This is a genomic window from Roseateles sp. P5_E4 (genome assembly GCF_054049255.1).
On sequence record NZ_JBFUMS010000004.1, the window covers coordinates 223,481 to 277,367 of the forward strand.

Below are 53,887 nucleotides of genomic sequence, written 5' to 3' on the forward strand. Positions count from 1 at the left end.
ACGCCGCCGAGCGCGTGGCCCGCTTCGCCGCCCGCCTGCCCGTCGTGCGCGAACTGCTGGACAGCGACGTCATCGCCGCCTTCCAGGGCGACCCGGCAGCGCGCAGCGTCGACGAAGTGCTGCTTTGCTACCCAGGCCTGCATGCGCTGATCAGCCACCGCCTTGCGCACGAGTTGTACCGTCTCGGGCTGCCGCTGATTGCTCGCGTGATCGCCGAGCTCGCCCATGCGCAGACCGGCATCGACATCCACCCTGGCGCGCAGATCGGTGCGGGTTGTTTCATTGACCATGGCACCGGCGTCGTCATCGGCGAGACGGCCGTGCTGGGCCAGCGTGTGCGCATCTATCAGAACGTCACGCTGGGCGCCAAGAGCATCCCGACCGACGAGGCCGGCCATGCCCACAAGGGCCAGCCGCGCCACCCCATCGTCGAGGACGACGTCGTCATCTACGCCGGCGCCACCGTGCTCGGCCGCATCACCATCGGCCGCGGCTCTGTCATCGGCGGCAATGTCTGGCTGACGCGCAGCCTGCCGCCGCAAAGCCGCATTTCCCAGGCGGCCTCGCAAGCCGATCCGAACTCAGCCTTCCAGGCGCTGAGCGCCTGATTTCCTCACCCCCAACCCACCGCCCCCAGGAGCCCTTTTCCCCATGGCTGACACCCCTCAACTCGCGCTCAGCGACACCGCCGCGCGGCAGCTTGCGAACGCGACAAAAACCGTCCCGCAGCTCTCCACCATCACGCCGCGCTGGCTGACGCATCTGCTGCAGTGGATCCCGGTCGAGGCCGGCATCTACCGTCTCAACAAGGTGGCCGACCCCGAGGCCGTCAAGGTCGCCTGCGCCAAGCGCGACGAGGCCGAGCTGCCCGTCACCTTCGCCGACTACGACGCCGCGCCGCGCGAGTACTTCCTGAATGCGGTGGCCACCGTGCTGGACGTGCACACCCGCGTGTCCGACCTCTACAGCAGCCCGCACGACCAGATCAAGGAGCAGCTGCGCATCGTCATCGAGACGATCAAGGAGCGCCAGGAGTCCGAGCTGATCAACAACCCCGACTACGGCCTGCTGGCCAATGTCGCGGACGAGCAGCGCCTGTCCACCCTCACCGGCGCGCCCACGCCGGACGATCTGGACGACCTGCTCGGGAAGGTCTGGAAAGAGCCCGCCTTCTTCCTGACCCACCCGCTGGGCATCGCCGCCTTCGGCCGCGAGTGCACGCGCCGCGGCGTGCCGCCGCCCACCATCAGCCTGTTCGGCAGCCAGTTCCTGACCTGGCGCGGCATCCCGCTGATACCCAGCGACAAGGTGCCCGTCAACGACGGCAAGACCAGCATCATCCTGCTGCGCGTGGGCGACAAGCGCCAGGGCGTCGTCGGCCTCTACCAACCCGGTCTGCCGGGTGAGCAGGGCCCGGGCCTGTCGGTGCGCTTCATGGGCATCAACCGCAACGCGATTGCCTCCTACCTGATCAGCCTGTATTGCTCGCTCGCGGTGCACAGCGACGACGCGCTGGCCGTGCTCGAAGACGTGGAAGTGGGCAAATACCATGAGTACCCTGACACCTACCGCTGACGTGGTCGAGAGCCCATTCGACGTCGCGGCGCTGGGCCGGTTGGCCAACGAGTTGTTCGGCAGCTTGAATGCAGGGTCGCTCCCTTCGGCGCGGTCAGTGCAGTCGGCTGGGGGCCTCAACGTGCCCGCCAACCCGCTGCCGCCCGGCCTGCCGAGCGGCCCGCTGCCCCAGTCCACCACCACGCAGTTCGGCGGCTTTGGCGCAGCGGCGCCCGGCCTCAATCTCGCGCCCACAGGCCCCGATCACGTCGCCGCATTGCTGCGCCCGTCACCCGCCCGGGCACCCCACGCGCAAGCTGGCAATGGCGTGCCCGATGTGCTGTTGACCAGCGTGCCCGGCATCGACGGCCGCGCCGGCAGCCAGCTGCTGGGCGTACCTCAGCAGATCTCGCCGCCGCAACGCGAAGCCGTGCCCTCGGGCTACTACTTCGTCGAGCCTTCGAGCGTGTCTCAGCAGCCATCGCTCTACGTGCTGGACCTGCAGCCACGCCACCCCGGCGCCGCGGGTCATCACGCTGGCGAACTGCCGAACAAGCATGTGCTGCAAGGCCAGCGCCAGCCCTTCGACGTGAACGCCATCCGCCGGGATTTCCCCATCCTGTCGGAGCGCGTCAACGGCAAGCAACTGGTCTGGTTCGACAACGCCGCCACGACGCAGAAGCCCAAGGCCGTCATCGACCGGCTGAGCTATTTCTACGAGCACGAGAACAGCAACATCCACCGCGCCGCCCACACGCTGGCCGCACGCGCGACGGATGCCTACGAAGGTGCTCGCAAGACGGTGGCGAAGTTCGTCAATGCGCGCTCGGCGGATGAGGTCATCTTCGTGCGCGGTGCCACCGAGGCCATCAACCTCGTGGCCAACACCTGGGGCGAGCAGAACGTCGGCGACGGCGACGAGATCGTCGTCTCCCACCTGGAGCACCACGCCAACATCGTGCCCTGGCAACAGCTCGCGGCCCGCAAGGGCGCGCATCTGCGCGTGATCCCGGTGGACGACACGGGCCAGGTCATCTTGAGCGAAGCGCAGAAGCTCATCGGCAGCCCGCGCGCCAAGCTGCTCGCCGTGACGCAGGTCAGCAATGCCCTCGGCACCGTCGTGCCGGTGCAGGAGCTGGTCGGCATCGCGCAGCGGCAAGGCGTGACGACGCTGGTGGACGGCGCGCAGTCGGTGTCCCACCTCGCGGTGGACGTGCAGGCCATCGGTTGCGACTTCTTCATCTTCAGCGGCCACAAGATCTTCGGCCCCGCCGGCATTGGCGCGGTCGTCGGTCGCAAGGAGGTGCTGGACGCCATTCCGCCCTGGCAGGGTGGCGGCAACATGATTGCCGACGTGACCTTCGACCGCACCGTGTTCCAGCCGGCACCGGCGAAATTCGAGGCCGGCACCGGCAACATCGCCGATGCGGCGGGCTTGGGCGCGGCGCTGGACTATGTGTCGCGCATCGGTCTGCACCACATCGCCCGCTACGAGCACGACCTGCTGGCCTACGCGACCGAAGCCATCCGCCCCATCCCGGGCGTGCGCCTCATCGGCACCGCGGCAGACAAGGCCAGCGTGCTGAGCTTCGTGCTGGCGGGCCACGAGACGGCGGCGGTGGGCAAGGCGCTGGCGGAGGAGGGCATCGCGGTGCGCTCCGGCCACCACTGCGCCCAGCCCATCCTGCGCCGCTTTGGCGTGGAAGCGACCGTTCGGCCATCATTCGCCTTCTACAACACCTGCGACGAGATCGACCATTTCGTGTCGGTGGTGCGCCGCCTGGCTAGAGCGTGAACATGAGCACGGAGACCCTCACCCGCGTCGAGATCCGCCCTCTGCCAGGCAGCTTTGCCGCCGAGGTGGTGGGCCTAAACCTGAGCCAATCGCTGGCTGACGAGGACTTCCGCCGCATCCACCGCGCGCACCTGGACCACCATGTGCTCGTCTTCCGCGACCAGCGCATCACGCCCGAGCAGCAGATCGAATTCAGCCGCCGCTTTGGCGCGCTGGAGATCCATGTGCTGCACCAGTTCCACCTGAAGGGCCACCCGGAGATCCTCATCGTCTCCAACATCGTCGAGAACGGCCAGCCGGTCGGCCTCGGCGACGCGGGCTACTTCTGGCATTCGGACCTGTCGTACAAGGAGAAGCCCAGCCTGGGCTCCATGCTGCTGGCCCAGGAACTGCCCAGTGAAGGCGGCGACACGCTGTTCGCCGATCAGCATGCGGCCTGGGAGGCGCTGCCGCCCGAGCTGAAGCAGCGTGTGCGCCACCTGAAGGCTGAGCACTCCTACCTCGCCAAGTACGAGGAGCTGCGCGAACGCAGCCCGTGGCGGCCCAAGCTCAGCGACGAGCAGGTCGCACAGGTCAAGCCTGTCGTGCAGCCTGTCGTTCGCACCCATCCGGAGACGGGGCGCCTCGGCCTCTTCGTCAGCGAGCACTTCACGACCCGCATCGTCGATGTTTCCGAGGACGAGAGCCGCAATCTGCTGGCCGAGCTGTTTGCCTACGGCACGCGGCCCGAACTGCAGTACCGCCACCAATGGCTGCCCCACGACATGGTGTTCTGGGACAACCGCTCCGTTACCCACCTGGCCGCCGGCTGCCCACCGCAGATGCGCCGCCGCCTGCACCGCACCACCATCGAGGGCGACAAGCCGTTCTGATCATGCTTGGCGCACGCTGATCGCGGCCGAGTTCTTCTTCGGCGCATCATCGGGCAGCGGTGGCCTGGACTGGTACATCTTCCAGAGCCGCAACGAGCCGCTGACCGACCGCGTGTTCGCCGGCCTGGCCACCATCGTGCTGATCAGCTGGCTGGTCGAGCGCTTCCTCTTCGACACCGTCGAGCGGTTGACGGTGAGGCGTTGGGGCGTGCAGCGCTGAGTTTGTCAGCCGGCGCGTCTGCGCATGCGGAGCCCGAGTGCGAGCAGTCCCACCGTGAGCAACGCCCATGCACCGGGCTCCGGGATGGGTGCGTTGCCGATGCCCGCGCTGAACTCGAATGCGTAGCCCGGGCCGACGCCGCCGGCGAAGGTGAACACGGGGTCGATATAGGCGGTGGCAATGGCCCAGGGCCCCGACGAAGCGCCGGCGAAGGCGTCGGCAACCAGCGTCACGCGGTAGATATGGCTGGGCTTGAGCAACAGCGCGACGTCGTGGTCGAAGCTCTGGTTGAAGCTGCCCTGCAGCGCGCCAGTTTCGATGCCGTCGCTGACGACCGGCTGTAGGCCGAGGCTCACGTCTTCCAGCAGCCATTGCGCCTTCATCGCAAAGCCGGCGAAGGGGTCGACATTGTTCGACGAGCCCAGCACCCGCCCGGCCACGGCGGCGTTCACGCCCACATCCGCATTCGGGTCCGCGCCCGGTGGGGCGACGACCTGCATCTGGTAGGTCAGTTGCGCGCTGGCCCGCCCGGTGAAGCCGGGGCCAACCCCGACCTCGGCGTACAACGATGGGCTGGGCAGGGGCGATGCGTCGAGTCGAACCTGGCCGCCCGGGCCGAGCAGCGGGAAGCTGCCGAAGCCGTCGACCTGAATGGCGGCTGGTGGTTCGAAGTTGAAGGACACCTTGCCGGCCACGGCGGCCGGCGCAAGGGTGTTGGCCTGAACGATGCCGGCCGCGGCCAGCAACAGGGCGCCCGACAGGGCCAGCGCGATTCGCGAGGTGGGCATGAGCGCCTCCAGGCTTGGCAATGACAAGTGGCGAAGCGTAGGCCTGTGGGGGTGTGGGCGGCAGCCTCAGGTTCTAGGGGGCTCATGCAGGCCGGCGCCTGCCTTGCGTCCTGGAACTTCACACTGACCTCATACCGACCTCACCGAAGGTCTGCACAGTTCAGGTCATGGCAGCCCTGCGCGAGGCAGCTCAACACCCGAGAGGAATCAAGAGGATGACGACCGGAAAAGCCGACGCACACTGGGTCGAGGTCGTCGACGGAGAGGGTCTTTACCCTGTCAAGATGCTCGGCCCCTATGCCACTTCACGCTTGGCAGACAAGGCGCATCGCGGCGTCATGCGCTTGCTGAATGTCGGGCGATACACGGTCGCGGTCGTGTCGCAGCAGGATCTCGAAGGCCGCAAACAGAGCGACGAGATCTCCTCATGAGCCTCTCGGCGAGCCATGGGGTCGCCGCCTCCACCGGCCCAATGCGCCGGTGAGGATCGGGAGATTGACTTCTTCTGGAGATCCTTACTGCGCGTTCACCTTCAGCCAGTTCAGATTCCACTCCTTGCCGATGGATTTCAGGCGCAGGGCGTGGCTGCCGGCTGTCATGGCGAAACTGGTGCTGGTTTTGGTAGCCCAGGTTTGCCAGCCGCCGGTGTTGGGAACGGCCATGACATCGACAGCTTTGGCGCTATCAACCCAGACTTCAAAACCGGTGCTGCCATTGGCGCTCGCCAAGCGGTAGTCGATGGTGAAGTTGCCAGCGGCGGCCACGTTGATCTTGAATTCGATGTAGTCGTCGGGATCAAAGTAGCCGACGTCCTGGCCGCCGCCGGTGTCGGTGCAGGTCTCGGTCTGGACGCCGTTCATGCCCGTGAAGGCCTCAGCCTGCAGGGTCGCCGGTACCGGCACCGCGAGGACGGCGGTGCTTGCGGCGTCGCTGTAATAGCTTTCGTTGGCCGCGGTCAGTGCAGTCACCACGTAGTAATAGGTCGTGCCAGTGGCCGCGGTGGCGTCCGTGTAGGTGGTGGTGGTGACTTTTTCGGCGAGCTTGGCGAAAGCGCCGCCGGCGCCGATCGCGCGATACACGTTGTAGCCTGTGACCTTGGCATCGGTACTTGCGTTCCAACTGAGCGCGTTGCTGTTATTGCCTTCGGTCAGCTTCAGGCTGCTGGGGCGCGCCGGCAACTGGAACACTTCCGGCGCGGTGCTGCTCACCATCCACTGGGCCAGGCCTGAGTGCACGTCATACGCCTGAGTGGTGTAGCTCTTGAACAGGGCTTCAATTTCAGCCACGGTGGCGGTGGTGAAATCCACCTTGCCATTCATGTCGATGACGTCCTTGCCCTGCACCGGCTCCTTGTCGAGCAGGTACATCTCGGCCCAGGTGTTGGCACTGCCGTTGTCCTTGAATACGCCGTTCAATGCATAGGTCTGGCCGCCTTCGAGGGTGATGGCCTGGTAGATGCCGCCATTGATTTCGCCGGTGATGCCGTCCGGGCGGGTCACGCGCAAGACGGCGCCTTCGCTGCCGGTCGGGCTCTTGCCCGCGGCCGACGCGTTGAAGTCCAGGTTCAACTTGCCGCTGATGGTCAGCTCGGTCCAGCCGGTGTTCGAGCCGAAGCCGCCGTTGGTGATGAGCTCGGCATTGGTGGCGGTGTTGGTGATGCTGATCTTGTCAAAGCGCACATCGGGATTGCTGCCTCCCGAAGCGCCGCTCTTGATGACGAAGTAATAGGTCTTGCGGCCGGTGCCGCCCACCTTGATGGTTGCTGCCTTCACCGCGCAGGCATTGCTGAAGCCGGAATCCCAGCCCGCGCAATCCCAGGTGCTGGCCTTGGCCACCAGGCCCACGCCGGTATCGAAGTTGCTGTTGACGGCGTTGGTGACCATGCCCCAGGTGCCTTTGCCTGAGCCGCCCGCCGGGCTGACCAGCTTGTAGGCCCAGGAGGTGGACGCCCAGCCGTAGCTGGCATAGGTGTCGTAGGTGGCACGGCCGATCTGGCCGCCCAGGTCCAGGCCCGCACCCTGCCAGGGTTGAAACTCACCCACGAGCAGAGGGAGCTTCAGATCGCTGACCTGCTTGTTGTAGGCGCAGACACCGGCGGTGCCCGCCGACCCGCAGCGCAGCCAGTCGCGGTGGATCATGTAGGGCGAATCGCCAGGCCTGTCGCCAAACAGGCCGGGGTAGGGGTGGATCTCGAAGGCGACGTTGGTGAAGCCCTTGGCGGTCGGGTTGCCATAGCCGTCGATGCTGCCGTAGTGGCTGGGCAACAAGACGATGTGCTTGTCATCGATGGCGCGGATGGTTTTGTACAGCTCCTCGACGCGCGCCACCATGGCTTCGGCGGTGGAGCCCCAGGGCTCGTTGAGGGGGTCGTAGGCCGCAACCACAGGCTCGTCCTTGTACCTGGTCGCGATCTGCTGCCACAGCCACTTGGTGCGCTCCTGCGCTTGCGCGTCCGTCCAGTATTTGTTCTGGCCGGCGCAACCCGTGTGGTCGTTGGGCGTCTGGCCGCCGGGGGCGCCGTGCAGGTCAAGGATCACGTAGATGCCGCGCTTCCTGGCCTCGGCAATGCTCCAGTCCAGATACTTCCAGGCGTCCGCGCGCGGGGCCTTGGGCTTCTTCTCGTCTTCGATGGCGCTCCACAGGATGGGCAGGCGGACGATGTTGAAGCCGAACGCCTGCAGTTGGTCCCAGTCGCGCGTGGTGATCCAACTGTCGCGAAAGAGCTTGATCAGGCGCTCCTTCTCGTCATAGCCAAAGCGCTCGGTCAGCTTGGCTTCGAGGGTGCATTGGTCGGTCACGCCATTGCCGCCCTGGCCCATCATCCAGAATTCCTGCACCAGCCAGTTGCCGAGGTTGGTGCCCTTGAGCAAGACCTGCTTGCCGCTGGCGTTGACCCACTGGGTGCCGTCGGTTTTCAGCAGGGTGAGGCCTTCGCTGGTGACAGGAGGTGTACTGGGTGATGGAACGGTTGCGTTGCTGCCGGAGCCTCCACCGCCGCCACAACCGGCCAGCAGCGCCGCGCCCATCACGCCGCCCAGTAAAGCGTCACGCGCGGAACTGCCCAGGCGCGAGGCGGCGCCTCCCGCGAACCATCGTTTTGCCACGTCTTGTCTCCGTTTATAGATTGGAACCGGTTCCAACCAAGTATCCAAGACGGGCGGAGATCCTGTCAACAATCCGTGGGGAGCGTCCTTGGGGGCTGGACACTTTCAGTATTTTCCCGGGTTGATGAATGGAATCGGTTCCATTATTTGCAAGGCGCAGAATGACGCGGCCACATCTACCAGCGTCCAGCACCATGGTCATCCGAGTTCTCTGCGCAGACGACTTGCCCTTGATGCGCCGCATGCTTGATCTCTTCGGGCAAGCTTTTGACGACGTGTCGACCTATTCAAGGTGGCAACCGGAAGACAGCTATCTCAGCCAACTGCTGAGCAGCCAGACCTTCATCGCGATCTGCGCGCTGGATGGAGACGATGTGGTGGGCGGACTGGCAGGCTACGTGCTGCCCAAGTTCGAGCAGCAGCGCTCGGAGTTCTACATCTACGACCTGGCGGTGTCCGAGCACCATCGGCGGCAGGGCATCGCGACAGCCATGATCCGAGAGCTGCAGCGGCTCGCAGCGGCTCGAGGGTTCTACGTCATCTTCGTGCAGGCCGATCACGGCGATGATCCGGCGATTGCGCTTTACAGCAAGTTGGGCGTCCGGGAAGACGTCCTGCACTTCGACATCGAGCCTGCAGACCGAAAAAAAGAAAACCCGCCAGCGGCGGGTGGGTGACTGACAGCCGCGCGGGTTTCAGACAAGCCAGACGGCCGTCTGGGCTGCGGCTACCGCCGTTTCGGCCGGTGCGCTGCGATGCCCTTCGACGACGACGCGTGGCAGCTTGGCGACCACCATCGCATCGGCGCGCTTGCCGACCACAACCACGCGCTCCAGCTTCACGATCTCGGTCGCTGGCGTCGCGGTGTGGTTGGCCAGGCCCACGCCCATGGCGGCAGCGGCGGCCACAGAGGCGATGGCGATGACGAAGGTCTTGGCGGCGGTGTTCATGGTGGGCTCCGGTGGGGTTGGCTGTGTCAGTGATTGCAGTGTCTGCAGACGCGCCCCCCGCCGCGAGCGGCAGGCGATGAATCGCCGCCGCGCGCGGATGAACTGCGGATTTGTGGGACGGACGGGTCGGCTCGACCGGGCCTGAATCCTGTTGAAACACTCTTGGCGGGAGCTGGCTCCTAACATGGCTCTTCCACTCACCCATGGCACGGAGCGCGCATGGAAACCCAGGAACTGCATCGCGGCCGGCTGGTCGACCACATCCAACTCGTCGTGCGCGACCTGGCCGCCAGCCAGCGCTTCTACGAGGCGGTCTTCAAGGCGCTGGACATTCCCCTCGGCGGCACTGGCGAAGGCTTCTTCTGGGCCGATGAACTGTTCGTGTCCACCGCCGACAGCAAGGCCGCCCAGGGGCAACTGACCGGCCGTGTGCACCTGGCCTTCCAGGCCAAGGACAAGGCCGCGGTCGAAGCCTTCCACAAAGCCGCGCTGGCCGCTGGCGGCAAGGACAACGGCGGCCCCGGCGACCGCCCCTACCACCCGGGCTACTACGCCGCCTTCGTCGTCGACCCCGACGGCAACAACATCGAGGCCGTCTTCCACGGCGTGGCCCAGCGCAGCGCGGCGTCGGTGAAGCTGACGTTCTAGCCATTGGCACCGGTGACGCTTGCCGGAGCGATTCTGCGATTCTTGGGAGCCCGGCCTTGTACCGGGCTGAGTAGCATCACCGCTTGACCGGCGTTCGAGGTGTCATCAGATGCTCAACCGCACAGCGCTCGTGGCTAATTTGGTCACAGGCGTCTTTTTCGGGATCTTGATTTTTGCGACGGCCTACTCTCGCCCGCAGAAACGCTGTGAGGCGGCCGACGGAAAGTGGAGCCTCGCAGCAGAGTCCTGCATCACCCGGTCCTGTTTCCTGTCCGGCAGCTGCGGAACATGGGCTTATCCGGCTGAAAGGTGTTCAAGGATCAAGGCCGGCGACGATCGCTCGGAGGTGTACTTCCAGCTTGGCGACCCGGAAATCGTCGGCGCTGATGACGCGACCTGGCACGCCTACAAGACCTCGTCGGAATTGATCGTTGCCAAGTTCCGCGGCGACAAACTGCTGAGCCTGTCCTGCCCTGCCTTGCGTTAATCAGCGGTTGCGCGCAGGCGCCGTAGGCACGCCGATTGCTGGAGCTTTTTATCGGCAATTCGGCCAGGTCAAGGACATGAATATCCAGCGCACTTCACCCATCTTGAGTCGATCGGTCTATCTTGCCGCGCTCATGTTGCTGGTGGCTTTTGCCCACGCCCAGTCACCAGCCGCGGCATCCGGTGTCGACAAGGGAAAAACCACGCAAACGGCCAAGTCGCGGGATGGCACGCGGATCACCTATGACAAGGTAGGCAAGGGCCCCGCGGTCATCGTGGTGGGTGGCGCGCTGTCTGACCGCGCGGGCGGCGCGGAGCTGGCGCAGCTGCTGGCGACGCGCCTGACGGTCTACAGCTATGACCGGCGAGGTCGGAGCGACAGCGGCGACACCAAGCCCTATTCGGTCCAGCGCGAGGTCGAGGACATCGAGGCCCTCATCGACAGTGCCGGCGGCTCGGCCTATGTCTACGGCAAGTCCTCGGGGGCCGCCCTGGCGCTGCAGGCGGCTGCGGCGCTGGGGAGCAAGGTCAGGAAGCTGGCCCTTTATGAAGCCCCCTACAGCGAGGCCGAAGGCGCCGCCAGCGAATGGAAAACGTTCACCGCCAAGCTGGACGGATTGCTGGCCACCAACCAGCGTGCCAAGGCCATCACGTCGTTCATGAAGTTCGTCGGCGCGCCGGAAGACGTGGTGGCCAAAATGAAGGCCTCGCCCGCGTGGCCGGGCATGCTGGCCATGGCGCCGACACTGGCCTATGACAACGCGGTGCTGGGGGCGGATCGCTCCGTGCCCGTTGGCGTCGCCGCCCAGGTGAAGGCGTCCACCCTGGTGATGGACGGCAGCGCCAGCCTGGGGCCTATGCCCTTCATGCGCCCGACGGCGGACAAACTAGCCAAGGCAATACCGGGCGCCCAGCGGCGGGTGGTCGAGGGGCAGGCGCATGATGTCAGCGCCAAGGTCCTGGCGCCCATCCTGCTGGCATTCTTCAACTGAGCCGTGCCAGCGCGTCGGCGATCTCGCTGGTGCCGCCGGGCCGCACGACACGCGCGACCTCCCGCCCGTCCTGCAGCATCACCAGCGTCGGCCACAGCTTGATGCGGAAGGAGCGGCCCAGTGGCCGCCCGGGGCCATCCTCGATCTTCAGGTGGCGCAGCGGTGCGTGCTCTGCCAGCGCATCCCCGATGGTTCGCTGCGCGGCCTGGCAGATGCCGCACCAGTTGGCGCCGAATTCGAGCACGGTGCTGCCAGCCATGGCGTCGACCTCGGCGCGGGGTGGTTCGTCGCTGGAATAAGGAGGGCTCATCGGGATCTCCTGCAGCCATGTCGACCAGCCACGGCAAACGCGATGCCTAGGTCAAGCCACGCAACTCCCGCAACGCGACCGACAGCATCGCCGCGTCCGGCGCCGGCACCGCGCGCAGCTCACCCAGCAACTGCTCCGCGCGTTCGATGGTGCGGCCGTTGCTGGCCTGCCAGGCCTCGACCAGGGCGTCGGGCGAATCGTGGTTGCCGCCGCCGGCCAGCACCGCGCCGGTGATGGAGCGCTGCAGGCCCCACAGATCGTCGAGCATGGCGCCCTTGGCGAGCATCTGCCAGTGCTGGTCGCCGGGCAGGGCGGTGATCTTGTCGCGCAGCCACGGCATGCCCAGGCGGTTCGCAAGGTCGAAGTAGATGGCCGCCACCAGCTCCACCGGCCAACGGGCGCTGCCGGCGATCTCGGCGATGTCCAGCGTCGCGTACAGCGTGCCGAAGGTGACCACGCGCTCGGCCAGTTCGCGCGGCACGCCGCCGGCGATGTAGCTGGCTGCCGCAGCGTCGACGCGCGCACGCTCGTCGGCATCCAGCAGCTGCGGCAGGCGCGCGGCGAGCTTGGTGACGTTGGATGTGAAATGCTCGATGGTGGCGCCCATGTCGTCCACCAGCCGGTTGGAGCGCAGGAACCACTTGGTGCCGCGCTCAAGCTGGCGGCTGGTGTCGATCAGCATGCGCGACTGCAGCTCGTCCGCCACCTTGTTGTCCAGCGCCTCGATGCCCTGCCACAGGCTCACCATGCCGAAGATCTCGCGGCTCAGCAGGTAGGCGCGCACGATTTCGAAGGCGCGCGCGCCGGTGGTCTCCAGCAGGCGGTGCACGAAGGTGCTGCCGACCCGGTTGACCATGCTGTTGGTGACGTGGGTGGCGATGATCTCCCGCTTGAGCGGGTGGCGCTGCATATAGCTGCTGAACTTGTCCTGCAGCAGCGCCGGGAAGTAGCGCACCAGTGCCGTCGACACCCAGGGGTCGTCGGGCAGGGTGGAGCCGAGCAGCTCGTCGTAGAGCCAGATCTTGCTGTAGGCCAGCAGCACCGCGCGCTCGGGGTTGGTCAGGCCCTGGCCCTTGCCGCGCCGGTCGGCGATCTCCTCGTTGGACGGCAGGTATTCGATGGCGCGGTCCAGCCGCTCGGCCTTCTCCAGGTACTGCATGAAGCGCGCCTGCGCGTCCATCAGCTGCGGCGCCATGTGGCTGGTGACCGACAGCACCTGGGTCTGGAAGACGTTGTCGCGCAGCACCAGCGCGGCGACGTCGCCGGTCATCTGCGGCAGCAGCGTGTTGCGTTGCTTCTCGGTCAGCTCGCCCTCGCTGACGGCCAGGCCGAGCAGGATCTTGATGTTGACCTCGTGGTCGGAGGTGTCGACGCCGGCCGAGTTGTCAATGGCGTCTGTGTTGATGCGACCACCGGCCAGCGCGTACTCGATGCGCCCGCGCTGCGTGCACCCGAGGTTCCCGCCCTCGGCAAACACCTTGCAGCGCAACTCGCCGCCATTGACACGCAGCGCGTCGTTGGCGCGGTCGCCGACCTGGGCGTGGGTCTCGGTCGAGGCCTTCACATAGGTGCCGATGCCGCCGTTGTAGATGAGGTCGACCGGCGCCTTCAGGATGGCGTTGACCAGCTCGGTCGGCGTCATTGTGTCGGCGGTGATGCCCAGCGCCTGCTTCACCTCGGGCGTGATCGGAATGGACTTGGCGCTGCGCGCATGCACGCCGCCGCCCGCCGAGATCAGGGTGGCGTTGTAGTCGGCCCAGGATGAGCGCGGCAGCTTGAACATGCGCTCGCGCTCGACAAACGAGCTTTCCGCATCGGGGGTCGGGTCCAGGAAGATGTGGCGGTGGTCGAAGGCCGCCAGCAGGCGGATGTGGCGCGACAGCAGCATGCCGTTGCCAAACACGTCACCCGACATGTCGCCCACGCCGGCCACCGTGAAGCCGGTGGTCTGCGTATCGACGCCCATCTCGCGGAAGTGCCGCTTGACGGACTCCCAGGCGCCGCGTGCCGTGATGCCCATGGCCTTGTGGTCGTAGCCGACCGAGCCACCGGAAGCGAAGGCGTCCCCGAGCCAGAAGCCGTACTCCTTGCTGATGCCGTTGGCGTAGTCCGAGAAGGTCGCGGTGCCCTTGTCGGCGGCGACGACCAGATAGGGGTCGTCCTGGTCATAGCGGCGCACCTGCGGCGGCGGCACGATCTTGTCGCCCACGCGGTTGTCGGTGATGTCCAGCAGGCCGCGCAGGTAGTTCTGGTAGCAGGCCACGCCCTCCTTCATGAAGGCCTCGCGGTCGCTGGACGGCGGCGCCTTCTTTAGCACGAAGCCGCCCTTGGACCCCACCGGCACGATGACGGTGTTCTTCACCATCTGCGCCTTCACCAGGCCCAGCACCTCGGTGCGGAAATCCTCCGGCCGGTCCGACCAGCGCAGGCCGCCGCGCGCCACCCGGCCACCGCGCAAGTGCACGCCTTCGAAGCGGGGCGAGTAGACAAAGATCTCGAACATCGGCTTCGGAGCGGGCAGGCCCGGCACCTTGGACGAATCGAACTTGAACGACAGGAAGCTGCGCCGCTGGCCTGCCGCATCGCGGCGCCAGAAGTTCGTGCGCGTCGTGGCGAGCATCAGCGCCAGGTATTGGCGCAGCACGCGATCCTCCGACAGGTTCTCGACCTGTTCCAGCGCGGCCGTGATGGCCTTGACCTGCTCCGCGGCCTGGGCTTCGGCATTGGCGCCACCGGCCGGGTCGAAGCGCAGCTCGAAGAGCCGGGCGAGCTGGGCGGCGATTGGCGCGTGCGCGGCCAGCGTGGCCTCGATGAAGGACTGCGACAGTGCAAAGCCGATCTGCCGCATGTACTTGGCATAGGCGCGCAGCACGACGATCTGCTCCGCCGTCAGGCGAGCAGCCACCACGAGGCGGTTGAAGTCGTCGTCCTCCACCTCGCCACGCAGCACGGCGGCGAAGGCGTTCTCGAACACCTGGTGCAGTGCGGCCACTTCGACCTCGGCGTCGGCGCTGCCCATCAGCCCGAAGTCGTGGATCCAGATCGGTGCCGAGTCCAGCGGCGCGATGCGATAGGGATGCTCGTCGAGCACCTTCATGCCCATGTGCTCCAGCATCGGCAGGCTGTTCGACAACGTCAGCGGCTCGCCGCGGCGCAACAGCTTGAAGCGCAGATGGCCGGGCGGCGCCTCGAGCGGGCGGTACAGGTTCATGCCCAGCGGTTCGGCATCAGTGAGCCGAGTCATCAGCTCGACGTCGGGCACCGCCGCGCGGGCCTCGAACTCTTCCCGGTACGAGGCGGGGAAGGCGCTGCCGAACTGGCGCAGCAACTGGATGCCGCGGGCCTCGCCGGTCGCCTCAACCAGCGCCGTCTTCAGGTCGTCGTCCCAGCGCCGCGCGGCCGAGGCCAGGCGCGCTTCCAGCTCACGCACATCGAAGGCGGGGATCTGGCCCGGCTGGGTGCGTATCGTCATCTGGATGCGCGCCAGCACCGATTCCGACAGGTGCACGTTGAACTCCGAGCCGCTGCCGTTGAAGGCCTGCAGCAGGATGGCCTGCCACTTCTGGCGCAACTCGGTCGTGTAGTGCTCGCGCGGTGCATAGATCAGGCAGGACAGAAAGCGCTGGAACGGGTCGCGCCGCACGAACAGGCGAAAGCGCTGGCGCTCGCCCAGGTGCAGGATGCCCACCGCCGTCTGCAGCAGGTCGTCGTTGCTGGTCTGGAACAGCTCGTCACGCGGATAGGTCTCGAGGATGTTGATCAAGGCCTTGCCGGCGTGGCCGCCTGGCGTGAAGCCGGCGCGCGCGACCACGTCGGCCACCTTGCGCCGCAGCAGCGGGATGTCGGCCGGGTTGGCGCTGTAGGCGGTGGAGGTGAACAGGCCCAGGAAGCGGTCCTCACCGACGACTGCGCCGTCGGGGCCGAAGCGCTTGACGGCCACGTAGTCCAGGTAGCCCGGCCGGTGCACGGTGGAGCGCGCGGTCGATTTCGTCACGACCAGCAGCTCGGGCCGGCGCACCTGGGCACGCACCTCGGGCGGCAGGGCGGCAAAGGCGGCCACCGCATCCAGCGACGCCACGTCGTGCAGGATGCCCAGGCTCGAATCGGGTACGACGGTCAACACGTCCTGCCCGTCGACGCTGGCCAGGCCGTGGCGGCGGTAGCCCAGGAAGGTGAAATGGTTGTCGCCCAGCCAGCGCAGGAAGTCCAGGCCTTCGGCCAACTCATCTGCCGGCAGCGGCGGCGCCTGCTGCTCCAGCTCATCGACGATGTCCTGCATGCGCTGGCGCATGGCGCGCCAGCCGGCCACGGCCGAGCGCACATCGTCGAGCACGCGGCTCACGTCGGCCGCGAGGGCGTCCAGCCGGGCCGGCTCGGGTATGCGGTCGACCTCGACATGGATGAAGGATTCACGCAGGCCGTCGGCCGCCAGCCCTTGCAGCGTGCCGTCGCCGTCGCGGTTCACCGCCATCAGCGGATGGATGATCAGGTGCAGCGTCAACCCGTGGCGATTGACCTCCATCGTCACCGAGTCGACGAGGAAGGGCATGTCGTCGTTGACGATCTCGATGACGGTGTGGGTCGACTGCCAGCCGTGCTCGGCAATCGTCGGGTTGAACACCCGCACCCGCGCGCGGCCGACCTCGCGCTTGCGGGCAAAGCTCCAGTGCGACACCGCTGCGCCGTACAGGTCGGCCACCTGGCGTTCGGCCAGCTCCTGCGGGTCGACCTGGCCGAAGTAGCGCTGCACGAAATCCGCCAGCGTCTCGCGCTGGTCGGCGCTGGTCTTGGCGCGCACCAGCTTGACGACTTCGTCCATGCGCTCGGCCCGCGGGCCCGAGGGGGTTGTCTGCACCAGCATGCTTGTCTCCTGCCGCTTTGTTTGCATCAAGTCGCCGGGCACGGTCGCGCGCTAGCAGCGCCGTGCCAAGTGTTGACAAGCGGAGGTTACGCCTGCCTGGACACGCTTCCAGCGCATCTTGGGTCGTGGCACCATGCCAGCCACCCGTCACCCCCAGACCCAGGCATCGCATGCACCGTCGCGTCCTCCTGCTCTCGCTGCTCATCCCCTTGCTGGCGAACGCGCAGCCGGACCGCCTCGTGCCATCTAGCCCGGTGGACGCGGTGGCGCTGTACGTGATCCCCACCGACGGCATTCCCGAGCAGTTCGCGGCCGGCGTCGCCCGATCGCTGACCCAGGAAGCCGGTGTGTGGGTCAAAGCCTCGCTGCTGATGCCCTCGGGCGTGGCCGACCCCATCCCCGGCACCCAACAGTACGCGGTCGAGGACTATCTGGCCTTTGGTACAACGCTCGCGAAACGGCTGCAGGACGCCGGCCCGCGGACCTATTTCATCGTGGTCACGGACCGGGACATCAACTCGCGCGAGCGCAACTTCCGGTTCCAGTACTCGGCCCACAGCCCCATGGCCCGCACTTCGGTGCTGTCCCTGGCCCGACTGGGAGCCAGCAAGGACGGCAAGCCCGCGTCGGCGGAGCTCATCGGTCTGCGCCTGCAGAAGATGCTGATGCGCATCGTCGGCGAGATGAAGCTGGGCTGGACGCGGACCACCGACCCAACCGACCTGATGTATGCGCCGATCATGTCCATCGACGACATCGACCGGATGAGCCTCACGCACACGATGAAGGTGCGGGGAGTCGCCAAGTGAAGCCGACCGCGGCCTGTAGAACGGTGCTTGTGTCAGCATCGCCCGTCGACCCCTTGAATCCGCAGGAGCAATGACGATGGCCGGCCACCGTATCTTCAGCATGCCCTTTGCCAGGGTGTACCCGCTGTACATCCGCAAGGCCGAGGCCAAGGGCCGGACCAAGGATGAGGTCGACCGCATCATCCATTGGCTCACCGGCTATGACGCCGCAGGCTTGCAGCAGCAACTTGACCAGTCCACGGACTTCGAGACCTTCTTTGCCCAGGCGCCGGCACTGAATCCCAGCGTGGCCCTCATCAAGGGCGTGGTGTGCGGCATCCGGGTGGAAGAGATCGAAGACCCGCTGATGCAGAAGCTGCGCTACCTGGACAAGCTCATCGACGAACTCGCCAAGGGCAGGGCGATGGAGAAGATCCTGAGGCAGCCGTCGTGACGGGTGCAATCCGGCGGGGCGCTCCCAGGTCCGTTGACGCGTTCTCACACAGCCTCGGCTGATAGCGGACCCGCCGCTTCAGTCAACGCTTCCAATAGAAGCGCCGTGTGACCCTCTGCACCCCCAGGCAAGAAATCATGAAGGCTATGCTTGGATCAAGCACCTGCGGCAACGCCCAGTAGGCATTGGCCTCATCGTTGGGGTAAGGGCAAGACGAACGCTGGCCAGGATGCCGGCCAAGAACGGCGGCGCAAACGAGTGCGAACGAGTTATTCCCAACATTGCACGCACCAACCCGACCCGGTTCAGTACGAACAGCAAAGCACAGAGCGCCAATAAAGGCTGGAAGCGGGCATCTCGCGCTACTGGTCCGAAGGCCGTTCAAACGTGCTGCCCAATGCGCGGCGCTTGGCACGCAGCCTCCGGCTGCGAAGACCAACTGCTCCTGCGAAGCCCGCCATCAGCGCGAGCGCCAGGCCAGCCCACACCAACCAAGTCCGATGCCTAAGTTGTAGCTGGTATTCCTGCTCACGCTCCGCCAGTAGCTTCAAGTGGGACAACGTCGTTTTATACGCCGGCAAATCCCACTGGGTTTCTGGCACCCAAACGCCAGGCACCTCGCCAATTTGCTTCGAGATCGCAGCGACGGCTGGAATCACTTCACTCGCGTCCAGACGACGCGACCCGAGCACCGCCGTGGCATGAGGCTGCACGAGCGCATTAACCCACCACTCTCCGCGCTGTTCAAAGAAGAGCACGTAGGTCTGACCAACGTTGAAAGTGCCTATCCCACAGAGGCTGCCGCCGCCTGTTTCCACAATGTGGCCTGAATACTTGCCCTTAAGCACGTGCTCAACCGACACGGTTGCCAGAGACACTCCTGCTTCACGCTGCACCGCGATGACTTTCGCCTGAAGCACGACCGCAGCTTGGCTCAGCGCAGTCTCCACCGTGGGCGGGCGCCAACTTGGCAAAACGCTGCAGGCAGCCGCCTCCTGCGACAGACTTAGCAGCGAGAGCAACGTGACCAGGATCATGCGCATGGGGTTCTCGGCTCCTTGTGCTGCTGATTGTCCGCAGTCGCTAAGCCGCCCTCCACGGTTTCAATCACGGGCAAGGCCAAAGATGTCAGCGAATGCGGCTCCATGCGCCTCCTCCCCGCCGCCAATAGATACTTGGCCCAGCTTTGATGGGCAGTGAAGGCATGGGCAAGGTCAGGATGTGGGTGACGGCTGGTTGGTTGGCCACAGCCAGCGTGCAAGCACTGGCGCAGCCGGTCGCGTGCGGGCCCTACCGCGTGGCCTTGTATGAATATGGTTCGCTGGCCTTTCGCCGTGCGGGGCTGAGCACGGCGGGCATTGACGTCGACATCGTCGATGAAGTGGGCCGCCGGACCGGCTGCAAGTTCGAGACCTTCGTGGACTCCAGGGTCCGCACCTGGGCCGACCTGGCCCATGGCGGCCTCGACATGACGGTGTCGGCCATCGAGACGGATGAACGCAATGGTTTTGCGCGGTTTGTGATCTACATGAGCGGGCGCAACCGGCTGCTGGTTCGAGAAGGCCTGCCCTATCCGGTGCCCACGCTGGAGACGTTCGCCGAGCACGGCGAACTGCGCCTGGCGGTCGTCAAGGGATTCAGGCATGGCCCGCAGTGGGACCAGTGGATCGCCAAGCTGCGCCAGCAGGGGCGGGTGGACGAGTACGCCGACGCCAACATGGCGGCCAGGCTCGTCGCGCTGGGGCGTGACGCGGCCTTTCTGTCCGAACCTGTCGTGTGGGGGCGAATTCTTGCGGACAGCAAGCTGGAGGGCCGGGTCACGGTCATCGATGCCTTCCCGGACGACAACTACGCTGCGGGCTTCGCGCTTTCCAAGGCCAGGGTCCGCGAAAGCGACGCCCGCAAGATCCAGGATGCCGTCGCGGCCATGCGGGCGGACGGCACCCTTTACAAGATCTTCAGCGCTTACCTGCCCCGTGCCGAGGCGCTGAGTTCCCTGCCCTGAACCGGTCGGTCCATTGAAGAAGGCGATGGCGGGCGCCACCGGCCTTTACATCTTCAGTTGGCCGCGAAGCAGTAGAGCAGGCCCGCGCCACCCGTCGCCACCAGCTTGGGCTGGCTGCAGCCGCGGCTGGCGTGGGCGGAGTTCCAGGAGGCATTGCCGCCGCCGGTGCGATCGAAATGGCCGAGCTGCACCGAGCCATCCTCGGCGCCCGACGAGTAGTTGCGGCAGGTCTTGTCGGCACCCTCGGGGAAGGCACGGCCTTCGGGCGTGGAGCCGGTGACGATGTCGTGCTCGTTGGGCGTGTCGCCAGCGGCTTTGGGACGCTCGCCCTTTTCGGTGAGTGCCGTGTTGCGGGTCAGGTTGCTGCCGAGTTGGGCCTGCTCCAGCGTGTCGCCGTGCAGGTGAGCCACGTCGCGGGCGATGACCTGGCCGCGCACATTGGTCCACGGGCCCTTGCCGATGCGGTCGCGAGCGTTGACGCCACCGGCGCCTTGCGTGCTGAGGTAGGCGCGCCAGGTCTTGTAGGGGTTGCCCACGCCTTCGGCGAGCTTCTGGCAGTGCGCGTCTGCACCTTCCAGGCCACCGTAGTTGGCGCCATTGCCGCCGCCAGTACTGGTGACGAAGAACGTGAATGGCGGCGGGGGAGGGGCGCTGGCGGCGTTGGCCGGTGGGGTCTGGGCCTGGGCACCGGTGGCGAGCAGCAGTGCGGCAAGTGAGAGCGTTGTCTTCATGGTCAGTTGGAGTTCCTGTAGTCGTCGTGGCAGGCCTTGCAGGTCTTCTGCAGCGCGGCGAGCTGGGCCTTGATGGCGGCCACGTCGCCGCCCTGGGCGACGCGCGCGAGCTCATTGGCTTCCTTGCCGAAGGCGGCCTGGGCGGCGGCGGCACCGGCGGCGTCGCTGAAGAGCGTCGGCTTGACGGAGGTGTCGTGCCAGCCCTTGCCGGTTTCGGTGGAAGCCGGGAACAGCGAGGGCAGCCCGCCGTTGGCAACCGCGGCAATCGTGTTGGCTGCGCGGATGACGTCGTCCTTGTTGTACGTGCCGTCGACGTTGGCCTTGACGCGGCCGGTGTTCCAGCCGATGACCTGGTAGGCCGACTGGCGCCACTTGATGAGCTGCTCGGGCTTGGGGGCCTGCTGGGCCTGGGCGGTGTTGGCGAGCAGTGCGGCTGTGATGATGAGGAGTCGTTTCATCGTTGTGGTGGGTGGTTGGGGAAGGGATCAGCGGCCGGCCAGGCGTTCGACCTCGGCAAGCGCGGCGGCCACGTTGGCCGCGGGCGCCAGGCCGCCGACGGTGGCGACGACGCGGCCCTCGCGACTCAGGACAAAGCTGGTGCGCTCGGCGCGGGCGTGAGTGATGTCCTGGCCCTTGGTCGTCTTGCGGCCGGGCGGTGTCGCGGTGGTGGCGATGTCGAAGGCGCGGGCGATGTGGCCGTCGGCATCCGAGGCGACAGCGAGCTTGCCGGCGCAGGTCTCGGGGTCGGCCGAGAACTCGCGCAGGCGGGCTATGCCGTCGCCGGATACGCCGATGATGGTGGCGCCGGCGGCCGTGAAGCGGGCCAGGTTCTCTGCGAATTCGTGGGCCTGCAGATTGCAGCCGCCGGTGAAGGCCGCCGGGTAGAAGTAGACGACGACGGGGCCTTTTGCGAGGGCATCCTTGAGTTGCAGGTCGACGGACTTGCCGGCCAGGGCTGCGGTGGCCTGGAAGTCGGGCGCTGCGTCACCGGGCTTCAACGCGGCGTGGGCGCTGGCGGCGAGCGCCAGCAGGGAAAGGGCGAGGGTCTTTTTCATGGCAGGGGCTTGTAGGGGTCGTGGCAGTCGTTGCAGGCGAGGGCGATGGCGCGCGCGGCGCCCTTGGCGCTGGCGACATCCCCAGCGGACAGCGCCGTGGTGATGGCGGCGGCCTGGCGCTCGCCTTCGCGCGAGAAGCCGACCGCATCGGCGGCCGGGTAGTCCTTCTCGAAGAAGGCCGTCATGTCGGCATAGAGCTTCTGCAGGGCCTGGGCATCGGCCGCGGCCTCGTCGTGGCGGCCGGCGCCGAGGGCCTTCTGCACGCTGACCGACTTGTGGTCGATGGAGCGCATCCAGATGCCGAGGTCCAGCTTGGAAGCGGCGTGGCAGAGCGGCGCGACGAGCAGGGCGATGGAGATGAGGAAGGGAGCTTGCTTCTTCATTTCTTGGTCTTGTAGACCTCGTGGCAGGTCTTGCAGCTGCGCGTGAGGTCGGTGAGGCTGTCCATGGCCGCGTCGTAGTCGCCCGCCTCGACGGCAGCGACGATGGCATTGGCGTGGGCCTGGGACTTGCGCGAGAACTCGACGCCGCGGGTGGCTTCGGCTTTCGCGCTGAAGTGGCTTTCGACTTGCTGGAAGTAGCGGGCCAGTTCCTTGGCGTCGTCCAGGGCTTTCTTGTCCTGCAGGCTGATGCGCGAGTCGAGGTTGTGCAGCGTCTCCTCGGCGTCGCGCATGTCGTCGGCGGTCAGCTGCGCCTGGGCGGCGAGGACGGTCGTGGCGATGAGCAAGGGGAGGAGAGTTAGGTATCGCGGTGACTTCATTGGGTTGGTTTGAGAAGAGCGCGTCAGCTCGTTGCATTGCCGGGAGTCCCGCCCGGCGGCGGGGTAACTTTCTTCTGCGGCGCCAGAAGAAAGTCACCAAAGAAGAGGCGCTGAACCGCACGCCATCGCGACGTCGCCAAGGGCGGCGCGCGAAAACGTCCGATCGTGTTGCGCCCAGATGCGAGCCGCTGCGCTCTCGCCCACCACTTGTGCCGAGCACCAGCTATCGGACCTTCACRCCGCTTAAGTCGCGGCTGCACGCCGACGCCGACCAGTCGAAATACCGAACAGCCGCGCCGCTCGGGCGGCGCTGCGTTGGCTGTTTTGGTGAGCCCGGCGTGCAGCCGCGCGTCGGACGGGCAACTGGTGCTGTGAGGCGCATTGGTGACAAGTCAGACGCGAGAGCGCAGCGGTTCGCATGTGGGCATGCGCCATCGGCTGTTGCACGCAGCTCAGCTGCCGTGTGGTGCTCGTGTGCGGTTCAGGGCCTCTTCTTTGGTGACTTTCTTCTGGCCCCGCAGAAGAAAGTTACCCGGCCGCCGGGACGGACTCCCGGCAATGCACCGGTGAGCAGCAATGCACGCCAAACCAGACTAAGCCAAGATCTCCTTGATCACATCGCCAAACACCGTCGTCGCCTTCTCCGCACGACCCTGATGCGCAAACACCAGCTTCTTGTGGTTCAGCCCCAGCTGATGCAGCAGCGTCGCCTGCAGGTCATACGTATCGATCACCCCGGTCTCCGCCCGCAGCCCGATCTCATCGGTGCCGCCATACGTCCCCGGCTTGATGCCGCCCCCCGCGATCCACTGCGTGTAGCCCCAGGGGTTGTGATCCCGCCCGTTGCCTGACTGCCCATACGGCGTGCGCCCGAACTCCGACGCCCAGACCACCAGCGTCGTCTCCAGCAGCCCCCGCGCCTTCAGGTCCGCCAGCAGCGCGCCCACCGGTTGGTCCACCTGCTTGCACATCACCGCGTGGTTCTTCTCGAGGTTGTTGTGGGCGTCCCAGCTGTCCACGCTGTTGTCCGGCGCGCCCGAGATGACGTGGATGAAGCGCACGCCGCGCTCCACCAGGCGGCGGGCGCGCAGCAGGGCCGTGCCGTACTCGTCGGTCTCCTTGGTGCCGATGCCGTAGGCCGTCTTCGTGGCCGCGGTTTCCTTGGCCAGGTCCACGGCTTCCGGCGCCGAGACCTGCATGCGGTAGGCCAGGTCATAGCTCTTGGCGCGGGCGATCAACTCGGTGTCGCCGGGGTAGCGCTCGGCGTGCTCGCCATTCAGGGCGCGCAGCAGGTCGAGCTGGGCGCGCTGCTCCTTTTCCGTGATGCCGTCGGGCCGGGCCAGGTGCAGGATGGGCGAGTCGCCCTTGCGGAAGGGCGTTCCCTGCAGGGCGGCGGGGAGGAAACCGCTGCTCCAGATGACGGCGCCGCGGCCGCCGCCGGCTGAGCCCACGCCCGTGGGCAGCACGACGAAGGCCGGCAGGTCGGGGTTGGCCGAACCCAGGCCGTACTGCACCCACGAGCCCAGGGCCGGGCGGCCCGGCACCAGGCCGGCGGTGTGCAGCTTCAGCGACGCGATGACGTGGGTGCTGCCCTCGGTCTTGCTGCCCTTCAGGAAGGCGATGTCGTCGACCTGCCTGGCGATGTGGGGCAGCAGGTCCGAGACCCAGGCACCGCTCTCGCCATGCTGCTTCCAGGTGCGCTTGCTGGCGTAGAGGTTGCCCACGCCGCCGTCGGTGGCCGTCTTCAGGTCCTTGCCGAAGCTGTCGGGCAGCGGTGTGCCGGCCAGCTTGATCAGTTCGGGCTTGTGGTCGAACAGGTCCAGCGTGCTGGGCGCGCCGGCCATGTGCAGCCAGATGACGGCCCTGGCCTTGGCCGGGTGGTGGGGCTGGCGCGGCAGCGTCGGGTCGAAGAGTTCGCTGGCGAAGGCGGATGAGATGCCGCCGAAGCTGCCCGCGCCGAAAGCGGCGAAGGTGGCGGCACCGGCGTGGCCGAGGAAGTGACGGCGGGAATGATCGTGAGAGTGGCTCATGGGCTGACCTCTTTAGAAGCGATAGGTGAATTCGTTGGTGTTGACCAGCGTGTGGACCAGGTCGACGAAGGCGGCGGCGCGGGCCTTGCTGGCGCCCTTGGTGGGGCTTGTTGGCGCGGCTGCGACCACGGTCGTGGCGCCGCCGTCATCCGCCGACTCATCGCCGCCATCGCCCTTCTTGCGCTTGGCAGCCTGCTGATCCAGATAAGTCAGGAAGGCGGTGCGCTCGTAGCGGTCGGGCTCGCGCTTGTAGGCCGCCTTGTAGAAGCCGTCGATCTGCCTGGCCAGATTGGGATCGACGCCCCAGCCCTCGGGCAGATGCGGCTTCTTGACCTCGCCGGCCTGGGCCGTCTGCAGGGCTTCCTGAGCGTTCAGGAAGGCGACCAGCTTCGTCTTCTCCGCGACCGTGGGCTTGCGCGAGAACAGGATCTCGTAGACGCGGTCGATCTGCGCGGACTCACCTGCAGGCGCCTCCTGGATGACACGGCCGGCCAGAGCCTGGCTCCAGCCCAGCACGAGGTCGCTGTTGACCAGGGCCAGGGCCTGTGGCGCCGTCGTCGTCACGTCGCGCTTGAAGTGAGGGGACTGTGGGTTGGCCCAGTCGAAGGTCTCCAGCAGCGGATAGGGCGAGTTGCGCAGCACGAAGACGTAGAGGCTGCGGCGGTTGTGGTCGCGCGGGTCCTCGGACGTCTGCCAGCGGTTGCGCTGGCCGCCGATGTCGAAGTTGGGCGGAATGGGCGGGTAGACCGACGGGCCGCCGCGCTTCTCCTCCAGCAGGCCGGAGGCGGCCAGCAGCGAGTCGCGCAATTGCTCGGCCTCCAGGCGTTGGCGCGGGAAGGCCCACAGCAGCTTGTTGTCCGGGTCCTGCTTGACCTCACGAGCCTGGCTGGCCTGCCGGTAGGTGCTGGACAGCAGGATCTGCTTGTGAAGCGTCTTCACGCTCCAGCCTTGCTTGACGAAGTCGGCCGACAGCTTGTCGAGCAGCTCGGGGTGGGTGGGCTTGGTGCCGGTCTTGCCGAAGTCGGCGCTGGTCTCGACGATGCCGCGGCCGAAGAACTGGGCCCATTGGCGGTTGACGAAGACGCGGGCGGTCAGGCCGTTGTCGGGGCTGACCAGCCAGTTGGCCAGGGCCGTGCGGCGGCCCGACGACGTGGCCGTCGGCGCAATCTTCAGCGAGGCGTCGGTCAACAGGGCGGGCAGGCCGGGCTGCACCTCCTGCAGCGGTCGGTCGTAGATGCCCTTGAAGAGGACCTTGGTGGGCGGTGCGTCGTTGCCCAGCTCGACGATGGTGGAGACATTGCCCGGATCCTTGGGCTTGAGGGCGTCGAACTTCTTCAGCTGCGCCGTCAGCACCTCGTACTTGGCGTAGGCCTCCTTGTCCTTGGTCTTGAGCTGGTTCTCGGCGTTGCGCGTGCGGCCCGACAGGGTCCACAGGTTGCGGTGGTAGATCCAGCGGTCATAGGCATTGCGCTCCGATGCCGGCTTGTTGATGGACTCGCGCGTGGCCGGCACGAAGCCCGACAGGCGATCGGTCTCGAGCTTCTCGATGATGGGCTTGAGCAGCGCGTCGCGCTGTTCGCGGATGTCCTTGGTCGCGTCTTCCCACTTGGCCAGCTGGGCGTCGTAGTCGGCCTTGGCCTTGCCCGTCAGCGGCGAGACATCGTCCTTCCAGCTGGTGTTGGCGAAAAAGGCCTGGAACTCGTAGTACTCCTTCTGAGTGATCTTCTCGGTCTTGTGGTCGTGGCACTGGGCGCAGCCCAGCGTCGTGCCCAGGAAGACGGCCGAGACCGTGTCGGTCAGGTCGTTGGCGACTTCCTGCTTCTTCAGGTTCAGGTCGCGGGCGTTGATCTCGTCGGGCAGGTTGCGCAGGAAGCCGGTGGCGATCAGGGCCTCGGTGCGCTCGGGCCAGAGTTCGTCGCCAGCGATCTGTTCCTTGACGAAGCGGTCGAAGGGCTTGTCGGCGTTGAAGGCGTTGACGACGTAGTCGCGGTAGCGCCAGATGTTGGGACGCGTGCCGTCGGTGTTGTAGCCATCGCTGTCGGCATAGCGGCTCAGGTCCAGCCAGCGGCGCGCCTGGCGCTCGCCGTAGCGCGGCGAGGCCAGCAGGCGCTCGACGAGCTTTTCATGCGCCTTGGGCGACTTGTCGCCCACGAAGGCGTTGACCTCCTCGGGAGTGGGCAGGATGCCCCAGGTGTCGAGCGTCGCGCGGCGGATGTAGGCGTGACGGTCGGCCTCGGGCGAGGGGGCGATGCCTTGCGCCTCGAGCTTGGTCAGCACGAAGGCGTCCAGCGGCTGGCGCACCCAGGCCTTGGCCTTGGTGGCCGGCGTGGCGACTTGCGTGTTCAGTGGCGTGTAGGACCAGGGGCGCTCGCTGCCCTTGGTGAAGCCGCCGGGCGGCGCGTAGTCCTCGGCGGGGCTGAGGGTGGCAACGCCGGCCAGCAGGGCGGCGAGAGCAAGAGGGGCGATCCGGAACTTGGGCACGTAGGTCTCCCGGGGAAATGGCAAAGACGGAACTGAAGGGGTCAGCGCAATAAACGCGCCAGCGAAAACGGCGCGAATCGGGCCAAAAGAAGGGCAGATTTGCGGTGGCGCCAACAGCGCTGTTGAAACGCTGTTGACGGATCGACAGCGCTTACAACCTGGCCATGAACTGGATGCCCACGCTGCGCGGGATGGCCGGCGTGTAGCTGGTGCTGCTGATGGAGCGCACCGTGTCGTCGTTGAACAGGTTCTTGACGATCAGGCTGACGTTGAAGCTCTTGTTGCGCGTGCCGAAGCCGATGCCGGCGTCCACCGTCGTGCTCTTGGGCACGATGGAATAGGCCGAGAGGCTGACGTCCGAGTAGTAGGACGAAGAGAAGGCCACGTTGCCGGTGTAGTTGATCTCCTTGTCGCCCCAGACCGGCTGGCGGTAGTCCACGCCGATGTTGCCGGTGTACTTGGCCGCGCCCGCCAGCGGCCGGCCGCTGATGTCGGTATAGGGCGCGGAGCCGGGGTAGGCGTCCTCGATGCGCTGGGCGGCGTTCGGGAAGGACTTGTACTTGGCGTCGTTGTAAGCGGCCGAGAAGCGCACCGTCAGGTCGCGGATGCCGCCGTAGACGCCGTCGATCTCCAGGCCCTTGACCTCGACCTTGGGCGCGTTGCCGGTGGCGCTGGTGTAGTAGCGGGTGCCGTCGTTGGTCTGCGTCGTCGTGTAGACGTCCAGCACGCGCACGCTCTGCTGGTAGTTCTTGATGCGGGTCTGGAAGACGTCGGCGTTCAGGATCAGCGTCTTGTTGAACAGCGCCGACTTGAAACCCAGCTCGAAGCTGTCGGTCTTCTCGGGTTCGACGGGCGAGGACACGCCGTTGACGAACTGCGCGATGCCAGCCTTCTCGCCGTGTTGCAGCGAGGCATAGCCGGTCAGGTCGCGGTTGAACTTGTAGCTCGGGCTCAGCACCCAGGCCGGTTGCGTCTTCTTGAAGGGCTCGGCCTCGGTGGTGGGGAAGAGCACGCCGATGTTGGCCTGGCGGATGGCCTTGGCATCGGCGACCTGGCGGCGTTGCGCGGCGCTCAGGGCAGCGTAGGTCGGCACGTTGAAGTACTTGGCCGCCGTGGCGTTGGCCAGCGCGATCTGCTCGGCCGTGTTGCCGGCGGCGAGGTCGCCCGTCGCGTTGGTGGCGAAGCCGCCCAGGGCGACGCCGTTGACGCTGACCGGGTTCAGCTCGGGCGCGCTGCCGTCGCTGGTGATGCGGCTGGTACCGGTGTTGCGGCGGTCCTCGCGCGTCAGGCGGGCGCCGGTGGTCAGCGTCAACGCCTCGCTGAGGTGCCAGTTGGCCTGGGCAAAGATGGCCGCGCTCTTGTTGCGGATGTCCTGCACGCCGGTCGGGCTGTTGTAGGAGGCCTTCACATTGGCCAGGCTGTTGCGCAGCAGGTCGCGGCCGGCGGCGTCGGCGTCCAGTCGGGCGTACTGCGCGTTGTTGGCGAACCAGGCGCCGGCGTCGTTGCCCCACCAGCGGCGGTAGTCAGCGGTGTTGTCCACCTTGATGAAGTACAGGCCCGCCTGGTAGTCGACGAAGCCACCGGGCGCGGACGTCAGGCGCAGCTCCTGCGTGGCCTGGCGGTAGTCGTTCCAGAAACCGCCGGCATTGCGATAAACGTCGAAAGGCGTCGCGTCGTCGTTCACCGCGTCGAAGTGATAGCTCTTGTAGGCGGTGATCGACGTCAGCGTGTGGCTGCCGAGCTGCCAGTTCAGGTCGGCCGTGGCGCCCGAGCTGCCGGTCACCAGCGGGCGCACCGAGTCGGTGGTCAGGAGGTTCTGGTAGTCGGCGAGGGAATAGCCGGTGTTGTCCTTGAACCAGCGGCGGCCCAGGCGCTGCTCGTTGGTCACCGTCGTGATGGGGGCGCCGTTGGAGTAAGTCGTCGGCGGGTTGATGACGGGGAAGCTGCGGCCGTTCGTCGTCTCGCCGGCGCGCGGCTGCAAGTCGAAGGCGAAGCGGGCCTTGAAGTCCGGCGAGGGCGTGACGAGGAACTGCACGCGGCCGGAGATGCGGTCGGTGTTGGTGTAGCTGACATCGCGGTTGTAGGCGTTCTTGATGTCGCCGGCGCCCTTGTTGGCGGAGAAGGTGCCGCGCCAGGCCAGCAGGCCATCGACGATGGGGCCGCCGACGGCCGCGGTGGCGAACAAACCGTCGCGCTGCCGAAAGCCCAGCGTGAAGTCGGCCGTCGGCGTGAAGCTGGGGCGCTTGGTCGTGAAGATGATGTTGCCGACGCTGGCGTTCTTGCCCAGCAGCGTGCCCTGCGGGCCGCGCGTGACCTCGACGGTGTCGATGTCGACGAAGTCGAAGCTCGACGTCAGCGCGTTGTAGGCGTAGGAAACGCCGTCCACGATGATGCCCACGCTCGGGTCCTGGGCCTCGGTCTGGCCGATCTTGCCGATGCCGCGGATGGAAATGGAGCTGGTGCGCTGGTTGCCGAGGTTCCAGCTGACGTTGGCGGCGCGCTTGGTGATGTCGTCGATGCCCACGGAACCCAGGCGGTCCAGCTCGGCGCCCTGGATGACGGAGATGGACAGCGGCACGTCCTGCAGCTTCTCGATGCGGTTGCGGCTGCGCACGGTGACGGCGCCGAGGGCCTGGGTGTTGTCCTCGGCCGGCGCGGGCGCGGCGGCTTCCTGGGCGAGGGCACTGCCAGCAGCGAGGGCGGCGATCAGCGCGGTCAGTGGATGCGGGCGAAAGCGATGTTGGGTCGTCATGGAATGGAGTGATCGATAGGGCGGGGTCGGTCACTTCATTGCAGGGAGCGTGCCCAATACGCTGGGCGTCTAAGCAATTGCGCTTCGCGTTGGTAGGCGGCGTTTTGGCGGTTTTCATGGCCCCGTTGCGAGTCGTGCGTGTGATCGCGCAGTGGGTGCTGTTGCTTGTTGAACAGCAGGTCAGCAAATCGTGCGGCCTGGAACACAGCCACAGAGGCACAGAGGCACAGAGAAATTCATGCCTGTCCTCTGTGTCTCCGTGTCTCTGTGGCTTGTTTGCGTTCTGGCACGGAAGCTGCGCTGTGGGCGAGGTCTGCCACTCCTTTGACCTCATCATGAAAACACTGCACGCACTGGCCGTTGGCGCTCTGCTTAGCCTGACCGCCGTCGCTCACGCCCAGACGGCCGCTTCAGCGCCGGCCGCAGCCGCCGAATGGAAATACAAGACCCCGCGGCTGAAGGCGGCCGAGGTCGATGCCCTGCTGGCCCAGCCGGACAAGCTGCTGGTGCTGGACCTGCGCCGCCCCGACGAGCTGATCAAGTACGGCAGCTTCCCGGCCTTCCTCAACATCCAGAACAAGGATCTCGAAAAGCACCTGGCCTATCTGCCCAGGGATCGCGCCATCCTGACCGTGTCCAACCACGCCGTGCGTGCCGGCCGTGCCGGCGACCTGCTGGCCGAGAAGGGCTATCGGGTTGCGGGTGCGACCGGCAGCGAGGACTACGAGCAGGAAGGCGGCAAGGCCGTCGCCCATATCCAGCCACCGGCGCCACGCGCACAGGCGGCTGCCGGAAGCACCGATGTCGCAGCAGCTCGCCAGCCTTGAGCACGCAGGCGAGGTTCCCGTCTGGGACCTGCCGCTGCGCGTCTTTCACTGGGCCCTGGTGGGCCTGGTGTCGGCGGCCATAGCGACGGGTCTCGCCGGTGGCGCCTGGATGAGCTGGCATGCCCGTGCCGGCCAGGCCATTGCGGCCCTGCTGGTGTTTCGCCTCGGCTGGGGGCTGTGGGGCACGCGCTATGCACGCTTCGCGCAGTTCTGGCCCGCGCCCACGCGCCTGTGGGCCTATCTGCGCGGGCGCTGGCAGGGCCTGGGCCACAACCCATTGGGCGCGCTGTCCGTCTTCGCCGTGCTGGCCCTGCTGTTCACGCAGGTGCTGACCGGCCTGTTCGGCAATGACGAGATCGGTTTCGCCGGGCCTTGGTCGAGTTGGATCGAGGAAGACCTGAGCCTGAAGCTGACCGGCTGGCACAAGCTTGCGGCCAAGCTGCTCTATGCCTGGCTGGGCCTGCACCTGGCGGCCATTGCCATCCATGTCTTCATCTGCCGCCAGCCGCTGCTGCGAGCGATGTGGCGGGGCCATCAGCCCGGCGCTCCGGCGGCCGCGGCCGAGCGGTCACGGCTGGGCTGGGTGCTGCTAAGCCTTGGCCTGGCGGCGGCGGCCTGGAGCCTGCTGTGGGCGTCGGGGCGTTTCTAAGCCAGCGCACCGCTCAGCACCGCCTGTAGCAGAAGGTGATGGTTGCGGGCCACCGCCTCGGCCGGCAGCGGGTGGGTGGGCGGGGCGAGCGGCATCGGCAGCGCCGCATCGCCACTGAGATCCTGCCAGGTCATCAGCGCCGCCAGCATCTGCAGCGGGTGGCCCGGCGAGGCGATGCCGTTGAAGACCGGCACGCCGGCGTCGCGGTCGAGCTGGCGCAGGTCGGCCTCGGCCACGCCCTGGCATTCGATGGCGTCATAGAGCTGGCCGAGCAGGCCGGCCATGTCGCGCGGGTCGCGGCGGTCGGCCGGGCCGGGGCTGGTCGCGCGAACGCGCGCCACCTGCGCGCCGAGCTCGGTGGCGGCGAGGAGAAAGGCCTCGGCTTCGAGGCTGGCGTGGTCGTCGCTGAGCAACGCCAGGTTCTTGCCGCGCAGCAGCGCACCCGGGCCGGCGCCGCGCTTGAACTGCCGAGCCCGGCCGATCAGCGTCAGCAGGTCGTCGCGCGTCAGCCCTTCCAGTGACCAGAGAGATTTGTGTTTGAGCATGGCATTGGGTGCATGTCCGGCAAGGCTAGGCGGTACAGCGCGGACCGGGCCTGACGCAGATCAAGTACGCACGGCTGTTTACCAACGGTTTACCGAGCGTTACCCAGTGATGTGCGCCATTGCTCGGCAGTTGTTGGCCGGTTTCTACGCTGCTGTCCATTGCCACACGCCGCCCAGGACACCCCGAAATGCTGACCGCCACGATGACTCCCGCCGCCGCCCATCCCACCTTGCGCGCGCCGGCCGCCGCGCCCCAACGCATTGCCGACACGCTGCGGGGTCTGCAGGCCCACGTGGACATCAGCCGCCGCGTCCTGCACGCCGGCGACCGCGTCTACCGCACGGGCGACGCGTTCGCCAGCCTGCATGTCATCAACTCGGGCTTCTTCAAGACCCTCAACCTCGCCGCGGATGGCCGCGAGCAGGTCGTTGGCCTGCACTTCAAGGGTGATTGGCTCGGCTTCGACGGCATTGCGACCGGCCGCTACGGTTGTGATGCCATCGCGCTGGACACCGGCGAGGTGTGGAGCGTGCGCTACGACGCGCTGCTCGCTGCCTGCGCCCGCCATGCACCGCTGTTGGGCCTGTTGCATTCGGCCATGAGCCGCGAGATCAGCCGCGACCGCGACTCCCTGCTGTCGTTGTGCACGCTGTCGGCCGATGCCCGCGTGGCCGACTTCCTTCGCTACTGGGCCGACGCCATGGCCCAGTGCGGCCTGCGCAGCGACCAGATCACCCTGCGCATGACGCGCGCCGAGATCGGCAACTACCTGGGCATGACGGTGGAGACGGTCAGCCGCGCGCTGACCAGGCTGGCTCGCGAGCAACTGATCGCCTTCACCGAACGTGGCCGCCGCGATATCTGCATCCCCGACGTGGCGGCGCTGGGTGCCTACGTGCAACGCGGCGTCGCCCGGACGCTGCTGCAGTGACTCAGCGCGCCGCGCGAACCAGGGGAGTGGCAAGCGCCCGGTGGCGCAGTAAGGTCGCCGTCATCGAAGACACCCGGACGGAGCTTCCGCATGACATTGGCGTTGAAACTGCAATCGCGTTCCCTGGTGATGGTGGCCGCACTGCTCACGGCGGGCGTGGCCCAGGCGGCCTCGCAGGCCCCGGTGGCAGCCGAGAACGGCATGGTGGTCACGGCCCAGCACCTGGCCACCCGCATCGGCGTGGACGTGCTGAAGGACGGCGGCAACGCGGTGGATGCGGCCGTGGCGGTGGGGTATGCGCTGGCGGTGGTCTACCCCGCGGCGGGCAACCTTGGCGGCGGCGGCTTCATGACCGTGCAGCTGGCCGATGGCCGCAAGACCTTCCTGGACTTCCGCGAGAAGGCACCGCTGGCTGCCACGGCCAATATGTACCTCGACAAGGACGGCAACGTCATCAAGGGCCTGAGCACGCACGGCCATCTGGCCGTGGGGGTGCCGGGCAGCGTGTCGGGGCTGGAGTACGCACTGGGCAAGTACGGCACGATGAAGCGCGCCGCGGTCATCGCGCCGGCCATCCATTACGCGGAGCTGGGCTTCGTGCTCGACCAGGGCGACATCGACATGCTGCACGCCGCCACCGACGATTTCCGCAAGGACCCGGCCACCGCGGCCACCTTCCTGAACAAGGGCGAGCCGTTCCAGGTCGGCCAGAAGCTGGTGCAAAAGGACTTGGCCACCACGCTCAAGGCCATTCGCGACAAGGGCGAGGCGGGCTTTTACAAAGGCCCTGTGGCCGCCGCCATCGTCGCCTCCAGCCGGGCGGGCAAGGGCATCCTGAGCGCCGCCGACCTCGACCAGTACAAGACGCGCGAATTGCCGCCTGTGGAATGCAATTACCGGGGCTATCACGTCGTCTCAGCGCCGCCACCCAGTTCGGGCGGCGTCATCATCTGCGAGATCCTGAACATCCTGGAGGGCTACCCGCTCAAGGAACTGGGCTTTCGCTCCGCGCAGGCGGTGCACTACCAGATCGAGGCGATGCGCCACGCCTACGTGGATCGCAACAGCTATCTGGGCGACCCGGATTTCGTCAAGAACCCGCTGGACCGGCTGCTCAGCAAGGACTACGCGGCCCAGTTGCGCGCGGTCATCGACCCGCACAAGGCCGGCGTGTCCAAGGACATCAAGCCCGGCGTGTCGCCGCACGAGGGCAGCAACACCACGCACTACTCCATCGTCGACAAGTGGGGCAATGCCGTATCGGTGACCTACACCTTGAACGACTGGTTCGGTGCCCGCGTCACCGCGGCCGGGACCGGCGTGCTGCTGAACGACGAGATGGACGACTTCACCGCCAAGGTGGGCGTGCCCAACCTCTACGGCCTGGTGCAGGGCGAGGCCAACCGCATCGAGCCCGGCAAGCGCCCACTGTCGTCCATGAGCCCCACCGTCGTCACCAAGGACGGCAAGACGGTGATGGTCGTCGGCACGCCGGGCGGCAGCCGCATCATCACCGCGGTGCTGCACACGATGATCAACGTCATCGACTACGGCATGGACGTGCAGGAGGCGACGGACGCGCCGCGCTTCCACCAGCAGTGGCTGCCCGAAGCGACCAACGTCGAGGCCTTCGCGCTGTCGCCAGACACGCGCAAGATCCTCGAGGGCTGGGGCCAGAAGTTCGCCGACCCGCAACCCGCCAACCACCTCGCCAGCATCTTGGTCGGCGCCCCCAGGCTCGGCGGCAAGCCGGTGGGCAAGAACCGCTACTACGGGGCCAACGATCCGCGGCGCAATTCCGGGCTGGCGGCGGGCTACTGAAGGGCCCTCACCGGCCCGCCCGACCCGCCGATACTTCCGGCTCCAAGAAGCCGCCCAAGCCCAAGCGTTGAAGCCTGCCGACACCACCACCCCCGCGCCCGCGCCTCAGCGCTGGCGCTGGCTGGCGGTTCTGCTTTTCGTGGTGCTGCTCTGGGGCGTCGTCGAGGTCACCGGCCTGCGCCAGCAGATCAGCCTGCAGGCCGTGCGCGAGGGTTTCGCCCAGCACCGGCTCTGGGGCTTTGCAGCCTTCACGGCGATGTTCGTGCTGGCCAACCTGGCACACATTCCCGGCGCCTTCTTCCTCGCCGCGGCGGTGCTGGCCCTTGGGCCGGCGTGGGGCGCGTTGACGACCTATGTCGCGGCCTGCATCGCCTGCACGGTGACGTTTGTCGTCGTGCGCGCCCTGGGCGCCGACGCGCTGCGTGAGCTGGACAACCGGCTGGCGCGCCGCCTGTTCGCGAAGCTGGACGCCCATCCCGTGCGCAGTGTCGTGCTGCTGCGCACGGTCTTCCACTCGGTGCCGGCGCTGAACTACACGCTGGCGCTGTCCGGCGTGCGGCTGCGCGACTATGTCATCGGCACGCTGCTGGGCCTGCCCCTGCCCATCCTGGTCATCACGACGCTGTTCGACACGCTCGCCGTCTGGATGGGGTGGGCCGCGCATTGACCCCGGCCTGGCAGGGCCTCGCGGCGCTGGCGATGATGGAGTGATGACCTCGTCCACCTCCCGCCAGCTCTGGCTGCTGGCCCTGGCCAATTTCGCCATCGGCATGGGCGCCTTCGTGGTCGTCGGCGTGCTGTCGCCGGTGGCGCTGGCCTTCGGCGTCGACCGGGCGCAAGCCGGTGCGCTGATGAGCGTCTATGCCGGCACCTATGCGGTCGCCTCGCCGCTGCTGGTGGCGGCCACTGGGAGGCTGGACCGAAGGCGGCTGATGTCCATCGGCCTGGCATTATTTGCGCTGGGTGCCGTGATGGCCGCGCTGGCGCCCGGCTTTGCGCTGCTGCTGGCGGCGCGCGCCGTGATGGCATTGGGCGGCGGCCTGGTCACGCCGGTGGCCGCCTCGGTCGGCGTTGCGTTGGCCGGGCCGGGCCAGCAGGGCCGGGCCCTGGCTATCGTCTTCGGCGGGTTGACGCTGGCCCAGGTGCTGGGCATTCCGGCCGGCGCCTGGCTGGGCTATGCGCTGGGCTGGCAGGCGGCCTTTGTCGTCGTCGCCGTGCTGACCTTGCTGAGCCTCGCCGCCATGGTGGTGGCCCTGCCGGCCGGCATCGCGGTGCCGGTGGCCAGCCTGAAGAGCCTTGGCGCCGTGCTGCGCAGTGGCCGGCTGATGGGGGCAGTGGCCTTCACGGCACTCTTCATCGGCGCGCTCTATGTTTGCTACACCTTTGTGGCGCCACTGCTGGAGTCCGTCTACGGCCTCAGCCGCGACGGCGTGACCGGCATGCTGCTGCTGTTCGGCCTGGGCGCCGTCGCCGGCAATGCAATGGGCGGCCGGCTGACCGACCGCATCGGGTCGCGCCGCACGCTGGTGCTGCTGTGCCTGGCACAGTGCCTGCTGATGCCGGCGCTGACCCTGCCGACCTGGCCGCTTGCGGTGATGGGGGCGCTGGTCTTCACCTGGAGCGTGTTCGGCTGGAGCTTCATGGTGCCGCAGCAGGCGCGGCTGGCGGCGCTGGACCCGGCCCGGCTGCCGGTGCTGTTCGCGTTGAACGCCTCGGCCATCTATGTCGGTGCGACGCTGGGCGCCAGCGTGGGCGGCATGGTGCTGAAGGGGCTCGGCCTGCATGCGCTGGGCCTGTTTGGCGCCGCGCTGGCCCTGCTTGGTCTGGCGTCTTTGGCATTCCGTCGCTGACCTTGGACAGGGGCCGACGAGCACCGGATACTGGCTGTTCCACAAGGAGACACTCCCTATGAAGACCTGGCTGATCGCCACTCTCGCCACTTCCGCCATGTTTGCTGCTGCGGGCGCACAAGCTCACGACGCCGACCCGCTGAAGGCCGCCGTTGCCGCCGACAACCGCTTGGTGGGCAATGTCGCCCGCGATGCGCAACGCCACCCCTACGAAACGCTGAGCTTCTTCGGCATCAAGCCGACCGACACCGTCGTCGAACTCGCCCCGGGCGGTGGTTGGTTCACCGAGATCCTTGCCCCCTATCTGCGCGAAGGAGGTCAGCTCTATGCGGCCGACGGCGGCAGCGCGCGCTTCAAGGCCAAGATGGATTCGATGGGCGTCTACGGCAAGGTCAAGATCACGGCCTTCGACCCGGCCAAGGGCGTGTTTGACATCGCCCCGGCCGGCAGCGCCGATGCGGTGCTGACCTTCCGCAATGTGCACAACTGGATGAACGGTGGCACGGCCCAGGCCGTCTTCGACGCCGCTTTCAAGGCGCTGAAGCCTGGCGGCACATTGGGGGTCGAGGAGCACCGGCTGCCGGTCTCGCGCACCCAGGACCCCAAGGCCCCGAGCGGCTATGTGCAGGAGGCCACCGTCATCAAGTTCGCCGAGAGCGCGGGTTTCAAGCTTGCCGGCAGAAGCGAGGTCAACGCCAACCCCAAGGACACGGCCGACCACCCCGACGGCGTCTGGACGCTGCCGCCGACCTATGCGCTGAAGGACAAGGATCGCTCGAAGTACCAGGCCATCGGTGAGAGCGACCGCATGACGCTGAAGTTCGTCAAGCCCTGAGAAGGCATTCGCACCTTCTTCGCCCGCGCCCACTCATGAGACATGCTGTGATCGGGTACGGCCGGCTGGCCAGGGCGCTGGTGCCGGCGTTCCGAGCGGCGGGCGAGGAGGTCGTCGTTGGTCGACGCTCGCCGGGTGAAGGCGAGTTCGCAATGGCCGATGCCGCGCAGGCGGCCGACTGGGTCTGGTTGACAGTCCCCGACGATCAGATCGCCACGACCGCCGCCGCCTTGCCGTGGCGCGCCGGCCAACTGGCCTTGCATTGCAGCGGCGCGACGCCGCTGGCCGCGCTGGGCCCGGCGACGGCCGTGGCAGGCTTTCACCCATTGAAACTGCTGGCCGGTGATGCCGGCCTCGCCGGCGTGCATGTCGGTATCGAGGCGGATGCAGCACACCGGCCTGCGCTGGAAGCACTCGCTCACGCGCTGGGCCTGGTGCCATTGGCGTTGCCGTCGCCGATGACGGCCCAGGCGCGGGCTGCCTATCACGCCGCGGCCAACCTGGCCGCCAGCGGCGTGCTGGCCGTGCTGGCCGAAGCCCAAACGCTGTGGGCGGCCGCTGGACTGGCGCGGGCCCAAGCCCTGCCGGCCCTGGTGCCGTTGACCCGCGGCGCATTGGACACGGCCCTGGACCGTGGCCTGGCCGGTGCCGTCTCGGGGCCTGTCGCGCGCGGCGACACCGGCGTGCTGGGCCGCCATCTGCAGGCGCTGGCGTCTGCCGGGCTGGACGCCGACCTGCTGCTGGCGCTGGGCCGGCGCCAGCTTCTGCTGGCCGAGGAAGCTGGCCGCCTCGACGTGACGCAGGCCGCGGCTTTGCGCGCACTGCTCGCGGCGCCCTGAAGTGCAACCCGCGTGACAAAGGCCGCGTTCGGCCACCGACCGCGCAGTTGCGCACTGGGGAGGCGCTTCTAAACTGGTTGAAGCCCCGTCGCTGCTGCCGGGCCCATACAGGGAGTTCCACATGTCCGACGCGTCCATCCAGGCCATGATCCGGGCCGACGCCGCCCAGATCCTGCATGACGTGGTCGACGAGTTGCCCGATGCGCGCGAGCGCCTGGCCTATGTGCGCAGCATGACCGAGCAGGCGGCCACCAAGGTGCTCAACCTGGTGGAAGCCGCCCAGGACGACGCCGAGGCGGTGCGCAAGAAGGGCCGCGAGCTGTCCGACGCGCTGAACCGCCTGGCCCTGTCCAGCAACATCAGCGCCGACCGCGCCCGTGCGCTGATGAAACTGTGCGCCGCCTACGCCGCCGATGCCGCAAGCTTTGCCGCGCGCGAGAAGTCGCTGCACACCGAGATCATGATGTCGCAGGACTTCCAGGATCTCTCGGGCCAGGTCATCAACAAGGTCAGCAAGATGCTGGAGCGCGCCGAGCCGCCGCTCAAGGATCTCGTCCAGTCGCTGCCCGCGCCGGCGGCTGCCGCCGTGTCCGCCGAGCTCGGTGGCGTGCAGACGCCGGACAAGGCGCTCAAGCAGGACGATGTGGACGATCTGCTCGCCAGCCTCGGCTTCTAGTTCCAGCTCGCCGGGTCCAGCCGGTAGTAGCCACTGAGCTCGCTGTACAGCGCCGGGTGACCTGCGGCCAGCTCGATCGGCCGCTCGAAGAATAGCTCGCTGATCACCGCGAAGAATTCCGCCGGGTCGGTCGCACCATAGGCGTCGATGAGCCCCGGCTCGCCGCGGGCCAGCCGCCAGCGCAGTGCATCGAACTCGTTTTGCATCACCGTCGACCAGCGCCGGTAGGCCTCGGCTGACGGCAGTGCCGGCGCGCCATTGGCCGGGCCGCCCGCCTGGTCGAGCTGATGCGCGAACTCGTGGATGACGACGTTGTGCCCATCGCCCGGCGTGGCCGCACCACGCTTGACTTCATCCCAGGCCAGCAGCACCTGGCCCTGGCTCCAGCTCTCGCCGGCCAGCACGCGGCGCTGGTCTGACAGCACGCCGCCCGATTCGGTCACCGGCCGGTCGACGACGAAGGCGCCGGGGTAGACCAGCACCTGGCGCAGCTCCGGGTAGACGCCGCGCGCTGCACCCAGCAGTGGCAGGCAGGCCAGGGCCGCGACGGTGACGCGAATCTCGTCCGTCACGCGCAGGCCGCGGCAGCCGAGGATGGGTTTTTCGGCGAGGAAGACCTGCATCAACCCTTTCAGGCGCAGTTGCTGGCGCGCCGGCAGCCGGGACACCAGCGGCACATGGCGGCGCAGCAGGCGCCGCCACGACTGCGGGAAGGGGCGGCTGGCGATGCGCTCGCGGCGGCGGCGCACCCACAGCGGCCACATCGCGATACCGGCGGCGGCGAGCAGGACGAGGCAGAAGCAGATGAACAGCGGCATGCTGGGCAACTGGGCCCGGCCGCACGCTTTGCAAGCCCCCCAGTGCCTGGGGTATGCCCGGCTCGCTTAACCTGCGGCCATGGCCGAGCCCGAATTCCGTCTGCGCGCCTGGCAGGTGCTGCTGGGTGGCATCTGTGCGCTGGTGCTGACCATCGGCCTCGCGCGCTTCGCCTACACGCCGCTGTTGCCGCAGATGCAGGCCCAGGCGGGCCTGGGCGTCGCCGACGGCGGGCTGCTGGCGGCCATCAACTACGCGGGCTATATGAGCGGCGCGCTGCTGGCGGCCTGGATCGAGAGCCCGACCTGGCGCCAGCGCCTGTACAGCTGGGGCCTGCCGACGGCTTTGGCCATCACCGCGCTGATGGGTTGGAGCACGAGCTTCGGCGGCTGGGCGTTGTCGCGCTATGTCGGTGGCCTGTGCGGCGCGGCCGGCATGCTGCTGGGCTCGGGCCTGGTGCAGGGCTGGTTGATCCGGTCGGGGCGCCGGCCCGAGCTGGGCATCTACTTCATCGGCCTGGGGCTGGGCATCGTCGTGTCGGCCCTGGGTGCGATGGGCATGACGCAGTGGAATCTGAACTGGGCCCTGCAATGGCAGGGCTATGCCTTGCTCGGCTTGGTCTTCCTGATCCCGGCCTGGGCCTGGCGCCCGCCGGTGCCGCCGCCGGCCGCGAAAGCCGCGTCCGATGCAGCACCCAGCCGGCGTTGGATGGCGCTGATGGTGGCGGCCTATTTCTGCGCGGGCTGGGGCTTCGTCGTCAACGCGACCTTCACTGTCGCCATCGTCGAGGCTCAGCCGCTGCTGGCCGGACAGGGGCCTTGGGCCTGGCTGCTGGTGGGCTTGTCGGCGACGCCGGCTGTGTTCGTCTGGGATCGCATTGCGCGCCGCACGGGCGACGTTGGCGCGCTGCTGATCGCTTTCGGCGTGCAGATCTTCGCCGTGTTGCTGCCGATATTGGCCAGCGGTCTGGTGGCCGCGTTGGCGGGCGCGCTGCTGTATGGCGCGACCTTCATCGGTATCGTCAGCCTGACGCTGGCTCTGGTTGGCCGGCATTCACCCGCCAATCCAGGCAAGGCGATGGCCCGGCTGACGCTGAGCTATGGCATGGCACAGATCAGCGCGCCTGCGCTGACCGGTCGGATGGTCGAGGCCGGCGGCGGCTTCGATGTCGCGCTGTGGCTGACGGCAGCCGTGATGGCGGCCGGCATGGCCTGCCTGGCCGCGCTGCTGCGGGAATCGCGCTGAGCCTTTGCCTCAGCTGCCCTTGCCGGGAGGGGCGGAGCGCTGGTTGCGCACGGCCTCGCTGACGGCCTGGGTGCTGCGCTGCGCCGCCTCGCGTTCAGCGGCGGTGGTGCAGCGCGTCTTGGGCAGCATGCTGCCGGTGGGTGAGTCGCGCTCGCAGATGGTGCCGTTGTCGGCCGCAGCCTGGGCGCCGCTTTGGGCGGGCGGTGTCGTCGAAGCGCAGGCGGCCAGTGCGAGCGGCAGCAGCGTCAGGAAGATTCGTTTCATGTCGAAAGTCGGTTCGGGTGAAGCGCCGCAGAATACCGCGGGCCAGACCTCCTGATTCCCTCGTGATCCCGTGACATCAAGGCCGCTGTCAGCGACGCCGGCAGCGGCAACCCGCTCAGCAGGTTCGGCACCGACCAACACGCCGTGCAGTACGAACACGAGATGGGCCGGCCCAGGGTGCAGCGCGACCGAGACGCGTTTCATCGCCCGGATGGACTGCTATCTGAAGCCGCAGCAACAGTCCGCCACGGAGTAACTCTGTGTGACGCCGTCATCCGCCACGGGCTCGTGGCGGTTAGTGGGGCACGGCCGCGTATTTCGTGGCCTGGAGATCCTCATGAAACGACTGGCCCTGGCCATTGCCCTGATTTCTACCGCCCTGCTGTCGGGCTGCATCATCGTGCCGGCCCGCCACGGCGGTTACCACAGGGACGGCTATTACCGGGATGGCGGCCACCAACGTGACGGCGGTTACTACCGCGGCAGCGTCTACGTTCAGCCTGGCTCGAGGTAACCGAATGGGCCGTCTCCCTGAGGCGGCCTGGAGATTCCGATGAAACGACTCACTCTGGCGTTCGCCCTGGCTTCATCTGCACTGCTGTCGGCCTGCGTGGTCGTGCCTGCCCACCGGGCCGGCTACTACGACGGTGGCTCGACCATCGTGGTCGACGCGCCGCCTCCCGCACCCTATGCCGAGGTCGTGCCCGTCACGCCCTATACGGGCGCAGTCTGGGTCAATGGCTACTGGGGCTGGAACGGCGGCCGTCACCACTGGGTGCCCGGCTACTACGAGCGCCCGCGTGCCGGCTATCGCTATGAGCCTCACCGCTGGGAGAGCCGCGGTGGCCGCTGGCATTTGCGTGCCGGCGGCTGGATCAGGCTGTAGGGCCTTTCTGGCCACAACCCTTGCGGCGGGTCTTCGCGACCCATTGCCGCCGGGAGACAGGCCCTAGACCCGTTCGATGATGGTGGCGATGCCCATGCCGCCGCCGACGCACAGCGTCACGGCGCCGGTCTGGAGATCGCGTCGCTCCAACTCATCGAGCAAGGTGCCCAGCAGCATGGCGCCGGTTGCGCCCAACGGGTGGCCGAGCGCAATTGAACCGCCGTTCACGTTGACGCGATCCAGGTCCAGGCCCAGATCGCGCGCCGTCTTCATCGGCACCGCGGCGAAGGCCTCGTTGATTTCCCACAGGTCGATATCGGACGCCTGCATGCCGGCCTGGCGCAGTGCCTTCTGACAGGCTGGTGTCGTGCCGGTCAACATGATGGTCGGCTCGCTGCCGACGACGGCGGCCGCACGGATGCGCGCGCGGGGCTTGACTCCCGCCGCTTCGCCGCCGGCCTTGGAGCCCACCAGCACCAGGGCTGCGCCATCAACGATGCCCGATGAATTGCCGGCATGGTGGCGGTGTTCGATCGCCGACGCCTGCGGGTATTTGCGCAATGCCAGGCCGTCGAACTTCGCGCCCAGCTTGATGAAGCTGGGGTTCAGCGCCGCCAGCGTCTCGATGGACGTTTGTGGGCGGATGGTTTCGTCCTCGGCCAGCAGCAGGGCGCCGGCTTCGTCATGTACCGGCACCAGCGCGCTCGCGAAGCGCCCTTCGGCACGCGCCGCGGTGGCACGCTGGTGGGAGCGCGCCGCGTAGGCGTCGAGCTCATCGCGCGTGAAGCCCTCCAGCGTTGCGATCAGATCAGCGCTGATGCCCTGCGGCACGAAACCGATGGCGCTGACGACGCGCTCGTCCAGCATCCAGGCGCCGCCGTCGCTGCCCATGGGCACGCGGCTCATGCTCTCGACACCGCCGGCCACGACCAGGCGTTCGAAGCCGCTGGCCACCTTGGCCGCGGCGAGGTTGACGCTCTCCAGCCCCGAGGCGCAGAAGCGTGACTGCGTGACGCCGCCCACCGACTGCGCCCAGCCGGCGTCCAGCACGGCGATGCGGGCGATGTCGCCACCCTGCTCGGCGATGGGTGTCACGCAGCCGAGGATGACGTCGTCGACCAACGACGTGTCGAGCTGGGTGCGCTGCTGCAGGGCCTGCAGCACGCTGCGCACCAGCCAGATCGGCGTGGCCGCGTGCAGCGAACCGTCGGGCTTGCCCTTGCCGCGCGGCGTGCGGCAATGGCCGTAGAGATAGGCGTCGAACATGGGGGTCTCCAGGGGCCTCACATGGATCGCGAAGCCAGCTCTTTCATGATTTCATTGGTGCCGCCGTAGATGCGCGTCACGCGGGCGTTGGCCCACAGTTCGGCAATCGGCGTCTCCAGCATGTAGCCATAACCGCCGAAGAGCTGCAGGCAGGCGTCGGTCAGCCGCGAGGCGAGGTCGCTGCACCAGGCCTTCACCAGCGCCGCGCGGGCGGCGTCGAGCTCACCTTTCAGATGGGCCGAGATGGCGGCATCGAGCAGCGCGCGGGCGGCGAGCACGTCGCTCTGCGCCTGGGCCAGCACGAAACGGGTGTTCTGGAAGTTCCAGATCGGCTGGCCGAAGGCCTCGCGCTGCTTGGCGTAGGCCACCGTGTCGTCCAGCGCGCGTTCCATCATCGCGACGGCCTGGCATGCGATGACGAGGCGTTCCTGCGGCAGTTCGCCCATCAACTGGCCAAAGGCCAGGCCCTCGCTTGACCCAAGCAGGTTGGCGGCCGGCACGCGCAGCTCATCAAAGAAAAGCTCGCTGGTGTCCTGGGCGTGCAGGCCGATCTTGTCCAGGCGACGGCGCGTCAGGCCTGTCGTGTCGGCATCGATCTCCGCGACGACCAGCGACAAGCCCTTGGCACCCGGCGCGTCCCCGGTGCGGCAGACGATGACGATGAGGTCGGCGTTCTGTCCATTGGTGATGAAGGTCTTCTGCCCGTTGATGACGTAGTGGTCGCCCTTTTCGTCAGTGACGTGGCGTGCGCGGGTGCGGATGGCCTGCAGGTCAGAGCCCGTGCCCGGTTCCGTCATCGCGATGGCGCCAACGCGCTTGCCGGTGGCCATCGCTGGCAGCCAGCGCGCCTTCTGCTCGTCATTGCCGTGGCGCAGCAGATAGGGCGCGACGATGGCCGAGTGCACGCTGCCGCCGAAGCCGCCCAGGTTGGCCCGCGCCGCCGCCATGACGATGACGGCCTCATGGCCGAAGTCGCCGCCGCTGCCGCCGAAGGCTTCCGGCATGGCCGCGCACAGCAGGCCCTGGGCACCGGCTTCGTGCCAGGTGTCGCGCTCCATCAGGCCGGCCGCGCGCCAGGCGGCGGCGCGCGGTACCCAGCGCTCGCTGAAGAAGCGCGCGGCGCTGTCCTGAAGCAGGTGGTGCTCCTCGGTCATCCAGTTCGAGGGGAAGAGCGGAAGACTCATGAAATGCCGACGGCTTCTTCCAGCGTCGCGATCTCTTCCTCCACATAGGCCGCCAGCCGGCCCAGGTTGGGCAGGGCGTCGGTTGCAATCAGGCCGAAGTAAAGAGTGCCGGCATAGCTGAACAACGTGATGTTGAGCAGATGGGTGGCCGGCAGCGTCGACATCGGGTGCATCTCCAGCAACGGTGCGCCCTTGATGTACAGGCGCTCGGCCGGCCCAGGCACGTTGGACACCAGCGTGTTGCCCATGGGCGTGACGACATCGGCCAGCTTGAGCATGCCGGCGATCTGGCCGAGCAGGCCGGTCAGGATGGTGTAGGTCTCGACCGCCTCGGGCGCGACGGCGTCGATCATCGTACGCACATTGCGCAGCGAGTAGCCGACATTGCGCAGCCGCACAAAGGCGTCGTCGGTGGGCGGCGACAGGTCGACCAGGATGATGCCGATCTTGTTGCCACCGCTCTTCTCGCCTTCGCGGCGCAGGTTCACCGGCATCTGGATGGTGATGGGCCGGTCCAGCTCGATGCCCTCGTCGGCCAGGTAACGGTGCATGGCGCCGTCCAGGCAGGTCAGGGCGACGTGGTTGAGCGTGGCGCGTGACACCTTGCGGATGGCGTCGATGCGGGCCATGGGCACGGCGGTGGTGGCGAACTGGCGGCCTGGCGTGGCATTGCCGGTGAAGGGTGTACCGCGGCTGGCCATGAAGGGCAAGGCGATGGCGTTCTTGGTCAGCTTGATGGCTTCCAGCGCCAGCATGGCCGTGAGCCGGCCGATGCCGACGGCGCGTTTGCTGTTGGCGGTGAGCTGCTTCCAGACGGTGCCGGCGACGGCCTGATCCAGCCGCTTCTTGCGCGACAGGCCGCTGGCGCGGCGCGCGTGCGACAAGGTCCAGACCGGCGTGACCGTGTCGTCGTCGGGCGTCGCGCGCAGGGACTCGACGCCCCAGCGCGTCATCGTGATGCCGTCGGCCACGGCATGGTGCATCTTGTAGTAGATGGCGAATTGCTTGTCCCACAGGCCGGCGATGACATGCACCTCCCACAGCGGCCGGCTGCGGTCCAGCACCGGTTCGTGCAACTCCGCGGCAAAGGCATAGAGGGCCTCGCGGTCGTTCTGGCCGGCCTTGAGCTTGTGGAAGAAGACGTGTTGCGCCAGGTCCACCGATTCGGCCGTGCTCCAGCTCGGCATCAGCGTGGGCGAGACGAAGTTGATGACGGCATCGAAGGGCGCCTGCACGTCGGTGTGGGTCAGGAACTCCTCATAGAGCTGCTTGGCGAAGTTGGCGCCGCCACCCTTGGGAATCTGGTGGATGTGCAGGCCCGCCACATGCTTGGGACTGGCCTCGCTTTCGGCAATGAAGAAGGCGAGGTCGAGCAGGGAGAGTCGGCTCATGATGTCTCGTGTCGTTCCGGGCGGCCCAGCATAGGCGCGCCGGTGAGACGGTCAAGGCCGGGAATTTACGCGCTTGTTTCCGCGTCCCCGCTGGACGACTTTCTCTTGCCGCTGCGGCGTTCCTTGTCGGCCAGACGCGCGGCCTCTGCCTCGGCGGCCTTGCGCTCTTCCTCGTCGGCCGCCGCTCGACGCCAGGCCGTCATCTCGTCAGGGGTTTCCAGCGTGATGCAGCCCAGCGCCCCGCCGCGGAAGTCCATCAGCAACGCTTCGGCGGCCTTGTGCATCAGCACGCCGCCGCCGCGCACCTTGGCGCCGCGTTTGGTGCCGATGGCCTCCAGCACGGCGTCGTCGGCGCCAAGCTCGGTGAGGCCGTAGCGCTGCTGCAGGCGCTCGGGGTAGTGGCGCTTGAGCACCGCAATCAGCTCCAGCGCCACCTCCTCCTCGTCGAAGGCATTGCGGCCGATGGCGCCGCTGGCGGCCAGGTTGTAGCCGCTCTGCTCGATGGCGATGCGTGGCCACAGCATGCCCGGCGTGTCGAACAGGTAGAAGCCGTTCTCCAGCACGAACTTCTGCTCGATCTTGGTGATGCCGGGCTCGTCGCCCGTCTTGGCGGCGCGCTTGCCGACCAGGGTATTGATCAGCGTGCTCTTGCCAACGTTGGGAATGCCGCAGATCAGCACGCGCAGCGGCTTGTGCATGTCGCCGCGCAGCGGTGCGAGCTCGCGGCAGGCCTTGATGAGGGCGCGCGCCGGCGCCTTGTCGCCGGCATCCAGCGGGATGGCGCGGGTGTGCGGCTGGGCGTTGTAGTAGTCCAGCCAGGCGGCGGTCTGGGCCGGGTCGGCCAGGTCCTGCTTGTTCAGTACCTTCAGCGACGGCCGGCCCGTCGTCAGTGCAGCCAGCAGCGGGTTGCTGCTGGAGCCGGGCAGGCGCGCGTCGAGCAGTTCAATGACCACGTCCAGCCCCGCCTTCACGCGATCCTTGATCGCCTGACGGGTGGAATTCATGTGGCCGGGGAACCAGTTGATGGGCATGCGCAGGGGAGGTGGGAATTTGGGAGGGCGGATTGTCGGTGGCTTACATCCGGTTGCGGCGATCTGCGCCGCATCCCCCAAGATCTGGGGGTAGTCGTTGAGGTGAATATGAGATTCGAAGGCGTACTGAGCGCGTGGAACCAGGATGCCGGCTACGGCACCATCCGGCCCTCTGGCGGGGGAGAGGAAGTCTTCGTCGGCTTGGCCGCGTTCCCGACAGACGGCGAGGGTCCTCGGATGGACGAGCCGCTGAGCTTTGAAATTGTCACGAGCCGTGACGGTCGCAAGCAGGCGGTGAATCTGAAGCGGCTGTCGCAGGCCCATCTCAGCCCGGCGCTGCGTGCATCGGCGGGCGGCACGCGCGTCCGCGCCCGTCAGGCCCATAAGAAACGGCGCCTGGGCTTGCTGGCCGGGGGCGCCGTGGTCACGGTGATGCTGGTGGCGGGTGGGGTGCACTGGTGGCAGCCCGCGGACCGGACCGGCGAGTTGCCGGTGATGAAGCGCTGAGGCGCTGCTCTCGGGCGCTGCTCATGCCAGCCGGCCTGCATGCCGGCTGTCCTGAAACCCGCGTCGCACAGTGCGCAGGCACTGTGCTCGGTCGGGTTTCAGTCCTCGTTCTTGAAGACGAGCTTGACTTCGTGGGTGGCCTTTTCGCCGGGCTCGAACTTCCACTCCATCAGCGCCGCCTTCACGGCGCGGTCGAAGACCCGCTTGGGTTCGGCTTCGACGATTTCGACGTCGCTGACCTTGCCGTCGGCTTCGATAGTCATCTTGGCCTTGACCGAGCCGGTGGAGATGCCCTTCTTGGAGGCCTCGGCTGGGAACTCAGGCGGCACCTTCTTGACGACCTTGGGTGCGGCCTGAGCGGCCAGGGCCAGCATCAGGCTGGCGGCCAGGATGGTGGCGGAACGCAGGAATGACATGGCGAGCCTCGGAAAGTAATTGATGGGGTCAGGCGGCGCGGAAGAAGCCGACCGCCTCGATCAGCCGCGTCGAGCTGTCGCGCAGGGCGTCCGCCGAGCGGCTGAGATCGCCGACCAGGCTGGTGTTTTGCTGCGTGGCCTTGTCGAGCTCGTTCATCGCGCCGTTGACGACGCCGACGCCCGTGGCCTGCTCCTGGGCCGAATGCGAGATTTCCTCGATCAACTGACCCATGTTGTTGACTTCGTCGACGACGCTGCGGATGGTGACGCCGGCGTTGTTGACCAGCGTGGTGCCGTTTTCGACCTTGACGGTCGATTCCTGGATCAGCACCTTGATTTCCTTGGCGGCGCCGGCCGAGCGCTGAGCCAGCGCACGCACTTCGGCGGCCACCACGGCGAAGCCGCGGCCATGTTCGCCGGCCCGGGCGGCCTCCACGGCCGCGTTCAGGGCCAGGATGTTGGTCTGGAAGGCGATGCCGTCGATGACGCCGATGATGTCGCCGATCTTCTTGGAGCTGGCGCTGATCTCTTCCATGGTCTCGACGACCTTGGAGACGACGGCGCCACCATTGCTGGCGGCCTGGCGGGCCGTCACGGCGATGCCAGCCGCGCGACGGGTCAGATCGCTGGCGCCCTTGAGCGTGGAGGCGATCTCTTCCACCGAAGCGGCGGTGTTCTGCAGGCTGGCGGCGGAACGCGTGGTGCGCTCGGCCAGATTGGAATTGCTGTCGGCAATGGAGCCGGAGTTCTGGGCCACCTCGCTGGCGGCGGTGGACACATCGCGCACAACGCCCGAGAGAGCCTGCTGCATGTCCTTCATGGCCTGCAGCATCTGGCTGAGTTCGTCGCGGCCTTCGACCTGGATGTCCTGCGTCAGATCACCGGCGGCAATGGCCTCGGCGGCCAGCTGGGCCTTGCGGGCCGGGGCGACGATGGAACGGGTGATGACGAGGCCGCCACCGATGCCGATGACCACGGCCACGACCAGCAGGACGATGGTCACCCAGACGGAGAAGCGGGCCAGTTCGACACCGGACGTGGCCAGTGCCTTGCCGCTTTCAAACTGGATGTCGACCAGCTTCTTCAGGCCTTCCTGCAGGGCCGCCTGGGCGGGGCGCAGGTCGGTTATCAGGCTTTCACGAGCCTCGTCGGGCGTGCCGTCGGTCTGGATCTTCTGGAATTTTTCGAGTGCAGCCAGGAACTTGGCCTTGTGACCCCGCACCTCGGCGATGGCGGCCTTTTCTCCGTCACCCGAGACAGCGTCTTCCAGGCTCTTGAGCTGCTTTTCGCCTTCTTCAAGCGCGTCGGTGACGGCCTTCTTCTGCTTCTTGATGGCACCAGCGGTATCCAGCAGCAGCAAGTCACGCACGGCGCGGGAAATGATGTTGACCTGGCTTTCCAGACCGTTGGCTGCGCCAATCTTGAAGAGGCTGGAGTTGGCGGTGCGGTCCAGATCCTTGGCCAGGCCGTTCGCATTCTTCGCGCCGTAAATGCCGATCCCCACCAGCAGCAAAATGAGCAGGCCAAAGCTCAAGGCCAACCGATGGCCGATGCGCAATTGCGTCAGGAAGTTCATCTGTTCAGGTCCTTGTCCGGTGATCGGGTATCGGCGGCGGGCTGCCGCTCTTGAATTCAACGACGACTGTAGGGCTCTCGGCCCTGTTTTTGACGGCCCTACCCGGGAGCCGCGCGCAGTGTGTCGCGACCTGTGACCATTTGCTACCTGCCTGCGGCAGGCTTGCGTGAAGTCGTTCACGTCGGCCCCCCGCGCCCAGGGGCTTGTGGGTTCAACGGGCCGCCACGGCGCGCAGCCTCAGCACCTCGACGGCATCGACTTCGCCAGCAGCGTGGCCGAAGGATGCCCGCAGATGGCTGGTCAGCGCGGCCAGGTCTTCGGCGCCCAGCACGCCCGCGAAGGGCGGCATGCCGTAGGGGCGCGGGTTGCCGGGCGTCGCCGGCGCGAAGCCGCCGCGCTCGATGAGGCGGATCAGGTTGGCCGCACTGGCCTGGGTGACCAGGCGGCTGCCGGCCAGCGCAGGGTAGGCGGGGGCACCGCTCGCGTCGCGCCGCCCCTGGCCCTGCTCGCCATGGCAGGCCGCGCAGTGCTCGCGGTAGAGGCCGGCGCCGCGCTTGCGGCGGCGCGCATCCGGCTCGGCCGGCTCGGAGCGGGCAACGGCCTGCTCGGGCAAGGTACGCAGATAACTGCTCATTGCGGCGAGGTCGGCATCGTCCAGCGCCGCGGTGCTGCCGATGACGACCTCGGCCATGGGTCCGAGCGCCGCGTGGCCCTGCGCCTTGCCGTCGCGCAGCCAGCGTTGCAGCACCTCAGTCGGCCAACGCTGCACACCGGCCTCGGCCGGATCATGCAGCGAAGGGGCCACCCAGCCCAGGCCGGCCAGCAGGCCACCGCGGAAATCCGCTGCACCACGGTCGCCACCCAGGGCATCGCGGCCGGCGTGGCAGGCGCTGCAATGGGCCAGGCCCTGGCTGAGATAGGCGCCGCGGTTCCAGGCCGCGTCCCGGGCCGGGTCGGGTTGGTAGACCCCGGGCCGGAAGTACAAGGTCCGCCAGACGGCGACGGCCAGCTGGCTCCCGTAAGGCCAGCGCAGCTCATGCTCGCGGCGTGGCGCGGTCGCGGGCGGCTGGGCCTGAAGCCAGGCATACAGGGCGTCGGCGTCCTCGCGGTTGACGAGGGTGGTGTTGGTGATCGGGTGAGCCGGCACCAACAGCCGACCGTCGCGGCTGCGGCCGAAATGCAGCGCCTGCCAGAAGTCGTTGCTGGTCCAGCCACCCAGGCCGGTGGCGGCGGGCGTCAGATTGGAGGAGAAGGCGGTGCCAAAAGGCGTCGGGATCGCCCGGCCTCCGGCCAGGCGTTCACCACCGCGGGCCGTGTGGCAGCCGGCGCAATTGCCCACGGTGGCGAGGTAGGCGCCGCGTTCCAGGCTGACGGGTGCGGCGGAGGGCGGCGTTGCGTCGCCCAGGGCGCGTTGCCAGGCCAGCAACCCGAAAGCGGTGGCAATGGCCAGCAGGGCCAGCAACGCGAGGCCGATCAAGAGGCGCTTCATGGCGGCAGGCCGCCGCAGCGCAACGGCGGCGGGGCAGCCAGGGTGGGCGCGGGATGCGGGTCGGCCGGCAGGGCCCGGCCGGCGAGGAATTGGGTGATCGCGTTGATCTCAGGCTCGGTCAGGGTCTTGGCGATTTGCGCCATGCAATCCGGCGCCTGGGCGCGGCGCTGTCCGCTGCGCCAGGCGCCGAGCTGGCCGTTCAGATAGTCGCGTGACAGACCGAGCAGACCGGGTATGGCGGGCTGAGTCCCCGTCAGGCGCTCGCCATGGCAGGCGGTGCAGGCCGGCAAGCGGCGGGCGGCGTCGCCGCGGCTCACCAGCGCCTCGGCGCGGGCCAGCTCGGTAGCCGGAAGGCCAGACTTCTGCGGCGGCGCATAGGGCAGGTCCAGCGATGCGAAATGACCGGCCAGCTCCTCCAAATAGGCGTCGGACAGTGGCGCGATGAGTTCGCTCATCAAACCGTAGTCGCGCCGGCCGTCGCGGAAGTTCAGCAACTGGTTGTAGAGATAGCCGGCCGGCTTGCCGGCCAGACGGGGGTAGTAGCCGTCGGGTGCGGCGCGCCCCTCCTTGCCATGGCAGCCGGTGCAGGCCAACGCTCGCTGCGCGAGCGTGTCAGGGACGGGCTGGGCCTGGGCCGCGAGCGCGGTCAGGGTCAGCAGCCAGGCGGCCTTCACCCCCGCGCTCCGAAAATGGCGCTGCCGACGCGCACCATCGTCGAGCCGGCCGCGATGGCGTCCTCAAGGTCTGCGCTCATGCCCAGCGACAGCGTGTCCAGGGCCAAGCCGGCCTGCTTCAACGTCTCGAACAGCGCGGCCATGGCCCGATGCTGCGCCAGCGCTTCGGGGCCGGGTTCGGGCACCGCCATCAGGCCACGCAGCTGCAGCCGGGGCAAGGTTGCGACCTCGCGAGCCAGCGCCGCCACGTCATCGGGCAGCAGGCCGCTCTTGCTGGCCTCGCCGCTGATGTTGACTTGCAGGCAGACATTGAGCGGCGCCAGCTCGGCCGGCCGTTGCTCGGACAACCGCTGGGCGATCTTGAGCCGGTCTACGCTGTGCACCCAATCGAACTGTTCGGCCACGGGCTTGGTCTTGTTGGACTGCAGCGGGCCGATCAGATGCCATTCGATCTGGCCGCGCAGATCGCTCAGCTCGCCGACCTTGGCCAGGCCTTCCTGCACATAGTTCTCCCCGAAGGCGCGGGCGCCAGCCTCAAAGGCCTCGCGCACGGCGTAGGCCGGGAAGGTCTTGCTGACGACGAGCAGACGGACCGCCTGGGATGGGCGGCCGGCCGAGGCACATGCCGCAGCGATGCGATTTTTGGTGGCTTGGAGGGAGTCGGAGATCGCCATAATGGTCCGAGCACTCCACAGATCATCATGGACATCACTCAGCTGCTGGCATTTTCGGTCAAGAACAAGGCGTCGGACCTGCACCTTTCGGCCGGCCTGCCGCCGATGATCCGGGTGCATGGCGACGTGCGCCGCATCAATGTCGAGGCCCTGGACCACCGCGCGGTCCACGACATGGTCTACGACATCATGAACGACTCCCAGCGCAAGATGTACGAGGAGACGCTGGAAGTCGACTTTTCCTTCGAGATCCAGGGCCTGGCGCGCTTTCGCGTCAACGCCTTCAACCAGAACCGTGGCGCGGGCGCCGTATTCCGGACCATTCCAAGCAAGATCCTCAGCCTGGAGCAGCTCAACGCGCCCAAGGTCTTCGCCGAACTGGCGCTCAAGCCGCGCGGCATGGTGCTGGTGACCGGCCCGACCGGCTCGGGCAAGAGCACGACGCTGGCCGCCATGGTCAACCACCTCAACGAGAACGAGTACGGCCACATCCTCACCATCGAGGATCCGATCGAGTTCGTGCACGAATCCAAGAAGAGCCTGATCAACCAGCGCGAGGTCGGCCCGCACACGCACTCGTTCGCGAACGCGCTGCGCTCGGCGCTGCGCGAAGACCCGGACTGCGTGCTGGTGGGCGAAATGCGCGACCTGGAAACCATCCGGCTGGCGCTGACCGCCGCGGAAACGGGCCACCTGGTGTTCGGCACGCTGCACACCTCGTCGGCCGCCAAGACGGTGGACCGCATCGTCGACGTCTTCCCCGCGGCCGAGAAGGAGATGGTGCGGGCGATGGTGTCCGAATCGCTGGTGGCCGTCATCTCGCAGAGCCTGTGCAAGCTGAAGGACGGCACCGGCCGCGTCGCGTCGCACGAGATCATGCTGGGCACCTCGGCCATCCGCAACCTGATCCGCGAGAACAAGGTGGCGCAGATGTACTCGTCCATCCAGACGGGCAACTCGCAGGGCATGCAGACGCTGGACCAGAACCTGACCGACCTCGTCCGCCGCAACATCATTTCGCCCGCCGAAGCTCGCTCGAAAGCGAAGTTTCCGGAAAATTTCCCGGGCTAGTCCCGGGGAATTTGACGTCACTCATGTGGCTCGCCACGTGAGTGACGGCAAAACGCCGCACACATAGAAAGCCATTCATGGAACGCGATCAGGCCTCCAAGTTCATCAACGATCTGCTGCGGCTGATGCTGTCGCGCAAGGGCTCCGACCTCTTCCTGACGGCAGAGTTCCCGCCGGCCATCAAGGTGGACGGCAAGCTGACCAAGGTCTCGCCTCAGCCCTTGACCGGCCAGCACACGCTGCAGCTGGCGCGGGCCATCATGAACGACAAGCAGGCGGCCGAGTTCGAGCGCACCAAGGAGTGCAACTTCGCGATCTCGCCGCATGGCGTCGGGCGCTTTCGCGTGAACGCCTTCCTGCAGCAGGGCCAGGTCGGCCTGGTGCTGCGGACGATTCCGTCGACGCTGCCCACCATCCAGTCGCTGGACCTGCCGGTCATCCTGCGCGAGGTGGTGCAGCACAAGCGCGGCCTGGTCATCGTCGTCGGCGCCACCGGCTCGGGCAAGAGCACGTCGCTGGCCGCGATGATCGACGAGCGCAACGAGACGACCTATGGCCACATCGTCACCATCGAGGACCCGATCGAGTTCGTGCATCCGCACAAGAACTGCATCGTTTCGCAGCGCGAGCTGGGCCTGGACACCGACAGCTGGGAGGCCGCGCTGAAGAACTCGCTGCGCCAGGCGCCCGACGTCATCCTGATGGGCGAGCTGCGTGACCGCGAGACCATGGAGCACGCGGTGGCCTTTGCCGAGACCGGCCACCTGTGCATGGCGACGCTGCACGC

At 67.4% G+C, this 53,887-nt stretch carries 53 protein-coding genes and 1 pseudogene (2 of these 54 cut by a window edge); 28 read left to right on the forward strand and 26 right to left on the reverse strand.

From position 1 onward, the window contains the following. The 5 genes and pseudogenes from epsC to ACXJLH_RS10215 form a co-directional block, all read left to right on the forward strand. On the forward strand, window positions 1-608 hold the 3' portion of the coding sequence (epsC, locus tag ACXJLH_RS10195) for a serine O-acetyltransferase EpsC (RefSeq protein ID WP_457390786.1). It extends 316 nt beyond the left edge of the window; only the last 608 of its 924 coding nucleotides appear in the window; the start codon falls outside the window, past its left edge; it ends in the stop codon at window positions 606-608. Window positions 609-651: 43 nt separating this feature from the next. Further along, window positions 652-1,575, forward strand: coding sequence for a family 2A encapsulin nanocompartment shell protein (locus tag ACXJLH_RS10200; protein ID WP_056193959.1), 924 nt, complete (start codon window positions 652-654; stop codon window positions 1,573-1,575). Next, window positions 1,550-3,349: a family 2A encapsulin nanocompartment cargo protein cysteine desulfurase gene (locus ACXJLH_RS10205; protein WP_457443867.1), complete on the forward strand. Its 1,800-nt coding sequence runs from the start codon at window positions 1,550-1,552 to the stop codon at window positions 3,347-3,349. Before ACXJLH_RS10200 ends, ACXJLH_RS10205 begins: the two co-directional genes overlap by 26 nt. A 2-nt stretch (window positions 3,350-3,351) precedes the next feature. Further along, window positions 3,352-4,221, forward strand: a complete 870-nt coding sequence (locus tag ACXJLH_RS10210) for a TauD/TfdA dioxygenase family protein (protein ID WP_457443869.1) — start codon at window positions 3,352-3,354, stop codon at window positions 4,219-4,221. A gap of 4 nt (window positions 4,222-4,225) precedes the next feature. After that, a pseudogene (locus tag ACXJLH_RS10215) lies at window positions 4,226-4,441 on the forward strand (ABC transporter permease); the annotation flags it as partial. A 5-nt stretch (window positions 4,442-4,446) separates the two neighbouring features. Here the strand turns inward: ACXJLH_RS10215 and ACXJLH_RS10220 are convergent. Continuing rightward, entirely contained in the window at window positions 4,447-5,229 is a 783-nt protein-coding gene (locus tag ACXJLH_RS10220) for a PEP-CTERM sorting domain-containing protein (RefSeq protein WP_457443871.1), read from the reverse strand. A 215-nt stretch (window positions 5,230-5,444) separates the two neighbouring features. On the opposite strand from ACXJLH_RS10220, the gene ACXJLH_RS10225 reads away from it, so the two are divergent. Further along, entirely contained in the window at window positions 5,445-5,660 is a 216-nt protein-coding gene (locus ACXJLH_RS10225) for a hypothetical protein (protein WP_457443873.1), read from the forward strand. Window positions 5,661-5,744: 84 nt separating this feature from the next. On the opposite strand, the gene ACXJLH_RS10230 is transcribed toward ACXJLH_RS10225, so the two are convergent. Then, the gene (locus ACXJLH_RS10230; protein WP_457443875.1) at window positions 5,745-8,333 is read right to left on the reverse strand and encodes a carbohydrate-binding protein; all 2,589 of its coding nucleotides are present in this window, start codon (window positions 8,331-8,333) and stop codon (window positions 5,745-5,747) included. A 194-nt stretch (window positions 8,334-8,527) separates the two neighbouring features. Here ACXJLH_RS10230 and ACXJLH_RS10235 point away from each other — a divergent pair, with 194 nt between their 5' ends. Further along, complete coding sequence (locus ACXJLH_RS10235; protein ID WP_457443877.1) at window positions 8,528-9,010, forward strand: AAC(3)-I family aminoglycoside N-acetyltransferase; 483 nt, start codon at window positions 8,528-8,530, stop codon at window positions 9,008-9,010. A gap of 18 nt (window positions 9,011-9,028) precedes the next feature. Here ACXJLH_RS10235 and ACXJLH_RS10240 read toward each other — a convergent pair whose 3' ends face one another. Continuing rightward, a complete protein-coding gene (locus tag ACXJLH_RS10240) occupies window positions 9,029-9,283 on the reverse strand; it encodes a hypothetical protein (protein WP_056193108.1) in 255 nt (84 codons plus the stop codon). Between the two features lie 219 nt (window positions 9,284-9,502). Here ACXJLH_RS10240 and ACXJLH_RS10245 point away from each other — a divergent pair, with 219 nt between their 5' ends. From ACXJLH_RS10245 to ACXJLH_RS10255, 3 genes are all read left to right on the forward strand, one after another. Beyond that, a complete protein-coding gene (locus ACXJLH_RS10245) occupies window positions 9,503-9,931 on the forward strand; it encodes a VOC family protein (protein ID WP_457443879.1) in 429 nt (142 codons plus the stop codon). Between the two features lie 109 nt (window positions 9,932-10,040). After that, window positions 10,041-10,418, forward strand: a complete 378-nt coding sequence (locus ACXJLH_RS10250) for a hypothetical protein (protein WP_457390776.1) — start codon at window positions 10,041-10,043, stop codon at window positions 10,416-10,418. Between the two features lie 76 nt (window positions 10,419-10,494). Beyond that, a complete protein-coding gene (locus ACXJLH_RS10255) occupies window positions 10,495-11,409 on the forward strand; it encodes an alpha/beta fold hydrolase (protein WP_457443881.1) in 915 nt (304 codons plus the stop codon). Here the strand turns inward: ACXJLH_RS10255 and ACXJLH_RS10260 are convergent. Both ACXJLH_RS10260 and ACXJLH_RS10265 read right to left on the reverse strand, forming a co-directional pair. Then, window positions 11,402-11,719 carry a thioredoxin family protein gene (locus tag ACXJLH_RS10260; protein ID WP_457443883.1) on the reverse strand — a complete coding sequence of 106 codons (318 nt, stop codon included), beginning with the start codon at window positions 11,717-11,719 and terminating at the stop codon, window positions 11,402-11,404. The genes ACXJLH_RS10255 and ACXJLH_RS10260 overlap by 8 nt on opposite strands. Window positions 11,720-11,765: 46 nt before the next feature. Then, window positions 11,766-16,580 carry an NAD-glutamate dehydrogenase gene (locus ACXJLH_RS10265; protein ID WP_457443885.1) on the reverse strand — a complete coding sequence of 1,605 codons (4,815 nt, stop codon included), beginning with the start codon at window positions 16,578-16,580 and terminating at the stop codon, window positions 11,766-11,768. 170 nt (window positions 16,581-16,750) lie between these two features. Between ACXJLH_RS10265 and ACXJLH_RS10270 the strand changes: the two genes are divergently transcribed. Both ACXJLH_RS10270 and ACXJLH_RS10275 read left to right on the forward strand, forming a co-directional pair. Further along, the gene (locus tag ACXJLH_RS10270) at window positions 16,751-17,389 is read left to right on the forward strand and encodes a zinc metalloprotease (RefSeq protein ID WP_056193099.1); all 639 of its coding nucleotides are present in this window, start codon (window positions 16,751-16,753) and stop codon (window positions 17,387-17,389) included. A gap of 76 nt (window positions 17,390-17,465) precedes the next feature. Beyond that, a complete protein-coding gene (locus ACXJLH_RS10275) occupies window positions 17,466-17,822 on the forward strand; it encodes a DUF2200 domain-containing protein (protein ID WP_056193150.1) in 357 nt (118 codons plus the stop codon). A 362-nt stretch (window positions 17,823-18,184) separates the two neighbouring features. Here ACXJLH_RS10275 and ACXJLH_RS10280 read toward each other — a convergent pair whose 3' ends face one another. Further along, entirely contained in the window at window positions 18,185-18,865 is a 681-nt protein-coding gene (locus tag ACXJLH_RS10280; protein ID WP_457390770.1) for a hypothetical protein, read from the reverse strand. 146 nt (window positions 18,866-19,011) lie between these two features. On the opposite strand from ACXJLH_RS10280, the gene ACXJLH_RS10285 reads away from it, so the two are divergent. Continuing rightward, complete coding sequence (locus ACXJLH_RS10285) at window positions 19,012-19,827, forward strand: substrate-binding periplasmic protein (RefSeq protein ID WP_457443887.1); 816 nt, start codon at window positions 19,012-19,014, stop codon at window positions 19,825-19,827. Window positions 19,828-19,880: 53 nt separating this feature from the next. On the opposite strand, the gene ACXJLH_RS10290 is transcribed toward ACXJLH_RS10285, so the two are convergent. The 8 genes from ACXJLH_RS10290 to ACXJLH_RS10325 form a co-directional block, all read right to left on the reverse strand. After that, on the reverse strand, window positions 19,881-20,558 hold the full coding sequence (locus tag ACXJLH_RS10290; RefSeq protein WP_457443889.1) for a lectin: 678 nt from the start codon (window positions 20,556-20,558) through the stop codon (window positions 19,881-19,883). A gap of 2 nt (window positions 20,559-20,560) precedes the next feature. Next, on the reverse strand, window positions 20,561-21,016 hold the full coding sequence (locus tag ACXJLH_RS10295; protein ID WP_457351572.1) for a c-type cytochrome: 456 nt from the start codon (window positions 21,014-21,016) through the stop codon (window positions 20,561-20,563). A 27-nt stretch (window positions 21,017-21,043) separates the two neighbouring features. After that, on the reverse strand, window positions 21,044-21,613 hold the full coding sequence (locus ACXJLH_RS10300; protein ID WP_457443891.1) for a peroxiredoxin: 570 nt from the start codon (window positions 21,611-21,613) through the stop codon (window positions 21,044-21,046). After that, window positions 21,610-21,996, reverse strand: a complete 387-nt coding sequence (locus tag ACXJLH_RS10305; RefSeq protein WP_457443893.1) for a hypothetical protein — start codon at window positions 21,994-21,996, stop codon at window positions 21,610-21,612. Before ACXJLH_RS10305 ends, ACXJLH_RS10300 begins: the two co-directional genes overlap by 4 nt. Continuing rightward, complete coding sequence (locus ACXJLH_RS10310; RefSeq protein ID WP_457443895.1) at window positions 21,993-22,340, reverse strand: hypothetical protein; 348 nt, start codon at window positions 22,338-22,340, stop codon at window positions 21,993-21,995. Before ACXJLH_RS10310 ends, ACXJLH_RS10305 begins: the two co-directional genes overlap by 4 nt. Before the next feature lie 626 nt (window positions 22,341-22,966). Beyond that, on the reverse strand, window positions 22,967-24,403 hold the full coding sequence (locus ACXJLH_RS10315) for a DUF1501 domain-containing protein (protein WP_457443897.1): 1,437 nt from the start codon (window positions 24,401-24,403) through the stop codon (window positions 22,967-22,969). 12 nt (window positions 24,404-24,415) lie between these two features. Continuing rightward, window positions 24,416-26,884 (reverse strand): DUF1549 and DUF1553 domain-containing protein, encoded by a 2,469-nt coding sequence (locus ACXJLH_RS10320; RefSeq protein ID WP_457443899.1) that lies wholly within the window; start codon window positions 26,882-26,884, stop codon window positions 24,416-24,418. A gap of 151 nt (window positions 26,885-27,035) precedes the next feature. After that, entirely contained in the window at window positions 27,036-29,636 is a 2,601-nt protein-coding gene (locus ACXJLH_RS10325) for a TonB-dependent receptor (protein WP_457351564.1), read from the reverse strand. 335 nt (window positions 29,637-29,971) lie between these two features. On the opposite strand from ACXJLH_RS10325, the gene ACXJLH_RS10330 reads away from it, so the two are divergent. Both ACXJLH_RS10330 and ACXJLH_RS10335 read left to right on the forward strand, forming a co-directional pair. After that, a complete protein-coding gene (locus ACXJLH_RS10330) occupies window positions 29,972-30,463 on the forward strand; it encodes a rhodanese-like domain-containing protein (RefSeq protein ID WP_056193147.1) in 492 nt (163 codons plus the stop codon). Beyond that, window positions 30,438-31,112, forward strand: coding sequence for a cytochrome b/b6 domain-containing protein (locus tag ACXJLH_RS10335; protein WP_457443900.1), 675 nt, complete (start codon window positions 30,438-30,440; stop codon window positions 31,110-31,112). Before ACXJLH_RS10330 ends, ACXJLH_RS10335 begins: the two co-directional genes overlap by 26 nt. Here ACXJLH_RS10335 and ACXJLH_RS10340 read toward each other — a convergent pair. Beyond that, the gene (locus tag ACXJLH_RS10340) at window positions 31,109-31,657 is read right to left on the reverse strand and encodes a hypothetical protein (protein ID WP_457443902.1); all 549 of its coding nucleotides are present in this window, start codon (window positions 31,655-31,657) and stop codon (window positions 31,109-31,111) included. The two genes, ACXJLH_RS10335 and ACXJLH_RS10340, sit on opposite strands and share 4 nt — an antisense overlap. A 188-nt stretch (window positions 31,658-31,845) precedes the next feature. Between ACXJLH_RS10340 and ACXJLH_RS10345 the strand changes: the two genes are divergently transcribed. From ACXJLH_RS10345 to ACXJLH_RS10375, 7 genes are all read left to right on the forward strand, one after another. Next, window positions 31,846-32,589 carry a Crp/Fnr family transcriptional regulator gene (locus ACXJLH_RS10345; RefSeq protein WP_457443904.1) on the forward strand — a complete coding sequence of 248 codons (744 nt, stop codon included), beginning with the start codon at window positions 31,846-31,848 and terminating at the stop codon, window positions 32,587-32,589. A 129-nt stretch (window positions 32,590-32,718) separates the two neighbouring features. After that, window positions 32,719-34,410, forward strand: a complete 1,692-nt coding sequence (gene ggt, locus ACXJLH_RS10350) for a gamma-glutamyltransferase (RefSeq protein WP_457444061.1) — start codon at window positions 32,719-32,721, stop codon at window positions 34,408-34,410. A gap of 67 nt (window positions 34,411-34,477) precedes the next feature. Next, window positions 34,478-35,077: a TVP38/TMEM64 family protein gene (locus ACXJLH_RS10355; RefSeq protein ID WP_082532430.1), complete on the forward strand. Its 600-nt coding sequence runs from the start codon at window positions 34,478-34,480 to the stop codon at window positions 35,075-35,077. Window positions 35,078-35,120: 43 nt separating this feature from the next. Then, complete coding sequence (locus tag ACXJLH_RS10360; protein WP_056193059.1) at window positions 35,121-36,260, forward strand: MFS transporter; 1,140 nt, start codon at window positions 35,121-35,123, stop codon at window positions 36,258-36,260. Window positions 36,261-36,318: 58 nt separating this feature from the next. Further along, entirely contained in the window at window positions 36,319-37,095 is a 777-nt protein-coding gene (locus ACXJLH_RS10365) for a class I SAM-dependent methyltransferase (protein ID WP_457443906.1), read from the forward strand. A 35-nt stretch (window positions 37,096-37,130) separates the two neighbouring features. After that, window positions 37,131-37,934, forward strand: coding sequence for a DUF2520 domain-containing protein (locus ACXJLH_RS10370; RefSeq protein ID WP_457443908.1), 804 nt, complete (start codon window positions 37,131-37,133; stop codon window positions 37,932-37,934). A 121-nt stretch (window positions 37,935-38,055) separates the two neighbouring features. Next, entirely contained in the window at window positions 38,056-38,610 is a 555-nt protein-coding gene (locus ACXJLH_RS10375; RefSeq protein WP_056193051.1) for a protein phosphatase CheZ, read from the forward strand. Here the strand turns inward: ACXJLH_RS10375 and ACXJLH_RS10380 are convergent. Beyond that, window positions 38,607-39,428 (reverse strand): M90 family metallopeptidase, encoded by an 822-nt coding sequence (locus tag ACXJLH_RS10380; RefSeq protein WP_056193048.1) that lies wholly within the window; start codon window positions 39,426-39,428, stop codon window positions 38,607-38,609. The genes ACXJLH_RS10375 and ACXJLH_RS10380 overlap by 4 nt on opposite strands. A gap of 79 nt (window positions 39,429-39,507) precedes the next feature. Between ACXJLH_RS10380 and ACXJLH_RS10385 the strand changes: the two genes are divergently transcribed. After that, window positions 39,508-40,671, forward strand: coding sequence for a YbfB/YjiJ family MFS transporter (locus tag ACXJLH_RS10385; protein ID WP_457322637.1), 1,164 nt, complete (start codon window positions 39,508-39,510; stop codon window positions 40,669-40,671). A 9-nt stretch (window positions 40,672-40,680) separates the two neighbouring features. On the opposite strand, the gene ACXJLH_RS10390 is transcribed toward ACXJLH_RS10385, so the two are convergent. Next, window positions 40,681-40,935 (reverse strand): hypothetical protein, encoded by a 255-nt coding sequence (locus tag ACXJLH_RS10390; RefSeq protein ID WP_157281155.1) that lies wholly within the window; start codon window positions 40,933-40,935, stop codon window positions 40,681-40,683. A gap of 337 nt (window positions 40,936-41,272) precedes the next feature. Here ACXJLH_RS10390 and ACXJLH_RS10395 point away from each other — a divergent pair, with 337 nt between their 5' ends. Further along, window positions 41,273-41,449, forward strand: a complete 177-nt coding sequence (locus ACXJLH_RS10395; RefSeq protein ID WP_200955217.1) for a hypothetical protein — start codon at window positions 41,273-41,275, stop codon at window positions 41,447-41,449. A 39-nt stretch (window positions 41,450-41,488) separates the two neighbouring features. Further along, entirely contained in the window at window positions 41,489-41,821 is a 333-nt protein-coding gene (locus tag ACXJLH_RS10400) for a hypothetical protein (protein ID WP_457351556.1), read from the forward strand. 63 nt (window positions 41,822-41,884) lie between these two features. On the opposite strand, the gene ACXJLH_RS10405 is transcribed toward ACXJLH_RS10400, so the two are convergent. From ACXJLH_RS10405 to ylqF, 4 genes are all read right to left on the reverse strand, one after another. Continuing rightward, window positions 41,885-43,087: an acetyl-CoA C-acetyltransferase gene (locus ACXJLH_RS10405; RefSeq protein ID WP_457351554.1), complete on the reverse strand. Its 1,203-nt coding sequence runs from the start codon at window positions 43,085-43,087 to the stop codon at window positions 41,885-41,887. Between the two features lie 17 nt (window positions 43,088-43,104). Then, window positions 43,105-44,271 (reverse strand): acyl-CoA dehydrogenase family protein, encoded by a 1,167-nt coding sequence (locus tag ACXJLH_RS10410; RefSeq protein WP_457443910.1) that lies wholly within the window; start codon window positions 44,269-44,271, stop codon window positions 43,105-43,107. Continuing rightward, the gene (locus ACXJLH_RS10415) at window positions 44,268-45,662 is read right to left on the reverse strand and encodes a wax ester/triacylglycerol synthase domain-containing protein (RefSeq protein ID WP_457443913.1); all 1,395 of its coding nucleotides are present in this window, start codon (window positions 45,660-45,662) and stop codon (window positions 44,268-44,270) included. The genes ACXJLH_RS10410 and ACXJLH_RS10415 overlap by 4 nt, the downstream gene beginning before the upstream one ends. Window positions 45,663-45,727: 65 nt before the next feature. Continuing rightward, entirely contained in the window at window positions 45,728-46,693 is a 966-nt protein-coding gene (gene ylqF, locus ACXJLH_RS10420; RefSeq protein ID WP_457443915.1) for a ribosome biogenesis GTPase YlqF, read from the reverse strand. Between the two features lie 108 nt (window positions 46,694-46,801). Between ylqF and ACXJLH_RS10425 the strand changes: the two genes are divergently transcribed. Next, on the forward strand, window positions 46,802-47,200 hold the full coding sequence (locus tag ACXJLH_RS10425) for a cold-shock protein (RefSeq protein ID WP_457443916.1): 399 nt from the start codon (window positions 46,802-46,804) through the stop codon (window positions 47,198-47,200). A 98-nt stretch (window positions 47,201-47,298) separates the two neighbouring features. On the opposite strand, the gene ACXJLH_RS10430 is transcribed toward ACXJLH_RS10425, so the two are convergent. The 5 genes from ACXJLH_RS10430 to ACXJLH_RS10450 form a co-directional block, all read right to left on the reverse strand. Beyond that, complete coding sequence (locus ACXJLH_RS10430; RefSeq protein WP_056193025.1) at window positions 47,299-47,616, reverse strand: energy transducer TonB; 318 nt, start codon at window positions 47,614-47,616, stop codon at window positions 47,299-47,301. Window positions 47,617-47,644: 28 nt separating this feature from the next. After that, a complete protein-coding gene (locus ACXJLH_RS10435; RefSeq protein WP_056193022.1) occupies window positions 47,645-49,192 on the reverse strand; it encodes a methyl-accepting chemotaxis protein in 1,548 nt (515 codons plus the stop codon). 211 nt (window positions 49,193-49,403) lie between these two features. Further along, complete coding sequence (locus ACXJLH_RS10440; protein ID WP_457443918.1) at window positions 49,404-50,681, reverse strand: c-type cytochrome; 1,278 nt, start codon at window positions 50,679-50,681, stop codon at window positions 49,404-49,406. Beyond that, window positions 50,678-51,355 carry a c-type cytochrome gene (locus ACXJLH_RS10445; protein ID WP_457443920.1) on the reverse strand — a complete coding sequence of 226 codons (678 nt, stop codon included), beginning with the start codon at window positions 51,353-51,355 and terminating at the stop codon, window positions 50,678-50,680. The genes ACXJLH_RS10440 and ACXJLH_RS10445 overlap by 4 nt, the downstream gene beginning before the upstream one ends. Then, window positions 51,352-52,029 (reverse strand): YggS family pyridoxal phosphate-dependent enzyme, encoded by a 678-nt coding sequence (locus tag ACXJLH_RS10450; protein WP_457443923.1) that lies wholly within the window; start codon window positions 52,027-52,029, stop codon window positions 51,352-51,354. Before ACXJLH_RS10450 ends, ACXJLH_RS10445 begins: the two co-directional genes overlap by 4 nt. Window positions 52,030-52,056: 27 nt before the next feature. Here ACXJLH_RS10450 and ACXJLH_RS10455 point away from each other — a divergent pair, with 27 nt between their 5' ends. Together ACXJLH_RS10455 and ACXJLH_RS10460 are read left to right on the forward strand one after the other, a co-directional pair. Continuing rightward, the gene (locus tag ACXJLH_RS10455) at window positions 52,057-53,100 is read left to right on the forward strand and encodes a type IV pilus twitching motility protein PilT (RefSeq protein WP_056193010.1); all 1,044 of its coding nucleotides are present in this window, start codon (window positions 52,057-52,059) and stop codon (window positions 53,098-53,100) included. A 77-nt stretch (window positions 53,101-53,177) separates the two neighbouring features. Continuing rightward, window positions 53,178-53,887: the 5' portion of a PilT/PilU family type 4a pilus ATPase gene (locus ACXJLH_RS10460; RefSeq protein WP_056193006.1), read on the forward strand. The gene runs 427 nt beyond the window's last position; only the first 710 of its 1,137 coding nucleotides appear in the window; it begins with the start codon at window positions 53,178-53,180; its stop codon lies off the right edge, out of view.

Excerpts from the sequence above, each read along its gene's own strand:
- ACXJLH_RS10220 (WP_457443871.1), bottom strand. The coding sequence starts at position 5,229 with ATGCCCACCTCGCGAATCGCGCTGGCCCTGTCGGGCGCCCTGTTGCTG.
- ACXJLH_RS10330 (WP_056193147.1), top strand. The coding sequence starts at position 29,972 with ATGAAAACACTGCACGCACTGGCCGTTGGCGCTCTGCTTAGCCTGACC.
- ACXJLH_RS10305 (WP_457443893.1), bottom strand. The coding sequence starts at position 21,996 with ATGAAGAAGCAAGCTCCCTTCCTCATCTCCATCGCCCTGCTCGTCGCG.
- ACXJLH_RS10395 (WP_200955217.1), top strand. The coding sequence starts at position 41,273 with ATGAAACGACTGGCCCTGGCCATTGCCCTGATTTCTACCGCCCTGCTG.
- ACXJLH_RS10390 (WP_157281155.1), bottom strand. The coding sequence starts at position 40,935 with ATGAAACGAATCTTCCTGACGCTGCTGCCGCTCGCACTGGCCGCCTGC.
- ACXJLH_RS10400 (WP_457351556.1), top strand. The coding sequence starts at position 41,489 with ATGAAACGACTCACTCTGGCGTTCGCCCTGGCTTCATCTGCACTGCTG.
- ACXJLH_RS10435 (WP_056193022.1), bottom strand. The coding sequence starts at position 49,192 with ATGAACTTCCTGACGCAATTGCGCATCGGCCATCGGTTGGCCTTGAGC.
- ACXJLH_RS10360 (WP_056193059.1), top strand. The coding sequence starts at position 35,121 with ATGACCTCGTCCACCTCCCGCCAGCTCTGGCTGCTGGCCCTGGCCAAT.
- ACXJLH_RS10245 (WP_457443879.1), top strand. The coding sequence starts at position 9,503 with ATGGAAACCCAGGAACTGCATCGCGGCCGGCTGGTCGACCACATCCAA.
- ylqF (WP_457443915.1), bottom strand. The coding sequence starts at position 46,693 with ATGCCCATCAACTGGTTCCCCGGCCACATGAATTCCACCCGTCAGGCG.
- ACXJLH_RS10455 (WP_056193010.1), top strand. The coding sequence starts at position 52,057 with ATGGACATCACTCAGCTGCTGGCATTTTCGGTCAAGAACAAGGCGTCG.
- ACXJLH_RS10375 (WP_056193051.1), top strand. The coding sequence starts at position 38,056 with ATGTCCGACGCGTCCATCCAGGCCATGATCCGGGCCGACGCCGCCCAG.
- ACXJLH_RS10235 (WP_457443877.1), top strand. The coding sequence starts at position 8,528 with ATGGTCATCCGAGTTCTCTGCGCAGACGACTTGCCCTTGATGCGCCGC.
- ACXJLH_RS10430 (WP_056193025.1), bottom strand. The coding sequence starts at position 47,616 with ATGTCATTCCTGCGTTCCGCCACCATCCTGGCCGCCAGCCTGATGCTG.
- ACXJLH_RS10295 (WP_457351572.1), bottom strand. The coding sequence starts at position 21,016 with ATGAAACGACTCCTCATCATCACAGCCGCACTGCTCGCCAACACCGCC.
- ACXJLH_RS10275 (WP_056193150.1), top strand. The coding sequence starts at position 17,466 with ATGGCCGGCCACCGTATCTTCAGCATGCCCTTTGCCAGGGTGTACCCG.
- ACXJLH_RS10335 (WP_457443900.1), top strand. The coding sequence starts at position 30,438 with ATGTCGCAGCAGCTCGCCAGCCTTGAGCACGCAGGCGAGGTTCCCGTC.
- ACXJLH_RS10385 (WP_457322637.1), top strand. The coding sequence starts at position 39,508 with ATGGCCGAGCCCGAATTCCGTCTGCGCGCCTGGCAGGTGCTGCTGGGT.
- ACXJLH_RS10325 (WP_457351564.1), bottom strand. The coding sequence starts at position 29,636 with ATGACGACCCAACATCGCTTTCGCCCGCATCCACTGACCGCGCTGATC.
- ACXJLH_RS10270 (WP_056193099.1), top strand. The coding sequence starts at position 16,751 with ATGCACCGTCGCGTCCTCCTGCTCTCGCTGCTCATCCCCTTGCTGGCG.
- ACXJLH_RS10425 (WP_457443916.1), top strand. The coding sequence starts at position 46,802 with ATGAGATTCGAAGGCGTACTGAGCGCGTGGAACCAGGATGCCGGCTAC.
- ACXJLH_RS10260 (WP_457443883.1), bottom strand. The coding sequence starts at position 11,719 with ATGAGCCCTCCTTATTCCAGCGACGAACCACCCCGCGCCGAGGTCGAC.
- ACXJLH_RS10405 (WP_457351554.1), bottom strand. The coding sequence starts at position 43,087 with ATGTTCGACGCCTATCTCTACGGCCATTGCCGCACGCCGCGCGGCAAG.
- ACXJLH_RS10265 (WP_457443885.1), bottom strand. The coding sequence starts at position 16,580 with ATGCTGGTGCAGACAACCCCCTCGGGCCCGCGGGCCGAGCGCATGGAC.
- ACXJLH_RS10285 (WP_457443887.1), top strand. The coding sequence starts at position 19,012 with ATGGGCAGTGAAGGCATGGGCAAGGTCAGGATGTGGGTGACGGCTGGT.
- ACXJLH_RS10365 (WP_457443906.1), top strand. The coding sequence starts at position 36,319 with ATGAAGACCTGGCTGATCGCCACTCTCGCCACTTCCGCCATGTTTGCT.
- ACXJLH_RS10345 (WP_457443904.1), top strand. The coding sequence starts at position 31,846 with ATGCTGACCGCCACGATGACTCCCGCCGCCGCCCATCCCACCTTGCGC.
- ACXJLH_RS10205 (WP_457443867.1), top strand. The coding sequence starts at position 1,550 with ATGAGTACCCTGACACCTACCGCTGACGTGGTCGAGAGCCCATTCGAC.
- ACXJLH_RS10440 (WP_457443918.1), bottom strand. The coding sequence starts at position 50,681 with ATGAAGCGCCTCTTGATCGGCCTCGCGTTGCTGGCCCTGCTGGCCATT.
- ACXJLH_RS10410 (WP_457443910.1), bottom strand. The coding sequence starts at position 44,271 with ATGAGTCTTCCGCTCTTCCCCTCGAACTGGATGACCGAGGAGCACCAC.
- ACXJLH_RS10210 (WP_457443869.1), top strand. The coding sequence starts at position 3,352 with ATGAGCACGGAGACCCTCACCCGCGTCGAGATCCGCCCTCTGCCAGGC.
- ACXJLH_RS10450 (WP_457443923.1), bottom strand. The coding sequence starts at position 52,029 with ATGGCGATCTCCGACTCCCTCCAAGCCACCAAAAATCGCATCGCTGCG.
- ACXJLH_RS10370 (WP_457443908.1), top strand. The coding sequence starts at position 37,131 with ATGAGACATGCTGTGATCGGGTACGGCCGGCTGGCCAGGGCGCTGGTG.
- ACXJLH_RS10250 (WP_457390776.1), top strand. The coding sequence starts at position 10,041 with ATGCTCAACCGCACAGCGCTCGTGGCTAATTTGGTCACAGGCGTCTTT.
- ACXJLH_RS10380 (WP_056193048.1), bottom strand. The coding sequence starts at position 39,428 with ATGCCGCTGTTCATCTGCTTCTGCCTCGTCCTGCTCGCCGCCGCCGGT.
- ACXJLH_RS10290 (WP_457443889.1), bottom strand. The coding sequence starts at position 20,558 with ATGAAGACAACGCTCTCACTTGCCGCACTGCTGCTCGCCACCGGTGCC.
- ACXJLH_RS10300 (WP_457443891.1), bottom strand. The coding sequence starts at position 21,613 with ATGAAAAAGACCCTCGCCCTTTCCCTGCTGGCGCTCGCCGCCAGCGCC.
- ACXJLH_RS10340 (WP_457443902.1), bottom strand. The coding sequence starts at position 31,657 with ATGCTCAAACACAAATCTCTCTGGTCACTGGAAGGGCTGACGCGCGAC.
- ACXJLH_RS10315 (WP_457443897.1), bottom strand. The coding sequence starts at position 24,403 with ATGAGCCACTCTCACGATCATTCCCGCCGTCACTTCCTCGGCCACGCC.
- ACXJLH_RS10200 (WP_056193959.1), top strand. The coding sequence starts at position 652 with ATGGCTGACACCCCTCAACTCGCGCTCAGCGACACCGCCGCGCGGCAG.
- ggt (WP_457444061.1), top strand. The coding sequence starts at position 32,719 with ATGGTGGCCGCACTGCTCACGGCGGGCGTGGCCCAGGCGGCCTCGCAG.
- ACXJLH_RS10240 (WP_056193108.1), bottom strand. The coding sequence starts at position 9,283 with ATGAACACCGCCGCCAAGACCTTCGTCATCGCCATCGCCTCTGTGGCC.
- ACXJLH_RS10255 (WP_457443881.1), top strand. The coding sequence starts at position 10,495 with ATGAATATCCAGCGCACTTCACCCATCTTGAGTCGATCGGTCTATCTT.
- ACXJLH_RS10280 (WP_457390770.1), bottom strand. The coding sequence starts at position 18,865 with ATGCGCATGATCCTGGTCACGTTGCTCTCGCTGCTAAGTCTGTCGCAG.
- ACXJLH_RS10415 (WP_457443913.1), bottom strand. The coding sequence starts at position 45,662 with ATGAGCCGACTCTCCCTGCTCGACCTCGCCTTCTTCATTGCCGAAAGC.
- ACXJLH_RS10225 (WP_457443873.1), top strand. The coding sequence starts at position 5,445 with ATGACGACCGGAAAAGCCGACGCACACTGGGTCGAGGTCGTCGACGGA.